We start from the raw sequence: 55,932 nt of genomic DNA, 5'->3' as shown, positions 1-55,932 counted from the left end.
TTCATGAACCGGTAAAAATCACAGGTGCTGTAGACTTTAATTTGTTTGGCGAGTGCTATAGCGAGGCGTCAAGTAGCCTATACCCACACACATTTATTATTGTGTCTGGAGACGGCTACGGTGAAATTTTGATTCGCAAGCTGCATGAAAAGGGGAAGAAGGTAATAATTGTTGCCCGCAAAGGTAATGATAGTCACAATCTCAAAAAGCTGGCGGATGGATTTTACTTTGTCGATGAATTGCCAAAGTCGATCGAGACTTACAAACTGACTGCCTAAACTTCTTAGACATTCACCATGTCGCAGATAGCAAAAATCCAGTTTGTTTGATAAACTAGATTCTCCAAACCTACCGCTATCTGCGGCTGTTTCATGTCCACATAACAACACCAAAATCAAAAAAAAATAACCCTTACAAAACTCCCATGCCATTAACTAATCCAACACAAGAACTCAAAATTACCTTTCCAGAATTCAACAATGAAAAACTGCTGCGCCAAGCCCTCACACACCGTTCCTACGTCAACGAAAACCCCACATTCCGCGAAGAAGACAACGAACGCTTAGAATTTCTCGGCGATGCTTTGCTGACTTTTCTCAGCGGCGAATATCTCTATCAGCGTCACCCAGAAATGGGAGAAGACCAACTGACTCGCCGGCGTTCTGCATTAGTAGATGAAAAACAATTAGCCAGATTTGCTACTGAAATCAATTTAGACTTAAAAATGCGGCTGGGAAAAGGAGCTTATCGAGAAGGTGGGATTACCAACCCAAATTTGCTCAGCAGCACTTTTGAAGCATTTATTGGCGCTTACTATCTCGACACGCAAGATATGGACAAAGTTAGCCAGTTTGTGTGGCAAATGTTTGATTCTGTTCCCGAAAATGTTGTGGAAACTCGATCGACTGTAGACTCGAAAAATCGCTTTCAAGAATGGGTACAAGCCAACGGTGACACGACTCCCCCCAAATACGTGACAGTCCAAGCAGGAGGAACGCCTCACGCTCCCGAATTTCTCGCTAAAGTTTATGTTGGAGACAAATCCTATGGAGAAGGTAAAGGCAAAAGCAAAAAAGATGCTGAGAAAAATGCGGCGGAAGATGCGCTAGCAAAGCTGAAAAAACGCGGACCGATCTAAACTTGAAAACACGGGTAAAAACTACTAGCTTTTTTGTGCGATTGGGGCATCGGCGTTAGCGAAGCGATCCGAAGGAAAGCCCTCGAAGACGATCGCCCGAATTGATTGCCAGAGTCCACAATCGGCTATAATCAGGACTTGCCTAAGTGTTACCGCCGTCGATCGAGGGTGGCAATGGCAGAAATTCGTTGACGAGTGCCCGAGTGTCGATCGTAATTTTGGGAAATATCAGAGCAATTCATGTCTACTCAAAACCAGACTACCCTAACTATTGAAGAAGCACAGCAAATCCTCAAAGATTTCACTTGTCTGGATATGCAATCTGTAGCATCGCCGCTGGAAAAACAGGCCCTCCGTCAAGCGATTTTGCTGGTAGCAAGTTTGTCGGATTATCAAATGTTGGGAGTGTGCGCTTCTTCGACGGATGAGGGGTTTTTAGCTTTAGAAGCTTATTTGAAAGCTTTGGGATATCAAGCTGTTTTAGATCCCAATGCTGTCTCGACCTTTGCTGGTTCGGTTTATATTAAGTTCAATACTTTGAAGGGTTCGTATTATGTTGACGGTTATATCGGAACTTACCGGGGCGTTTTGATTTCGTGTCAATTTTCCTCAGAAGGTGGAGTTAGCGGTACTTACGGTCATTTACCTCTCGATTTATTTGTTGATTAATTGGGCATTGGGCATTGGGCATTGGGCATTGGGCATGGGAACCAAAAACTAAAAACTAACAAATAACAACAGCCAACAGTCAACTGTCAACAGTCAACTGTCAACAGTCAACTTACCCATTACCAATTACCCATTGCCAAGAATCAATTCTGGCTGTGGTTCCGGTGCAGTTTCTTCGGGTGGCAGTCCCAAAACATCGCTGTACAACTTGACGTATTTCCGGGCCGAAATATCCCAGCCAAAATCTTCTCTCATGCCGCGCTGTTGCAGTTCTTTCCACTTATCTTTGTAGCGGAAACTTTCCCAAGTTCGGATCATGCAGGTGAACAAGTCGAGGGGTTCGTAGCGATCGAAACAGTAACCTGTACCAGTGTTCTCGATCGGATCGTTGTGGGAAACGGTATCGACTAAACCGCCTGTACGGCGAACCATTGGTACGCACCCGTAGCGGAGGGCGAGCATTTGGCTGATGCCGCAGGGCTCGAAACGGCTGGGCATCAGGAAGGTGTCGCAGCCTGCGTAAACGCGACGGGAGAGGGCTTCGTTGTAGAGTAATTGGGTGGACATCCGACCGGGATAGCGGGCTGTCATTTGCCAGAGTTGGGTTTCGTAGTAGCGATCGCCCGTTCCGAGTACAATAAACTGAGCGTCGGTATAGGCCATGAAGCGATCGAGCATTTGAATTATCAAATCCAGCCCCTTCTGTTCTACCAGCCGCGTCACCATGCCCATTAAAAAGGCACCTTTATTCACTTCCAAACCGACTTCTTCTTGCAGGGCAATTTTGTTAGCTGGGCGCTTTTCAATAGTATCAACACTGAATTGTTGATGGATGTACTTGTCAGTTTCTGGGTTGTAAGATTCTGTATCAATTCCGTTCAAAATGCCCGAAACTTTGCCGCCGATGTAAGACAGCAAACCTTCCAAACTTTCCCCGTAAGCTGGGGTTTTGATTTGCTCGGCGTAAGTCGGCGAAACTGTATTTACTCGATCGGCAAACTGTACTGCGGCAGCCATTGTATTGTGACCTTGCATATACCAAGGACACCAAGTCATCTGCTCCAAACGCCAGCGCCACGGCCCTTGATAAGCTAAATTGTGAATAGTAAAAACCGTGCTGATATCGGGGTCTTGGCTCATCCAAACAGGTATCATCCCCGTATGCCAGTCATGACAGTGGATAATTTGGGGCTTCCAGTGATTCCAGGCAAATTCAGCCGCAGCATTGGCAAAGAAAGTGAACCTCCAATCTTCATCTAAACCGCCGTAAACGCGGCGCGGCAAGAAAGATGGATGTTGCAATAAGTATAAAGGTACATCGGTTCCCGGCAAAACAGTTTCAAAGACGGAGAAGTTTTGGAACATGGCCGCCCCATCCCAAACTGGTTTTTTGGGAACGTCCATTTTGTCGGGGATGAAACCGTAGTAGGGCATGAATATGCGGACATCATGTCCCATGCGCCGCAGAAATTTAGGCAAAGCGCCGACGACATCGCCCATACCGCCCACTTTGGCGAGGGGCGCTGCTTCGGCGGATACAAATAAAATTCGCATTATTTTTTTATGTTCCTTGAGGTAGTTAGTCTAGATTAAGTTTAAATGGCGAGGGTCACATTATTAACGTGGCGCCCAAAAAAACGATCGCTGCCCCCAATTTGTAAAGTGTTGTTGCAAATAGCAGATAAGTGCCTAAAAAAGAGCGGCGTAACTCCAATACATAAAGATGTTATGTCTTGCATTGAGAGCATTCTCAGCGATACATGACAAAAAATAGAGTTTGGATACCTAGAGATTGAGAGCGAAAGGGTGACAAAGACAAAAAATATGGTATTTGTAAAAGGCTCCACTTACGCTCGGTATACTATTACTTATGAAGCAGTGAAAAGGTGGGTTTTGGGAAAGTAGCATTAAACCAGTCCTGGTAAAAAAAGAGCGATAGCCCTTCTCCTATCCGCATCGATATGTGGTTAAAAAAAGGGCGATCGCACCACCTTTTTATAGCCACAAAATTATTTGGGATTAAGGAGTTGACAGGTCTTTGACAAAGATTTACAATATAGATGCACCATAGAGAGCAAAACTCAAGTGCATCATTTATAGCTGTACGGTTGTGAGTACCGACAGCTTTTGACCTTAAAATCTTCTGAATATCAAGTCACCGCGCCTAGTCTGTGACGAATGTGAGTTTCGCGAGGCTGGGGGAAGTGGCAAAAAACATTGTGTTTCTTTGCTTCTTCCCCCAGCCTGTTGTTTTAGGAAACAAATTGTAATGTGAGGTAAATTTGATGACAAGTGAGATGAAACGGCAATTTCTGACTGTCTTAGCAGGGGCGATCGCGATCGGCAGCTTAGCTGTGAACCTTAAACCCAGCCAAAGCCAATCAACGTCAGGCTTTATGTGCGATGCTTCATCCGGTTCACCCGCCACGGTGTACCAAAACCGCCAAGGGGTACGGGAGGTTTGGATTAACTGGGTTTCCGACTACTTCCGCGACTCAGGCTACGATCCCATGACGCGCTGCCGCGAAGTCAGCGGGCGCTTGGAAACCTTCCGCCAGAACAAACAGCTAAAGTACGTGACAGTTGGCTACATGAACGGACAGCGAGTGATTTGCACCGCTAGTCAAGTCAACTCACGCTGCGACGGCTTAATTTATACACTCAAACCAGGTCAAGACGCGGTTCGCACATTGTATCAATTTATGGGGTTGCGCGAGGGGCAAGCGGGTGCGCCTGCCCTGTCTGAAAGCGATGCGATGCCTTACATTGACGCGCGCCCGCGGTTAGGGGACGAAGGCGGTAACTCTGTAGCACCTCCTGCGCCGGCTAACAATCGACCCGCACCGGCTAACAATCAGCCGGCACCTCAACAGCCCACTGGCGGTGGAATGCGGGAGCTTTAAGGTGAGCAATTTGCTACGGGTGGTGGCAATTTGTGCGATCGCGGCGAGTCTTTTTCCAGCAAGAATCGCCGCTCAACCGCTGATGGCGAATTCTGGGGTTGCTGACAGTCAAAGTGCCAATATTGAGCGGTTGGCGAGGTTGATGACGGTGCGAATTTTAACACCGACTGCTTCTGGTTCCGGGGCGATTGTACGGCGGCAGGGGCAAGTTTATACAGTGCTGACAAGTTGGCACGTTGTGGCGTTCAGCCAGCAGCATACCATTATTGCGCCTGACGGTCAGAAGTATCGGCTTTTGGGAGCGCCGTTGCAGTTGGGAAATGCGGATCTGGCGATCGTCCAATTTCGCAGTTCCATTCAGTATCAAGTAACCAGAATTAGCACCGATTTATTAACAGTAGGAGAACCTGTATTTGCCGCCGGATTTCCGATGTATCGGGGAGGTAGTTCAACCACTACATTCGACCAAGGAATTCGGGCATTTCGGTTTACTCAAGGCATCGTATCCGTCCTGCCGCCAAAATCACTCGCTCAAGGCTATCGTTTGGGGTACACGAACGATATTGCTGTCGGGATGAGCGGCGGGCCAATTTTTAACAGTCAGGGGTTATTAATTGGCATTAATGGGCGGGTAAAAAATCGCGATCCAGATTTTGGAGTGTATGCGTTTGAAGATGGAACAGAACCGTCAGGGAGAATGTTAGAGCAAATGGTTAATTCTAGTTGGGGAATTCCGATTAGTACCTATTTGCGGTTTATTTCGCCTTACAGTTCATCCTCGAATTACCCACTATCCGCCAGGGATTAAAATCCCTGGCTAATAGCTAAAGTCCTCTAAAGAGGACTGAATTTTTCAGTCACTCGGCGATTGAAATCGCTTCTACAAAAACGAATTCCGCCTACGCGGACTAAGAAATAAATGGGATATTTAGTCCACTTAAGTGGACTTATGCTTTGAGACAGGGATTTTAATCCCTGTCGGATCGGTGAGAAAGTGCAAGATATTTAGTTTCACCTTATCAACGGAGTAGGTTTATGAATTTAGGTTTTAATCGGTCTAATTACCTTCCGGGAATTCTAGCCGGAACGGCAGCGGTAGCAACAGTTTTAATCAGTCAGCCCGCAATGGCAAAAACGGCTAGAGAAGTAGCTCGAATTGCCGTTCCTACTACAGTACAAATTAATAATACTCTAGCTAGCGATAAAGGCGGTTCAGGGGTAATCATTGCTAAAAAAGGCAAGATTTACACGGTGTTGACGGCGAATCATGTGGTGATAAATCCTAATTCCGAGTACGTGATTGTTACTTCTAAGAAGAAAGAGCATAAAGTGACGGAAGTGAAAGGTTTTCAGAATAATGACAGCGGGCCGGATTTAGCAGTTGTGATGTTTGAGAGTGACGAGGAATATTCAGTTGCACCGATTAGTAATTCGGATGAAGCCGAAATCGGTTCAGGGGTTTATATTTCGGGGTATCCTTTGCCTGCGGGTGTGGGGAGTCAAGAACGGGAATATCAGTTTACGAATGGGCAAGTTACTAATGTGCGATCGAGTAACGATCAAGGATATACGATGCGTTACGACGCAGTGACGCGACGGGGAATGAGCGGCGGGCCAGTATTTGATGTTAGCGGCCGAGTGATTGGAATTCACGGACAGGGAGATACTGTTGGGCGAGTGCAAAATGAGGCTGGGGGAAGGCAAGAAGAAGTAAAAACGGGGTTTAATTCAGCGATTCCGATTAATACTTTTGTGGGGATGATGTCGCAGGTGGGGATGGAGAAATCTGCTTTGAAGGTGGATGAGAAACCTGCGGAAAATGCGGATGCGGAAGAGGTAAAACCTGGGGAAGCCCAGGGTTGGTTTGGAGATTTTGGTAAAGACATAGTTAAGGATGTGATTCAGAGGGGAATTCGGAGGATTTTGCCGTTTTAAATTTGTAGATACTGTCTTGACCTGTCAAGACAGTATCTACAGGGTTAATGAGAAGATTATTTAGTCATTAAGTTGAGGTAAATTATGCGTCGGCTTCGTATTTGTGTTCTGGGTATTGTTAGTTTTTTTGCCGTTTTAATGGGTGCTTTGTTGGCTCCTGGTACGTTTGTTAATCGGGCTTTATCGGCTGCACTTTGTACGATTTTTAGTTTTAGTTCGACGGTTTGCACGGTGAATTTAGCTAAGTCTTCCGATCGCGTGGTGGCGGCGACTCCGCCTGCTGTGGAAAGGAATATTTCGGATTGGTTGGTGCAGCGAGATCCGGGGGAGTTTGATGATGCACCGAGTGTGCCATCTGGGAGTAATCCGCAGGTGCCGCCGTTTCCTCAAGATCCGGGGCCGAATATTATCAGGCCGGAGTTTGATGATCCGGGTTCACGAATTGATCCTTCTCTCCTTCGGCCTTCGCCTCCCTCCCCTGATGTTGATCGAGCCATTGACTCAGCGACTAAAAATGCTACTGGCGAGGCATTCGGTCTTATAAATGGAAAATGTGATTTTTCGTCTGTTGGTACAAGTCAAGATGATCAGAGATGTTTTGGGGCAAGTGGAAATCAGTGCGAAGGGGGAGACCCTTTGCATCCGCCCCAGTATAACAATGATACGTGTATGGTTAAAATGTTTGTTTCAGATGGCAGTACGAAACATGACCAGTGCTGTGTGAAACATCCTAGAGGCTATGCGTGCGATGGATATGGGAATCTTAATAAGACAGAAGACCCTAGTAATCATACATGGGATAATGTAAAGTCCGATTGTGAGGCAGAATGGACAAAAGCAAGCCAAGATTCAGTAATAGGGCTAGGTCGTTTGCAGAATTTCGGTCCATTCTTTAACTTAACTGGAACTTGGACTGCGAAGAGAGACCCTTTTTATACCGCTGATCGAGAGCCAGGATGCCATCAAGGTTCATCAGGCGCACCTTCTTTTGGAGCGAATGAATTTATTATGGTTCAGTCAAGACAGAGTATCAGCATACCCGGTAATTTTGGTGGATGGTCAAGCACTACGGGTAGCAAGGGATATGGATCTACGGCAGGTGGCACAGTATCAGGCAAGGTATTTACTCTCAGATCAACAGAAGGAAGTTTCACAAATGAACATACAGGAACTATTAGCAAGGATCGTAATACAATAACTGGTCGAGTGGTTTGCAGCCATAGTTCTGGATCAGCTAAGGCTGAAGGTTCTTTTACATTCACAAGGAAGAAATCCTGATGAATTAGTAGAATTTGTAGATACAAGGGGCGGGTTCGCCGATAAATTATACCACCACCAATAACCTCGATAAACCCGCCCCGACCCAAGCAGTAACCCCTCACAAATATCCCCTCTCAACCGTTAAATTCAATTAATTATTGATTTCTCGGTGGGGTGGGGGCGGGTTTTTATAATTTGTCGATGGGTATCAAATATCTAGGCGAACCCGCTCCTACAGGGCTGGTAAAATGTTGGATGAAATTCCTGGTAAAATATTGAATAAAATCTGTATAGGCGAGTTCACCGATCGATTTTGCCACCCACCAATAATCTCGATCGACCCGCCCCCACCCAACTCATCCCACGCATGGTCAAAATGATAGACTGATATTGTCCTATTGAAGATTAGACAGTTTAAATTCATCTGCTGGTGTACCTGAGTGCAGTTGTCCTTGTCTTTTCAAGGGTGATCGCTCTTTTCATGCCCTTTCAAAAAAAGAGCTATCGCCCCTAAAGATATTATGAGGCGATCGCTCTTTTGTGTGGAAGGGCGACCCCTTATAACCACCTATTAGTGAGATTGCTTAGGTGCAATTTCAAATCCTAGTTCAGATACATAAAAACAAACATCAAACTCTGCCAAAAAATTTAACCTTCCTAAAATGAGCGGCATATTTCTTTGTCTAGTCCAAGCAAAAGCCAAGTTAACTGGTGCAAACCTGCTGACTGTCCCTGACAACAACAAAGCCCTAGCCTCGATATTTGCCAGATTTCCAGATAAAGAAATAACAAAGGTTTGTTCGTCCCAAACAGCCCCTAATTGTAAACCAATTTCATAAGGCAAAACATTCATGCTTGCCCCAGTATCCAGCAACCCCATCATTTCAATTGACTGGTTTCGATAGCTTAATATTATCGGTAAATAAGGCGCATAAGATACCTCGCCAAAGCGATCGAATTTAGAGGCAAAAGAGTATTTTTCACCATTAAGCATTTTGCAGTTGCTTTTGTTCCTCTAAAAACTGTGCCAATTGACGTGCTCCTTCATCGGAATTATGCAACATCTCAAAATAATTATCTTTAGACTCTAAGTTAGCCAAATCTTCTTCTTTTGCTAACTCAGAAACCAAAAATTCTATTACTCTTAATTTATCCACACGGGATAAATGACCAAGCAGAGGAAATAATTGTGCAATTGGCATAATTAAAATTTCCATTTATATTCATCTTATTCAGATTACCACCTGTTTTACGCTTTTGTCAAGCTCATCGCTTTTTTGGGGAAGTGCGATCGCTATTATCAAGCGTAAAATTTACTTTACTCGCTCGCTCGTGCTATATTCTAAAAATAATAGATAATTTTAAATTAATCGTACTAATTTTACCAAATTAAGTAAGTGAAACTACCCAATGATACCATTATTGCTGAAGGAAAAATAACTCAATACTTGCTCAAGTTCTTAGTAGAAGATGATAAATCTTTGTTTCTTGCACGAGCCAACTATACCCAAGACAACTGGCAACAACTAGAACAAGACTTAAGAGAACAAATTTTGCCTCTGGATGCAACACCAACCGAACAAATGCGCTATGGTAATAAGTATGAAATTCGCGGCACGTTAACTGGCCCTAACGGAAGAGGTCTGCCAGTAGTAACTATTTGGATGACTGAGTTTCCATCCCAAAAAACCAAGTTTATTACCCTATATCCCAATAAGGAGGTATGAAAATGAAATTTCCCTTGTTTAAAAGAGTAGCATTACGAACAGATGTACCCAAGTACAAACTCTGTCGAGGAGATATTGCCACTATTGTTGAGCATCATCCCCATCCCGATGAGGATGGCTACAGTCTCGAAGTTTTTAATGCTTTAGGTGAAACTATAGCCGTAATTACTTTAGCTGAGTCGGAAATTGAACCGTTGATGTCTAATGAAGTTTTGCGTGTCAGGACTTTGACCGAGGCTGCATGAACAGTCCTGGACGCACGGGCGGTCAGAAACCGGGTTTGTTACCAAATCTGCGATGTTCCAACGAAGTATTTTGGTAAAAAAACCCGGTTTTTCGGCCCAAATGCGTAAGTCCTAATAAAGTTACTTCCTGTTCAGTTTCTGGGTCAGTACCAGTAATAAAGTTATAGCGATTATTATTACAGCATCGTTGTATCTTTAAAGAGACAGGATCTCGCTCAGTCAATAGTAAAATTTACTTTGCTCGATCGCTCGTGCTATAATCTAAAAATAATCTTTGTAATTACCAATTGCTAAGATGACGCAAGCTGAAAAAATATCGATTTTCATACCGCGATCGCTAGCACAGTTTATTGAAAGCTACAAAATTGCCAAGGGATGCGAATCTGACTCCCAAGTAATAGAAGTAGCACTGAAGTTATTGCACCGTCTGGAACTAGAGTCGGCCTACCGAGAAGCATCTCTAGAAAATGACCCGGATTGGGACGCGACAGTTGCAGATGGACTGACAGATGAAACGTGGTGAAAGTTTCTATGCAAACCTAAGCCCTGCGGTGGGTTCCGAGATGGATAAACGCCGTCCCATATTAATAGTCAGCAATGATGCCAATAACCGTGCTGCAAATACAGTCAATCGATTTTAGATTTTAGATTTTAGATTTTAGATTGAAGCATTGACCCCACGGATAAATTCGGGGGGCTTGTTTATCGGATACACGTTTTTTATTTCTCCACGGATGAATCCGGGGGCTTGTATCCTGGATGCTTTCGGTCACAATTTTACCGATTACGTCAAATGTTTCTCGCATTTATCCTTTTGAGGTATTGCTAAATCCAGAGGATAGTGGTTTGTCCAAACCTTCAAAAGTGCAAGCACAGCAAGTGCGGACAATTTCTAAATAGCGAATCAACAGTGACGTAGTAGGAAGTATAACTGAGGAAATCATGCAGTTGGTAGATACTGCTATTAAATTGCATTTAGACTTGGATTAAGGGCGATCGCACTTTACTCAAGAATGCGATCGCCCTTCTTCCATCCGCGTCAATTTGCGTGGATCTGCGTTTCAAAAAAAGTGAGATCGCTCACAGTGACAAAACTTCCCTAACTCTTTTGACTAATTCTGAGAATCGTCCTCAAAAGTTTCTTCAAATCCCGCTAAAAAATCATCCAAAGCTTCAGAGGCGATCGCCAAATTAATACTATCAGCATCTTCCCATCCCCACGTATTCACCCCAACCACTTGACCGGCCATATTAATCAGCGGCCCGCCGGAATTTCCCGGATTAATCACCGCATCAGTTTGCAACACCTTTACCTCAGCAACATCATCATCATCTTCCTCGCCTTCTTCATACTCATCGGGTTCGCGAATTGCACTCACAATACCTTGAGTTACAGTTGAAGCAAACTGCCCCAAAGGATTACCCACAGCAATTACTTTATCTCCCACTTTCACATCAAATGACAACTCTAGGGGAGGATATTCATGGGGAGATTCCACTTGTTCCCCTGTTTCCGGGTTGAAGGTAAAATCGCTAATTAAGAGCAATGCTAAATCTTCTTCAGCATTACCAGTAAACACCACCTCGGCCAATCTCAATTTTCCGTCGTGAGTTTCAACTAAAACCTGTTCTACTTCATCTTCTTCATAGAAGTAATCTTGATCGGCAATATCTTCTACAACGTGATAGTTCGTGACAATTACGTCCGGCGATACAAAAAAGCCGCTCCCTGAAGAAATCTCTTCTTCTGTATCCCAATCCATGACGTAAACTGAAACTACGGACGGCAAGACTTGCTCGACTACATCCGAAAAATTTCCTGCCTGAGTTTTGAACTCTTTCAATTGCTGCTGCAAAGCTTTTTGGTCTGCCTGCATTTTGCGATAAAGTTGCTGAACTTTTTTCAATTCCAGCTTTAATTGAGTTTCCCTAGCGCTCATATTTTGCCTTTCCATGAAATAGATTGCTGATTAATTTTGGATGTTTGATTGTAGATTTTGGATGGGTATGTTGATAATTATAGGACTTACGAAAAAAAACAATTTTTTACGAGAAATCTTGGGCCCTACAGCGACACTTACATCCAGAAACCGGGTTTCTCAACACCCGTGCGGAGGGCCCTAAATTAGTCAGATATTTTTGAAATCTATCGCACAAGTCCTATCTAAAATTCCCCACAAAAATCTACAATCAGACTGCTACTGTACCTATTTTACAAAAGCGAACCGCCAGTTATTTTTATTTTAGAAAAGGCGATACATCGCGTCTAAAAGCATTGACAAATAAATGCCGATTGGGTTTAGGAACCGCGCTGAACTTGGACAAATATTTCCTCCAAAATTGCACTAGCACCCTGTTGGCGCAGGCGGTGAGCGAGGTCAATTCCCAGCATTTCAGCAGTCTCGGCAGCGCCGGAAACAGTATCTTTGACGAATCGCTTGCCGTCGAGACTCGATACCATTCCGGTTAAGGTTAATTGACCGTTTTCTATTTTGGTATTGACGCCGATAGGCACTTGACAGCCGCCTTCTAATTCCCGCAGAAATGCGCGTTCGGCATAACATCTTTGGGCGGTTTCCGAGTGTTCGAGAGCTTTAATCACTTCCATGATTTCTGTGTCTCCGGCGCGGCATTCGATGCCCAAAGCACCTTGTCCGACGGCGTGAAGGGAGATTTCAGCAGGGATAATTTGGTGGATGCGATCGCCCATTCCCAATCTTTCGAGGCCAGCAACTGCTAAAATAATCGCATCGTAACCGCCCTCATCCAATTTAGCGAGTCTAGTATTGAGATTGCCGCGAATATCTTTAAATTCAAAATGAGGGAAATGGTGCCGCAGTTGAGCCAGCCGCCGCAGGGAAGAAGTGCCGATTACAGCACCTTCTGGGAGGGTGTCGAGTTGCTTGTCTTTGTGCTTGGAGTGAACTACTAGGGCGTCAGCGGGATTTTCCCGTTCGGTGACGCATCCTAAAATTAAACCTTCGGGCAAATTGGTAGGCAAATCTTTGAGGGAATGAACGGCAAAGTCCGTTTCATTGTTAATCATTCCCGTTTCTAATTCTTTGGTGAAAAGTCCTTTATCGCCAATTTTAGCGAGGGCGACATCAAGAATTATGTCCCCTTGGGTGGACATGGTGTGGACTTCAAAAGTGTGTTCCGGGAAGTGTTTCTGTAGCTGTTCTTGCACCCAGTGGGTTTGCACGAGAGCGAGTTGGCTTTTGCGGGAACCGATGCGAACGGTTCGGGAAGGGGCAGATGTGGTTGGGGACATAAGATCGATCGGAGGATAGCTTGAAATCAGCCAATATATTCACCTGATCTAGCGTACCGCAGGTGGGGACTTTAATTGCTGGTTGGCACAATTAGGGGGATAAAACTGAGCCGATCGACCTGGAGAGCGAAAGGCAGCCGACGCTGTATGATTTGCCTAGGCTCGATCGGGCCTAAGCTGGTTTAGCTGAAGAGTTTGCTCCCAGGTTGCAGGATTTGAGGAGAAAAATGTGGGAATAAGGGGGAAAGGGCGATTTAAGTGCGATCGAACTTCTCAAGCCACCGAATAGTTTACCATAAAAAGTCAATTTGTCAAATTACTAAAATCCTAAAACTATGAAAAGCGCTCTGGATGTAGCTCGTTACTTTTTATGTCGTGTCGATCGAGAAGCAGGCGATACTATTTCTCCTCTCAAACTGCAAAAACTCGTTTATTACGCACAAGCTTGGAGTTTAGTCTTTAGAGGCCAGCAGCTATTTTTTCAAGATATTGAAGCTTGGGTTTCCGGCCCCATTGTCCGCCATGTTTGGGATGAGTACAAAGCTTACAAATATACCGATATTCCCGCTCCTGATAATTTTGAGGGAGAATTTGAAGAAGATGAGATTGAGGTACTCGAAGAAGTTTGGAATGCTTATGGAGAATTAAGTGCTAAACATTTGGCAGAATTGACACAATCTGAGACACCTTGGCTCAACGCCCGCCAGGGATTAGAACCTGCGGAAACATCAACTAAAATTATTTCCCGCGAGGATATGAAATCCTGCTATGCACCTTTGGTGGAGGCGTAAGTGCAGCTTCGTTGACAAAAGGTCGATCGAACTTTTAGCCCTCAGCTATGGCAATCAATAACTGAACTTCAATTCCTAAAGTCCGAGCACTGTGAGCCAAAGCCTCATCGCCTGTCACCAAAAGCAACTGATTGGAACTTGCTACTGCTAAATGCAGTGCATCTAAGGTACGCAACGGTACTTCAAAACTGCTAATCCAATTGCGAGCTAAATTGTAATGAATAGGTTCTAACTGGATGCGAGTATAAAAATCACTGTCCAAGTCTGCCTGAAACTCTATTGCTATTTGTCTTGCCCTTTCCTGAGAAATTTCTCTCATTCGCACTCTGCGAGACAGTGCGGAAAAAAATTCTACCTCAACTAGCTGGCTCAACCCTCGTTCAGTCTCAGTCCTCAGTAACTGCTGAGATGCTTCGCTGAGACGTTCGGGCCAGTAATTGGGAGCAATGACGCTAGTATCCAAGTAAATCAATAGCGTTCCTCCTCTCGCAGCCTAATGACTGTTGCACTCAGGGGTTCACCCTTTACTTGAATAGAGTCTCGGAATCTCTTGAGTTCAGCTAACCGCTGCTCCTTCGTGAGCGGCGGGACTACGCGAGCTACTACTTTACCTTCGTGTACGATCGTCACTTCTTCTCCCAACGCCACCTTTTCCAAGATAGCTTGCAGACTCTGCTTGGCTTCTTCAACGCTAATCGCAGGCATCTCATTAGTTTTTTAGGTACTTTTTAAGTGTACAGCAACGGGATATTTAATGCGAAAAAAGTCGATTCCCTACCCTGCCCGAAGGCACGCGCGTTCGGAATAGCTTCGCTCGCGCGTACCTTTTCCATTTCCCACCACAATTTAACGTTGTCCTGCTTGAAGTGCAGAATTTGCTATCTGGACAACTTCTTGCTGCCGTCCGTTTTTCCTCGTGACTCGGTACAGCACCCCCAGCCTTTGCCACTCAACAAAAGCAGTGCAGTAAGCACCGCAATTATTGAAATAAATTCCCCTGATTCCGCCCGCCAATTCAACGCTTCTGTAAGTATCCTGCGGTAATGGCGAAGGAGGCGAAAACGGTTCATTTCTTTTAGCTTCGATTGTGCCGAAATAACAGGTTCCCGCGCGGCATCCTTTGCCTAAATACATTCCCACAATGTAACCGTGGGAACCTGCTTGCACATCAAAATCAACTTGCTGAATATCAGATAAAGGAAGTATGCTAGGAAGAAAAACAGGCACTCGCGTTTTGCCTTTGATTTGCCTAGAAATGTTACTTGCAGGAAAAATACTGTTAGCTTGGTTTGCTGATTTATCGGGAATTGGGGGAAATTTTTGCACAAAATCCCTCCACTGCAAAACTCTATTTTTAGCAATATTCAAAGTGGGAATAGAGTATTTTTCTAGCGCAAAAGAAGGGCGACCGTTTTTCAGGTTGAAGCTGCGGCGAATGACTGAAATTTCCGGTTTTCCTAACCCGTATGCAGCAGCTATGGAACGGGCGAGATTGCAGCTAATTTTGAAGCGTCCCATCTCAATATTGCCATTTTCCGCTTGATAAGACCAATTGTAACCTTCAGAAGCCCGATCGCGATCGCACAGAAAATGAGAAATCTCAAACATCTTGGCAATATGAACATCGTACAACCGCAACTTGCGGCTGCCGGCAGATTTTGCAGTGTTGCGATCGGGTACAATAAATTGTATCGGTTGCCAGCTATCTTCAGGGGAAAAATTAAACCAGCGGATTTCTGTAATCGGGAGTTCAGTCCTTGCTAACGCTGAGTTTGGTGTCAAAGGTGCGATCGTAAAAGCACTCACCACACAAGCAAAAATCGCCGCAAATAGCCATCTTCCCCTCATCCTGAGTTCCCCCTAAGTAGGTAAGCGCAAAAAAACATAGCATCTTGTAAGGGGCGAGTGCGAGTTCATATCTATCATACAATAACGGTAAGGTGCGTCCTTACGCACCCTACATCTAGAAGTTGTGCCTCCCAGACTGCCAAACTTAACGCTTCCCAGCTTTAATAGCAGAATTTCCTATTAAAATTAAATCAGATTCTCGTCCGTTCTTAATGGCGACGGTATACATAAAACCCTGAGTTTTCCACTGAAGAGTTGCGGTGCAGTAAGCGCCGCAACCATTATGATAAACTCCTTTGACTCCGCCCGCAAGTTTGACATTTTTTAACGTCTTAGTTACCCCTTCTAGTTTTGTAGTAAACTCCCCGCCTTTTTGACCTTGAATTGACCCAAAACTGCAAGCCGTCGTACCGCCACAATCTGCTGTATACTCGATTGAAATAGCATAGCTGTTTGCTTGTGCTGTAGTTGGATAGTACATTTTTTGCGAAACCGGAATACTGGTAGGAATAAAAATAGGCACTTGCGTTTTGCCTTTTAACTTTGGCAAAATTTCACTTACCGGAACCGCAGTGCCTCCTCGAGCAATTTGTGTTGTTCCCGATTGTCGATACGACCATTGTGAGGCTCCAAAAACAACCGAGGGAGGTACTAAAGCAGTCAATACACAAGCAGAAGTCGCCAAAAGTAATAATTTATTCTTCACGGTGTTTTCCCTCAATATTCAAATAGTTTAGTTGGGTGGCGAAGCGTATTCACCTATGTACAACCATAATTCAAAATACAAAATTAACACTCGATTTTCCGGAAAAAATATTTTTTGACTATCTTGACAAGGTTGCCAGAATATGAAGTCATATATAATATAGAGAAGGCGAGCAATTTAGGAGTCGATCGTGGAACTGCAAGAGTATTTGCGCCAGCACGGATTAGAAACTTTGTCCGAAACTTATCATATCAAAGTTACCCGCCACCGCCAATATCCCGATTTAGTCTGTCTGAAATACTCGCAGATAGAATCTCCCCTGGGCGAAAAAATAGTCCAGCAGTGCCGAGGCATTATTTTAGATTCATCTCAAGATTGGCAGATAGTTTCTTATCCCTACGACAAATTTTTTAATTACGGAGAAGGCCACGCCGCTGCAATTGATTGGAGAAATGCCAAAGTTTATGAAAAACTAGACGGTTCTCTGACTGTACTGTATTTTTACAAGGGAGAATGGAGAGTTCAATCTAGCGGCACTCCCGACGCAGCCGGCGAAGTTAACGGTTTTGGATTCAGCTTTGCCGAACTTTTTTGGAAAGTCTGGCAAGAATTGGGATATCAATTGCCCGAAGAAACCGACCAGTGTTTTATCTTTGAGTTGATGACGCCTTACAATAGAATAGTTGTCCAGCAAACTAACAATCAAATCGTGCTCCACGGGGTTCGCAACACTCAAACACTGCTAGAAACCGACCCCAGTATTTGGGCCAATAAATACGGCTGGGAATTGGTCGCATCCTATCCTTTAACTAGCTGGAAAGAAGTTATCGAAGCGGCTCAACATTTAGACCCGATGAATTCGGAAGGGTATATTATCTGCGACGATAACTTTAACCGAGTTAAAGTTAAGTCTCCGCAATATGTCGCGATTTCCCACCTCCGCGAAGGGTTTTCTACGCGCAGGATGATTGAGATTGTTTTGACTAATGAAGGAGAAGAGTTTTTAGCTTATTTTCCAGAGTGGACTGAGTTGTATCAAAAAGTTAAGGACAAATATCAATTTTTGGTTCAAGAAATCGAGGAGGTTTACCGACAGCACGAACATATAGAAGTTCAGAAAGATTTTGCTTTAGCTGTGAAACATTTGCCCTATTCCGGGATTTTGTTTTCTTTGCGGGCCCAAAGAGTTGCGGGAGTGAAAGAAGCTCTCCGTGATGTTACGATCCATAAAATAGAGGAGTTATTGGGTTTAGATTACATCCATCTAGGTTTGTGAAGAAGAAGGCACGACACGGATTTTGACACGGATACACGGATTAATTATCGAGCGTGAGGCAGATGTTTAAGGAAGAGGGAAGTTCGGCAACGGATTATGTAACGGATGTAACGGATGTAACGGATGGAATGAAGAGGTAAGTATTTAAACAATGCCCAATGCCCAATGCCCAATGCCCAATGCCCAATGCCCAATTACCAATTACCATGAAAAGAGTTATTGTACTTGTTGGTTTACCTGCTTCTGGAAAATCACAATTTGCTAGGGAATTGCTGCTATCTGAGCCTGCAAAGTGGGTGCGGAGCAATAAAGATTTGCTCAGAGAAATGGCTCACGCTTCTCATTGGTCGCCGGCAAATGAAAAGTTTATTGTGCAGTTGAGAGATACGATTATTTTGATGGCTTTGGAAAGCGGCAAACACGTCATTGTTGATGATACTAATTTTGGGCCTCACATCGAGCATATTAAACAGTTGGTTAAAGGTAAAGCCATCGTTGAAGTCAATGATTCTTTCTTGCAAGTTCCGGTTGAGGAATGTATTAAACGGGATTTGAAAAGACTTAATTCGGTGGGCAAAGATGTGATTATGAAGATGTACAATAAATATGTGCGTGTTCCCGTTCCAGCACCCGAATACAACCCGGATTTGCCGGATGCAATTATTGTGGATATGGACGGTACGCTGGCGCTTCTCAATGGCAGAAATCCTTTTGATGCTTCGACGTGCGATCGCGATTTGCCCAACCAGCCCGTCTTAGATACCGTTCGCAAATGGCAGCCCAGCGCTAATATTATTGTAGTGTCGGGAAGAACCGATGACTGTCAGCCTCAAACTGAAAAATGGTTGCAGCAGTATGAGGTCAATTATGCCGCTCTTTATATGCGGAAAACCGGAGATATGAGAAAGGATTCTCTGATTAAGGAGGAATTCTACCGGCAGCATATTGATGGGAAGTATAACATTAAGTTTGTGTTGGACGATCGCCAGCAAGTTGTTGATATGTGGAGAAGCTTGGGATTGACAGTATTTCAAGTGGATGAAGGGGATTTTTGACCTAAGCTGTTACGCATTTAAACGACTAATGAACCGGGTAAGGTGCGTCAGCTAGAACACTTACGCTTGATGCGGGAAACGCTTATGTACTGACGCACCCTACAATCGTCCTTTAAATGTCGAACAGCTTATGGTTTTTCTGACAATTGTCCCATGCCTAATGCTATAATCAAAGTAACAGTGACAAAAAATTTTGTTATGATAGCCATTCCCCAAGCACCACAAAAAATGACCGTTGAGGAATATCTAGAATGGGAAGCTCAACAAGAGATTCGCCACGAATATGTCAACGGCGAAGTTTTTGCCATGACAGGCAGTACAATTCCCCATAACGATCTGGCACTTAACTTTTACAGGAACTTGTACCCGCATCTGCGTTCCAGAGGCTGTCGGATGAACGTGTCAGATGTGAAATTGCAAGTCAGTTTTCAAAGCCGTTACTACTACCCTGATGTGATAGTTAGTTGCGACCCTCAAGACCTGGATTCCCGCAAATTCATCCAGAATCCTAAAATCATTGTGGAAGTTCTTTCTCCCAGTACAAGTGCTAAAGATCGGGATGAAAAATTCACTTGTTACCTAAAAATTCCGACTTTGCAAGAGTATATCTTGATTGATTCACAAAAGATTTTTGTTGAGCGTTACTGTCGGGGAGAGGGGAGAATGTGGCTGTACTATTCTTACACGGCTGGGGAGATTATCACTTTATCAAGCATTGAGTTTGATTTGCCGATCGCACTTTTGTATGAAGGTGTGGGATTTGAAACAGAAACAGAAACAGAAGCATAAAAACATACCTAATTTTGCACCTCTTTGTGGAAGAGGCAAGATGCCTGTGAAGCGAAAAGTGAATTTTCTTGTGGGGAGTAGGGGTTGGGCTTCGACGCCGCCCATAAAAGCCGATAATGAACAGGCAAGATGCCTGTTCCACAATTATTTATCTATCGCGTCCAAGCCAGCCATTTATTAAACAAATTTTTCACAAACGGCGTCAAACGAGTGCGATTGTAAGCATCCCCGGCTTTCCGAATCGCGTCAGCTTGCGTCGGATACGGGTGAATTGTGCTAGCAATCTTTCCTAAACCAATATTGTTAACCATTGCCAAAGTAATTTCGCTAATCATATCCCCAGCGTGTCGCGCTACAATAGTTGCACCTAATATTTTGTCGCTGCCTTTCTTGACGTGAATTTTCACAAAACCTTCCTCTTCACCATCAATAATTGCCCGATCGACTTGACTGAAAGGAATTAAAAATGTATCGACATCAATTCCTTTTGCTTGCAATTCTCGATCGCCCAACCCGACGCGCGCAATTTCCGGGTCAGTATAAGTACACCAAGGTATCGTCAAAGCGCTGAGCTTTTTGCGTCCGAAAAATAGAGTGTTTTGAATCACCATCCTCGCAGCAAAATCAGCAGCATGAGTGAATTTATGTTTCATGCAAATATCGCCGGCGGCATAAATGCGGGGATTAGTAGTTTGCAAGTTGTCGTTGACAAAGACGCCTGTTTGTGTATCGTATTCGACGCCGATCGCCTCCAGATTCAATCCTTCCACATTGGGCGATCGCCCTGTACTCACAATAATTTCATCTACTATTACCGATGCTTCCTTACCTTGAGATTGATAATAAATTACTTTGCCTGCATTTGTTTTCTCAACGCGCTCTATTTGGGATTCTAGTATTAACTGAATTTCTTCGCGTAGAAAAGCCTGCTGCACAATTGTAGCAGCATCCGCATCTTCCTTGTCTAAAATCTGAGCATTTTTGTGCAGCAACACGACTTCCGAACCCAGCCGCCGGAATGCTTGAGCCAATTCGCAGCCGATCGGCCCTGCGCCAATTACTGCCAAACGCTGAGGTCTTTCTGTCAGGTTAAAGACAGTTTCATTTGTCAGATATCCAGCTTCTTGCAAGCCCGAAATTTGCGGTTGTCGCGCCCTTGCACCTGTGGCAATTACTGCTTTTTTAAAGCGGAGAGTTTGACCTGCAACTTCTACTGTATTATTGCTAGTAAAACGACCGGAACCTAAGAAAACATCGACTCCTAATTTGTGCTGGTAGCGTTGAACAGAATCAACATCGCTGATTCCCGCCCTGATGCGGCGCATCCGTTCCATCACAGCGGAAAAATCAACTTCTGCACTGTCAGAAACATGAACGCCAAATTTACTAGCATTCCAGATATCGCCGACAATTCGGGAGGCTCGAATCAGGGCTTTTGACGGCACGCAACCGACATTCAAACAGTCGCCGCCCATTAAATGTTTTTCAATTAAAGCAACTTTTGCGCCCAAACCTGCGGCGCCCGCAGCCACAATTAATCCGGCGGGCCCTGCTCCAATTACTACTAAATTATAACTGCTAGCTGGCTGCGGATTTACCCAATCTGGCGGATGCAAATAGGAGACTAATTTCTGGTTGTGTTCGTCCATCGGAGGGACTGTTACGCGATCGACTTTTGAGTGCGACATTAGCAAATTTTCCTAATTAAATAATTTCATCTAAAGCCTTGCGAGCAATACGAGAGAGCGAGAAAGTGACGGCGACAGCGGCCGTAAAACTGATGATATTAATCAACCAGTTTGCTGCTTCTGCTTGCGGATTTTCAGGCAGATTTACCGTACATATCGCAGCAATATTTCCCACCAAAGAACCTGAGTAAACGTACATAACAGTTCCCGGTATCATGCCCGAGGAACCTAACACGTAATCTTTTAAAGAAACCTGAGTAATTCCCAGAGCGTAATTCAATAAATTGAAAGGAAATAAAGGACAGAGACGAGTCAAAAAAACTATTTTAAATCCTTCTTGAGAAACTGCGCGATCGAGCGTTTTAAACTTGGGGTGAGATTCCATATATTTTATCACGCGATCGCGCGACAAGTATCGCCCGATCGCCCAAGCAAACGTAGCACCTAAGCTTGCCGCGATAAAGACGTATATCGATCCCCACCACAAACCAAAAAGCACCCGCCTCCCAGGGTCAGCACCGAACCCGGTATAAACAGTATAGTAGCTAAGTTGTAGCTAGCAATGAAAGCAACTGGCCCCCAAACGCCTAAATCCTCGCTCGGGATTAAAACAGTTCTTAACAGTTGTGGAACGTCGGCCGATCTAGTTGCTACAATTAAGAGGGCGATCGAAAGGGCGATCGACAAAATTAACACTATTTGTTTAATTCTTCGATCGCGCGAACTATTGGTAGAAATTTTGTTGGTAGAATATTGAATCTGTTCCTCGGTCATAACTTACCTCAAATAGCTATCAGCATTATACTGCTCTTCAATCTAAAATCTAAAATCTAAAATCCGATAACTCACCCTAAAATAAATCTGCCATGACAGCAAAAACCCAACTCCCAATCCCCGAACATTTCGACCATAAAAAAGTCAGCGAAGTCTGGCGAGTACCCTATCAAAAACGGGCCGCTGAAGCTAAAAACTGGGCTTTGAAACACAGCGTTCAGCCCGCATTTAGGGATAAAAACCGGATTTGTTTACTGATAATAGACGCTCAAAATACCTTTTGTCTGCCAGAATTTGAACTATTTGTCGGCGGTCGTTCTGGTAGCGGTGCTGTCGATGACAACCTGCGGTTGTGTGAATTTATATATCGGAATTTAAACGCAATTACCACCATTGCGCCGACAATGGACACGCACACCGCAATGCAAATTTTTCATCCAATCTTTTGGATCGACGAAGCAGGCGAACACCCCCTACCAGCCGCGACTTCAATTACACTAGAAGATGTACAAAAAGGGATCTGGAAAGTTAATCCCGCCGTCGCCCACAGCATCGCCGACGGTAACTATTCGGCACTGCAAAAACACGCTCTTCACTACGTGCAGAAACTCAGTGACGATGGCAAATATCCCCTAACAATTTGGCCCTATCACTCGATGCTGGGCGGCATCGGACACGCCCTGGTTTCCGCCGTAGAAGAAGCGATATTTTTTCACAGCATCGCCCGCAACAGCCAAGCACTTTTTGAAATAAAAGGCGGCAATCCCTTAACTGAAAACTATTCGGTTTTGCGGCCGGAAGTCTTAGACGGGCCGGATGGCAATTCTATTGCTCAAAAGAATGCTCCTTTTATTGATAAGTTGCTCGATTTTGATGCGGTAATTATTGCGGGACAAGCGAAAAGTCACTGCGTTGCTTGGACGATTGATGATTTGCTGAATGAAATTTTGGCGCGAGATCCGAATTTGGCAAAAAAAGTTTATTTGTTGGAAGATTGCACTTCGCCTGTGGTTGTTCCGGGTGTTGTTGATTTTACGGAACAAGCAGATGCAGCTTATCAAAGATTTGCGGCGGCGGGAATGAATGTGGTTAAATCTACTCAGTTAATTCTGGGCGATTAAAGACGAGGGTTTTCTGTTGGGGTTGTCAGTACCCAAAAAGTATAGACTATTAATAATAGGCGGTAATTTTTGTTGGGTTGGCAGTCGGCTGCGATCGCATTTAACTGATTGCTTATGATATCATATCCGAAAAATCACTTACTATAGAAGTGTAATCAAGGAGTTTCCCGATGATTGAAAGCGAAATTTATAGTGTTGTTCTTTTTCGGGATGCGAGTGTGCGAGCAATTGCAAAACTCTCGGTGGCGATTGCCACGACTTTTCTGAGCACAGTTGTAACTGCAACCCAAGCCTACGCAGTTCCCGTCACCTACGATTTCACCGTCACTGTTACCAAAGGCAGGTTAGCCGGCAATTCATTCAACGGTTCTTTCAGCTACGATGATGCGAAATTGAAGGGAACAGGAGTGGAAGAATTGGGAATTAGTGAGGGATTAACGACCTGCATAAATTACATGGGACGCACTTACCGCGAAACCGATGATACCAGTTATCCTACCTTTCCTACACTCAGATTTGAGGATGGAAAAATCGCGCGACTAAACTTCTGGATTCAGCCGAATCAGCGAGTTAATTGGTGGAATTCAAATGGATGGGAAGTTAAGCTGTCTGAACCTAAAATGAGCGATTCAACTGTTCCCAATTGTCAAAAACGGTGAGGCGCGGCAAAGCTGCGATCGACCGTAAAAATGTAGGAGGAAAATTTAGGCAATCGGTCGTCACAGTCAGGAAGAAATCAGTCAGATGATCTGCGCTGATTTCCAAGGCCTCTCGGACTTTCTGGCAAATAAACCGTTTTTTATGAAAGGTAACTGCCTGCGGTTACATTGGTAATTTCATGCAACTACGCTAGGAAGGGAAGGTGCGATCGCCGATCGTCTGCTGGGGCGATCGCTATAAACGAATGGCTCAACTATTGTTTGACAAAAACCGCAGAGGTACTCTTCCCTCTGCGTCAAGAACGCCTCTGCAGTTGATGATTTTCCATAACTATTTCCCATCCAATCTCGGCACACCCTCCAAAAAATTGCCGCTCAACATTAATTCAGTCATCCGGTCTAAATTACCGCTGACTTTTAATTTTTTATCAGTTTGAAACCGCTCGATATCTGCTTTCAAATCGCCGCTATTATATCCTAATTTACTCAAATAATCAAGAGCTTGTTTGTCACTTAACAAGATATCGGCAGAACGAAAAATAGGCACGTATTCCTCTCGCCAAATCTTGGCAAAAGTTGCCCTATCTAAATAGAAAATCCTGCCCCGCGCCGGGTCTCCAATGGCAGCGATACTGTCATTCATTCCCAGCAAAGCCACCGCGTGCGGTAGCTTTCGAGGGCCGTCAAACAGCCAAACTGCTAGCACTCCGGGGCGATTAATTTGCTGAATTTGCTCCCAAGTTGGCGTTAGTTCGATCGCATTGATACCCAAAGCCCTCGCTGCTATTATTAATTGCGGCATGGAAGTTCCCAAGCGACTCGTGCCGGCGAAACGCGCTACACTCGATTCCGTCGCATCCATTCCCCAACGCCTTAACACTGTTGCTAGCGCCGCCGGCGCGCAACTGCTGTTAGATGTTTGCCGAAACACACCGTTTGGCTGCAAATTATCTATTAAATCAGCGTAAATTGGCGCCAGAAAATAGGCTTCAGCACCGGTAAACCCTCCCAATCCCAGCAAGCCAATTAAAATTACTGCGATTACTTGCGATCGCGCTGTCAACCAACTTATACTAAACCCAATACCGCAGACTCCCATCAACATCGCCCTGAGCAAAGTCCAAGTTACTTGCATCCCGTGAAAGCGCCACTCGATCGGCAAAGCCGGCATTTGAGGCAGGTTTAAAGCCAGTAGCAGCAAGGCAAAGTAGAAACCCAAAAACAGCAGGGCGATCGAATTTCTGCCCTTAAACAAATCGTTAGCCGTCACTCCCGATCGAACTAACACCCGTCCGAAGCGCATTCCCCAGACAAACAGCACCGAACCCAGCACCAGCGTCACAAGTATTTCCATAAGTTCAGAATATGGTCGCTTCACTAGGTTGTAACACGCTCTGCGATCGAGAACTCCTGACTCCTGCTCAATAATGAATCCGTGTATCCGTAACTTCCGTGTCGTGCCTTCCTTCAATCAAAGCTACAATCTGCAAAATGTCAAGGACTCGATCGACTTTTCGCCACCTTAGCCGCCAAGTCCCAAAAAAGATTTAGCGCCGGAAAGAATTCCCAGGCGTTGCTGAATACAGGTATGAATTCAAGATTTCCCAATTGCTATAAGCCAAGTATGGTGAGTTTTGTAACATCAAGCGAAAAGTTGATTCATACGCCAGAATCAGCAACGCCTAATTTTACTTTAAACGGATTTCAAAATTTCATCATCCACCGAAAAATCTATCTCAGCTTTGTCACGTCCTGAAACGAGATAATCATTGTGAAAAGAATCTTTCAATCCCGAAAGTAAGTCAAATTCCGGCTTCCAGTTAAGTTCGTTTACAGCTTTATTAACTGAGGCGAAAAAGTGCTGCAATCGCATGGGGAAAGCTTTCTTTTTGCCAAAGTCAAATTGTTTCGGATCGTAGTGTACAATCTTAATCGAATCTAGCGATTTGCCGGCCGCTTGAATGCAGGCGCGGGCTAAACCGTCAAAGGTGACAAATCGATCGCCCGAAACGTTGTAAATTTGCCCGATCGCCCTTTCGTTGCCCAAAACCGCCGCCATTGCTTTAGCCAAATCCTGACAGTGCCCCAACTGCGTGAAGTGCATTCCGTTACCGGGAATCGGAATCGGTCGATCGCGCGCAATGCGATCGAAAAACCAAGCCTCTAAATCGTTATAATTTTGGGGGCCGTAAATGTAAGTCGGGCGAATCGAAGTCCAAGGCAAACCGGACTCGGCCAAGTAAGTTTCGGTTTCGCATTTACCTAAATGCCGGCTTTTAGGATCGGTAGCGTCCCCTTCAATATGAGGCATTTGATCCGACTTCAAATAAACCCCCGCAGAGCTCATGTAAACAAAGTGCTGCACCCGCCCTTTAAATATTTCAGCTAAAGGCTTTGTATCGCTCAGTTCGCGGCCGTTGTTGTCAAAAACGGCGTCAAACTCGACCGTCGATAACTTTTCTTGCAATTGTTCGACATTTGTGCGATCGCCCTGAATCTGTTTCACGCCCGAAACCGGTACAGGCTTGTTGCCCCGGTTAAACAACACCACTTCATGCCCTTGTGCTGCTAAAATCTTAGTAAGATAAACCCCGATAAACCGAGTACCGCCCATCATTAAAATTCGCATTATTTTTGATGCTCCTTACAGTTAGTGTAAATATCTTACAATAAAGTTATGCCTTACGCAGAAACCTGTTTTTTTACGAAAACACATGGTAACAGCGATCGACCCTAGTACAAAAACCCGGAACGCTTGAGTTTTTGCGTGCAAGCCCTGAAAGTCAGTTTTCGGCTTTACTAAAAATGTGCGATCGCTCAAAATAAACATATAGAAATCCCTAAGACGATTAACACTTTCTCACTTGCTCAAACCCAGGCTTTTCTTCCTTCTTCCTTCTTCCTTCTTCCTTCTTCCTTCTTCCTTCCGCTATACTTTCAATTTGCCTAAAATAGCCCTATGCAAGTTCCCCGGCTGCATCCAGAAACAATCGAAGAAGTCAAACAAAGAGCCGACATAGTAGACGTTATTTCCGGCCGCGTCGTCTTGCGAAAACGCGGCAAAGAATTCGTAGGTTTGTGTCCATTTCACGACGAAAAATCTCCCAGCTTTACAGTCAGCCCAGCCAAACAAATGTACTATTGTTTCGGTTGCGGTGCAGGCGGCAATGCTTTTAAGTTCCTCATGGAATTGGAGAAACGCCCTTTCAGCGAAGTAGTATTAGAATTAGCTAAAAATTATCAAGTCCCCGTCAAAACAGTTGAACCCGAACACCGACAAGAATTGCAGCGGCAAATTTCTCTGCGGGAACAACTGTATGAAATCTCAGCACTAACAGCCAACTTTTACGAACACGCTTTGCGGCAAACCCAAGGAGAAGAACCCTTAGCATATCTCAAATCAGAGCGCCAGCTAAGCGAAGAAACTATCCAACAATTTCAATTAGGTTATGCACCCCAAGGTTGGGAAGCACTTTACAGTTATTTGGTAGAACAGAAAAACTATCCGGCGCAATTAGTCGAACAAGCTGGATTAATTGTACCCCGAAAAAATGGCGGCAGCGGCTATTACGATCGCTTCCGCAATCGGATTATGATTCCCATACGCGACACCCAAGGCAGAGTCATCGGTTTCGGCGGCAGAGCTCTCGGCGACGAACAGCCGAAATACCTCAATTCTCCCGAAACAGAACTGTTCGACAAAGGCAAAACTTTATTCGCCTTAGATACAGCAAAAACAGCCATTAGCAAAGCCGATCGCGCAGTGGTTGTAGAGGGGTACTTTGATGCGATCGCACTTCAGGCAGCCGGCATCTTCAACGCCGTCGCTTCCCTCGGCACAGCCCTAAGTTTAAACCAAGTGCGGCAGTTATTGCGCTACACTGACTCCAAACAAATTATCCTCAACTTCGACGCCGACAAAGCAGGAACTCAAGCAGCAGAACGCGCTATTGGAGAAATAGAAAAACTCGCTTATCAAGGAGAAGTCCAACTGCGAGTGCTCAACATTCCCGACGGCAAAGATGCCGACGAATACCTCAAAACATACTCTCCAGAACAATACCTAGAATTGCTCGAAAACGCTCCGCTGTGGATCGACTGGCAACTGCAACAAATGCTCGTAAATCAAGATTTGAAGCAAGCAGATACTTCCCAGCAAATTACAAAAAAAATTATTAAATTATTAACCAATATCACTGACGACAATCAGCTAGCACATTACCTGCAAAAGTGCGCCGAAATCCTCAGCAAAGGAGATTTTAGGCTCACAAAAATGCTAGCAGAAAACTTGCTAAATCAAGTAGGCAGCGATTGGGCAAAGCGGCAGAGTCAAGACGAATCTTTGACAATGCCCCTGTTAATTAGAAACAAGCTAAAGCCGAACAAACAATATAAAAAGCAGCGTGCAAGCAGCGAAAATAAAAGCTCAAAATCAAGCTTATCTGCCGTAGCCCGCAGTCTTTTAGAAGAAGCAGAAGCGCAATTATTGCAGATTTACTTGCACTGTCCCGAATACCGCCAAGATGTCATAGAAGCAATAGAAGCTAGAGACGTGCAGTTTAGCCTTTCTCACCACAGATTTTTGTGGCATCAGATTGTGAATGCAGAAATATTGCACAAAACCTCTTTACAAATAGCGCCTTCTGAGTTAATATTGAAATTGCAAGATAGCTTCATTGAATATCCCAATCAACTCAATCAAATCTCGCATTTATTTCACTTAAATGAGTTCTCAGAAAGAAATGTTTATCGCGCACCTCTAGTAATTAGATCTGCCCTCGCCTGTATCGAGCAAATTATCAGCATGAAGCGCCGCCGGATTGCACTCAATATGTGGGAAAAAGCCAAGGCCGCTAGCATTCCCGAAGATGCTATAGAATATCACCAACAATTCTGTGCCGAACAAGAATGGCTCAAAGAATTAGAGCGGCTGCGTCAAGTTAATTTTTACGATTTAACATCTGTACCTTGGGGTGGAAATTTCTAGAATTTCATGACTAAAGTCCTTAATTTAATATTCAAGTCGTACATTTAGGTTTTTTGCCCCTAAGTCTATAATTACTGTGTCAGTCTGTTATTGGCGATGTGGGCTCAACAAGATCGCGATTGTTCCCACTAGAGAGAATGTAACGCCAAGCAAGTCCCACTTATCCGGCTTAACACCTTCAGCTAGCCACAACCAGAACAGAGATGAGAGGATGTAAAACCCCCCGTAGGCAGCGTATACCCTGCCAGCATTTGAGGCCTCTACCTTGGTTAGAGCAAAAGCGAAGATAATCAGGGCTAAGATACCTGGGATAATCCAAAATATGCTTTTGTCAAGTCTCAACCACGCCCAAAAGGCGTAGCAGCCAGAGATTTCTCCCAGGGCAGCAAGTAAAAAGAAGACAAACGTCTGCATATTAACGTTGACCTTTAAAGCGAATAACTTAATACGATACAGGGCTTACGCAACAGGCACAAGCGATTGTTCGAGGATGAGGAGTGGTTAGATGCTTCTGAGTCTGGTTCGGTGGTTGTCAAGGTTTTGTCTGCCACTCCGGCGAAACGGAAAGCTTCAACAAAGCATACTTTGGAGAAGTTTCCCGTTCAAAGTTTTCGGAAGTTACTGACGAATTAGGAGACGATCGCTAAAAATCGAGTGCAGCCTAAACTAGCAGGTGTTTCAGTTAGTTTCGACCTGACGGCGACAACTCCTTTACAGCAGAAAGCCTTCAATTTGCTGGGCGTTCCGCTGACATTCCAGTCATGTATCCGGCGGGGGCTTAAAGCCCGATCGCCCTACTGATGGGGGCAATACTAGGAACTTTAAGATCGCGCGGGAGAAGTTCCGTTTCAGGCACAGTTACCTTGAGGTAATCGGCGATAAACTCACCATACGTTTTCCTGATTTCGTCAGGGAGAAATTTATATCCAAGGATCTGCGATCGACATTCGGTGGAGCCGCAACAACATTTGGGAATGTCAATGAAACTGTACTCTGTTGTAGAGTAGTCCCAGGTAAGTTCGCTTCCAGAAGGAATATCAACCAATGCCACGAAATCGTAGGCTCCGAATTGATTATTCCTCACCCCTGTGTTTGGGCTACAAGAATGATTGATCAATAATCCCGGTTCATCTATTTCTATATGCAGGTCAAAGTCCATCTGAATGGAGTGAGTAGTTCTTTCGGGCAAGATATCGACTCGGCGTCCAACCACCACAGTCTCACCTTTACGGAAGCCTCGGCTGGCAAAAACGCCTCTACCTTTCTCTGTTTGCTGGATGAAAATATCGAAACCCATTTTCCTCACTCTTAATACAAATTACAAATCTAATTCTAATTCCACGAGGTTACTCTGAAGCGACACTAGAGCGTTAACGGGCTCAGTATCCGAATCTGACAGCGCTGCAACAATCGACTCGTTAACCTGGATTTCGCCATTGTGCTCAGCGTCCTGAGATTTGCTTTGACCAAAAACCATTGCCACTACTACAAGAACTGCGCCAATCAGACCGCGTATTCCAAGTTTCTCTCCCAGTAGTAGAAACGAGAAAACCGCTGCGAAAATCGGATCGAGCGTATAAATTAGTGCCGTCTGGTCAGCGTTAACCCATCGTTGAGCTAATACTTGAAGCACAATCGTAGCAGCAGTATCAAATAAGCCAATATATAAAAGAATACCAAGATTCGCGCCAATTGCTTCCTGTTGTGTAAGCAGATCTGGAGCGGCCCAGATTAAAGAAAATATTGTTATCACCCAAAGCTGGATCGCGGCGAGTGGCAAAATGGGGTGGCGCAACGTGGTGGACTCAAGCTTAAGAGTGTAGATCGAGTAGAGGAAGGCGTTGCCCAAGATCAACAGATCGCCGATCGCGATCTGTTCACTCTCCCAACACATCACTCCAATGCCAAAGAGGGCAAGTCCTGCGGCGAGGAAAGTTTTTAGGAACACCTGCCGACCTAGCAGTTGCCCTAGCAGAGGAACTAGGATGACGTTGAAACTCGCAATGAATGCAGCCCGATCGGCAGAAGTTGTCTCAAGGGCAACGGTTTGGAGGACTGATGCAGGAAACAGTAGGAGTGATAAGAAGACTCCATCCCGTAGCAGGGAAAAATTCAGGAAGCGCAAATAGGGGGTAAACGGCAACGCTGCTATTACGTAGCGGGTTGCAAATATTGCAGAAGGAGAAAGACTGCTGAGAGCTCCCTTGATAACCGGATAGCTTGTACCCCAGATTAGGGTGACAAGAACCAACACTGCTATACCCCAAGCATGGAGAGTGTTTGGCGATCTTTGAGAACCACTATTTAATTCTGTAGTCATTGAGTAGCCTAATCGATTAGCAATAGAACTAAATTCCGTTAGTTAACCGTAAAGAGGTTGACTAGAGTAAGAAATCTCAATATTTTAAACTCGAATGCAGCCTAAACTAGCGAGTGTTTCAGTTAGTTTCGACCTGACGACCCCAACTCCTTTACAGCAGAAAGCCTTCAATTTGCTGGGCGTTCCGCTGACATTCCAGTCATGTATCCGGCGGGGTATCTCATCCCGATCGCCCGACTGATAGGGGTTTGAAACGCTAGTTTCAAAGCGTGTGGGGTAAGTTCCGTTTAAATGTCGTTTTTCTATACTACTAATTGAATTTCGCCAAGTGGGAATTCAAATATTAGTAGAACAAGAACAGATAAAATCAGATATTTGGTAATTCCCAAATCCACACATAATTCAAGGCTGCAACGCCAAAAATTGATAAAAGTTAAGCGTAGGAAAAATTAGTAATGCAGCGATAAACCACATAATGCAGCCAATAATAATGTCAAGAATTCGCCACGCAGATGGACGTTGGAAAAATGGCGTTAGCCAAACAGCGCCATATGCAAGTGCAAAAAACCAGATAAAGGAAGCAAGAATTGCGCCAAGTGCGAAAAAAATGCGTTCACTCACCGTGTATTGAGCTGCCAAACCACCAACCAGTACCACAGTGTCTAGATAGACGTGTGGGTTTAGGAGGCTGAGTGCCAGCGTCGTCAGAACATTGCTCCAAAGACTTGTTGGTTGAATATCCAGTTGATCTATATCTATCGCTGCGGTCGCAAAAGCAGATTTAAATGAATATAAGCCATAAAAGAAAAGAAACACCACGCCAGCCCATAGAGCTATATTAGCTAGTTCTGGAATATTCGAGCTTAGTGTACCGAACCCTATAGTACCGATAATAATTAGAGTGGCGTCACATAGGAAGCAGACGCTTGCAGTCGCGAAAACGTGTTCGCGCTTGAGACCTTGACGCAAAACATAGGCGTTTTGAGCACCAATGGCGACAATTAGTCCAGCAAACAAGGTAAACCCGTTAAGGAATACAACCGGGAAAAACTCAGGCACTTTACACAATCTCCTTTAGCATTTGGACTTTGGACAAAAAAGATTACGTTCGTCGCGTAAATTATGATTCTGTTGGCGAATTGCGATATACCTCTGGCGTCTGCCCTTCGGGCAATGGCTATGCTCAACCCCTTGAAATATCGTAGCCGCTCACACCAGAAATTGCGGTTTACATGAATTCGCCAACAAAGTCAAATTATCCACGAACTAGGAACGATTACTCGTAGCTTTTTGAAATATTTCCCGAAATAAATCGAAGTACGACACGCTCAAGTATTCAATCTTATGACGAATGGGATGATGAACTTTATCAAGATTATGTACCGCTACACTAGGATAGAGATGATGTTCAACATGATAGTTATTGCCATTTGTAATGTAGCTAATGATTGGATTAGTTTCAACTGAACGAGTATTTAAGAAAACATCTGTTGTCGTCTTATTGCAATATATATGTTCCGGTAACTCTATAATAAAATGAAACAATTCGCCAAAAACTAACCACGGTATAAACCAGATTTTGAGAGGTATTAAGGACAGGTCAAACACGCTAATAGAAAAGAGTGTTAGAAAAATTGTGACTAGCACAAGATATTCAATTAAAACATCCTTTTTAGCCTTGTCAGTAGAAAAAACTTCTGGGTATTTACCTTTCATTAAGTTAAATAATGTCGAGAAAAAAGTTGGTATTCTTGCAAAATTCCAAGCTCTAACGAAGAGTTTATTGAAGCTTTCTAGTGAAGACTCATCATAGTCAAATATCTCAGCATTCTTTTCGGTGCCTAAATATTTATGATGGTGTAGATGCTGGACTCTGTAATGGGTGTATGAAACAAGCATTGGAACACCAAACAAAAAACCGAAAAAGCGGTTTAATATCTTTGAGTTGAAAAAATTGTGATGAAGACACTCATGTTGCAATTCTAAGCCATGAGCAAATGTAATTCCCAACAGTATTTGGAGTATAATAATTAATTTCCAATCCTGAATAAAAATAATTCCAACACTCAGAGAAACTACCAAAGCAAAATAAGTTAATAGCTTTGCAAAAGAGCGTATACGGTCAACTTTAGATATGCTTTTTAATTCAATACCAAAGTTTTCAACCTTCTGAGATATTTCAGCAGTACCGCAGATTTTTTCCATGACTAGCACCTATCTAAACTATTAAAACATTTTCGTATCCGCTCAACGATCCGGGGTAAATGGCTCAACAATGCACCTCAAATGACGCAAAATCCTTCGTGAGTGGGTAGTCGGCCGCGAATTATTGAGCGGATACGAAAATATTATACACAAAATTCGAGTATCCCAAAAAACTTAAGTTATAGCCATTGGCAGCCTCCCCCCTCTTCCCATCTACGATTATCATTTTTATTGAAAAGATTTTAAGTATTTTAACTGATTGACAAAATGTACTTTATCTTAATCTCTCACGATATGGTGCTGACAGCGGACAAAATGATTGCTCGTGGAGTGAGGGTTTACATGGAACTTACCCCGCGTGCGGGATAAGTTCCGTTTAATTAGCCTTTTAATAATCGCAAAAAAGAGTTTCGCGAGTATCTCTACCCGTCACTGGATTAGTACCTTTTGCCACTTTACAAAGTTTTTCTATCATATCGTCTCGCAGCAGTGTCTCTGTAAAATCAGCGCCGTCAATGACAGCTCCTTCCAGTTTGGTATTGTAAGCGAAAGCACCCTCAAGGATAGCATTAGTTAAATTTGCTTTCATCATGCGAGCTAAATCTAAAGTCGCACCCGTGAAATTAGCGCCTTCTAAATTTGCCTCTTCCATATTTGCCGCAAAAAAGCTGACGCCGCGCAAATCTGCATTGGTAAAATTGCTGTTGCGAAGATTGGCTTTATTAAAGCTGTCGTCTGTCAGAACTTGTCCGGTAAAATCAGCGCCGACTAGGATTTCTTTGTCGTGATTTAGGGCGAAAGCAGGTGCGGGATTAATGCCGATCGCCCCAGCGGCAATTACTGCTAAAATAACAAAGCTCAGCAAGAAACTATAAATATGTTGTCGAATTTGAGGAATCATACCAATGAAAGCTAATGGGCAGCAGTGACAGTTCAGAATTGAATTCTACCAGAAAGCGCGATCGCCGGCTCGCCACGGCCCACTCCAATTCCCCCCAATCCCCAAACTCTCGGGATATCGGCACATTGGGAGAAAACTTAGTCGCCGAGTGGTTGCAGCAGCAAGGTTGGGAAATCCTGCACCGGCAGTGGCACTGTCGCTGGGGAGAGATTGACATCATCGCACTCGGAAGAGATGAAGAAAGCGAAATCAACAGAGGTAACGAAAATTCCCCATTCCCCATTCCCCATTCCCAAACATTAGCATTTGTCGAGGTAAAAACTCGCCGCCCGGGAAATTGGGATGCTGGTGGAATGCTGGCTGTTAGTACCACAAAACAAGCCAAACTTTGGCAAACAGCCGAAATATTTTTAAGCACACGTCCAGATTTAGCAAATAATTCTTGTCGCTTTGATGTCGCCTTAGTCAGATGCGAACCTTCACGACAAAACACTAAGCAAATATTACCACCATTAACAGCAGCGAACTCTCAATATGCCCTTGCAGGAAACTACCTGCTCACCCTGCAAGAATACATTCGATCGGCTTTTAGCAATTAAAAATATATATATAATTAAAAATTAGAGGGTCAAACTAAAAAGCCATGCCACTAGGTAATTTTTAATTGTTAATTTCCCTAGGCTGTCGCGCATTTCTCTCTTCATCTTTAACGGACGTGAAAAAACCGTTAAATCTTGTCCCCCTCTGCCCTTCTCTCCCTCTCCCATCTGTCATAACAGTTAACTTATATGATTAGCAGTCTAGGCCAGAGTTTCCGGGCAATATCCCAGACCCTTGACAAACTGCTGCCGAAACGCTTCAATTTCCTTGCGGTCAGGGCTGCCGTGACAAACTACTGCCACCTGGTAGCGGCGCATCACGCTCAGCGGCGACTGTCCAGTTTCCAAACTCCAAAGTGCCATTTGCAAGCGAATTTCTGGATCGTAAGGAATCCCGAGTTCGTTCATAAAAGCCCGAAAATCCCCGTGCATTTCTGGAGTTAAATATTGGCTCATTTTCACCTTCACTACCCAGCCATCTATTTGGTGAATAACGGTGATAAATTGCAAGGGAAGATGATGAGCCGTGCGTAGGTAATCCACGACTCTCAGGGTAAGGCTAGTATTGGCGATGTAGTAGAGGTATTCCATAACGATCCTTATGAGCCTTATGAGCAAAGCTGATGCTATACCTCTATCGTCGCGGTATATACCCACTACCACAAGGGGAAAAGCACCCGACTTTGGATGGGGGTTTTTACCCAATTTGTTACCTAGTTGACAGATTGATTTGATAGGAATTCACTTGATGACAGAGATTGACTGGTCTTTGGACGGCTACGACTACGAACTTTCGCCCTCGCGCATTGCCCAAAATCCCGCAGTGCCGAGGGACAGCTCTCGCTTGCTGGCTGTTGATTCTCCTAGTAGCCTACAACACCGGATGTTCCGGGATTTGCCGGATTTGCTGGAGCCGGGAGACTTGCTGGTACTCAACAACACCCGCGTGCTGCCGGCGAGGCTCTACGGGCGCAAACCCAACGGCCCGGCTGTGGAGATATTGTTGATGGAAGAACGGCAGCACAACTGCTGGCTGGCTTTGGTTAAACCGGGGAAACGCTTAAAGTTGGGATCGCAAATTGAGTTTGAGCCGATCGCCCCACCCTGTCAGAACTCTGCAGCAGATCCTTGCTCTTGCGTTCCCGAAGCGGAGGTGCCCGATCGCCGTCGATTGACTGCGACAGTTATAGAGAGGGACGAGGCAACAGGGGGACGGCTGCTGGAGTTTGACATCCCCGCAGATGCGACTCTGGTGAAGTTTTTGGACGAATACGGCCACGTACCCCTGCCGCCCTACATCGACAATTCCCAAGCTTCAGCGGAACAGTACCAGACTGTCTATGCCGATCGGCTTGGGGCGGTGGCTGCCCCCACCGCCGGCTTGCACTTCACCGAAGAGTTGTTCAGTCGCTTGCAGCAGCGGGGAATCGAAAAAACTTTTGTCACCCTGCACGTCGGAGTAGGGACGTTTCGCCCGGTGGAGGTGGCAGACGTGACGGCTCACCAAATGCACGGCGAATGGGTGGAAGTACCCCCCGCCACAGTCGATAAAATCCGCGAAACTCAAGCCAGAGGCGGGCGGATCTTTGCCGTGGGTACGACAGCAGTGCGAGCTTTAGAGGGAGCTGCGGCGGCGAGCGGCGATTTTTCCTTGCAGCCTTTTTGCGGCCAGACAAATTTGTTTATCTACCCGGGCTACAAGTGGCGGGTTGTAGAGGGGATGATTACCAATTTTCACTTGCCCCGCTCTACTTTGATGATGATGGTAAGTGCGATGATTGGAAGGTCTCGGCTGTTGGATTTGTACCGAGAGGCGATCGAGCATCAGTACCGCTTTTATTCCTTTGGCGATGCCATGCTGATTTTACCAACAGCAAAAAAGGATTGACCGATCGGGCATCGGGTTCGCCCAATGCCCCGTATTCCGTTTCTATTCTTCCTCCTCTTCTTCATTGCCGGGATACACGAAGCTGTTGGAACGCCCAGTTAGAACAGATTTGCCCAGAGACAGAGCTTTCTGAGCTGCCACTACAGCTTTGCGCTTCCATGTGGCCTTACGCATATTCTTCTTGGATTTGGAGGTTTTCTTCTTAGGAACTGCCATGACGCTAAATACTTTCGGATTATATAGACAAACAAACATTCTAGCCGATTTTGCCGGCAATGCTTAAGGAGAAAAACGGCAACAACTGCTCGGCAAGCAATATCAAGTAGTAGGGTGCGTCAGCGATTAGCTTCTCGAACAACAGACAAAATCCCCAATTCTGACGCACCCGCAGCAGCTAAAGTTCGTGAAAGTGGTAGATCACGACGCCAGTTACGGCATCGTTCTCGATACTGACATAACCCGTTTTGAGCATTGCCGTGAAAGCCTCTTCCACTTCGGCAAAAGTAGCGCCGGTTGCCATCACCCCTTGGGTGACAGATAATCTTCCGTTCTTGGTGTAAGCTGCCTTCAGGAGTTTAACCCCTAACTGGTCGGGAGTTTGCTTGGGGTATGTCGCGGCGATCGCCCCGCCGATCGGATATAGCGGTATACCTTCAGGAGATACCCCGAGTTTGCCCCTGAGACTGGCATTGTGTTCGTCCACCATGTTCGGCAGCAGCAGCAAGTCAAACAATTGCCCGAACCCAAACAACCCAAAGGTACACAGCCACAGCAAACCCGTGGCAATCTTGCCGTTGTAAAGACGGTGGAGTCCGAATGGGCCGAAAAAACAAGCTGCCCATAAAAGGTAACTAACACCTAAATTGCTCATTTTCTGACCGTCCTGCCTGGTTATTCTAACTATTGGAGTCCCTATATACATTTTGTACTTTCTATTTGGTGTTTAAACAGCTTGACGCCAGCAGATATTTGTGAATTGTCCGAAGTTATTGGTTATTTACTACCAATTCCCCAATTCCCATACCCCATGCCCCATGCCCCATGCCCCATGCCCCATGCCCAGTGAGTAATTTTGCGTAGCAATTCTTAACGCCAGTAACATATTTCGGCGGGCGAGAGCTTGGTAAACTGGAGGGCGTGGAAATTACAGCAGCTTTGACCTGGATTCCACACGCAGCGCCAAACGGAGCGCGCCGCCAGCGCTGACCGGACATACACGAGCGATCGCCCGCAGTACCCGACAATTGAAACAAGCGAGTAGTTATAAGCAGAAATCCAATAAACATATGGTAGATTCCCTCAAAAAACCCACTTTTGAAGAACTGCGGCCGGGAGTGAAAACCCCAGCCAAAGAAACTATTCTCACGCCGAGATTTTACACAACAGACTTTGACGAGATGGCCAAAATGGACATCTCCGTAAATGAAGCCGAACTAGAAGCAATTATCCAAGAGTTCCGCGTTGACTACAACAAAAACCACTTCGTGCGGGATGAGGAGTTCGCTCAATCTTGGGATCACATTGACGGCGAAAAACGCCAGTTGTTCATTGAGTTTCTGGAACGTTCCTGCACCGCTGAGTTTTCTGGATTCTTGCTTTACAAAGAATTGGGACGCAGGCTCAAAGGAAAAAATCCAGTGCTGGCCGAGGGTTTCAACCTGATGTCGCGGGACGAAGCGCGGCACGCCGGATTCCTCAACAAAGCTCTCTCGGACTTTAATTTGTCCCTGGATTTGGGTTTCTTGACAAAGAGCCGCAGTTACACATTCTTTAAGCCGAAGTTTATTTTCTACGCGACTTACTTGTCGGAAAAGATCGGTTATTGGCGCTACATCACCATTTACCAGCATTTAAAAGCCCATCCTGAAGACCAGATTTATCCGATTTTCCGATTCTTTGAAAATTGGTGCCAGGATGAAAACCGCCACGGAGATTTCTTCGATGCGGTGATGAGAGCTCAGCCTCAGATGTTGAACGATTGGCGCGCTAAGCTTTGGTGCCGTTTCTTCTTGCTGTCAGTGTTCGCGACGATGTATCTCAATGATATCCAGCGCGCCGGTTTTTATCGATCGCTCGGTCTCGATGCTCGCGAATACGACATTGAAGTGATTAAAAAGACCAACGAAACCGCAGGCCGCGTATTCCCCGTGATGCTGGACGTGAACAACCCAGAATTTTACGAACGCCTGGATGTTTGCCTCAAGAACAATCAGCAGTTGACCGCAATTGTTGCTTCTGAAACTCCGAAATTCTTGCAATTCTTCCAAAAATTGCCTCTGTATTTGTCGAACGGCTGGCAGTTGTTGAAGCTGTACTTCATGAAGACGATTGAATCACCTTCTGTTGAGGGTGCAGTCCGTTAAGTTTTGATTTTTTATCCTCTGTTACGGCGGTTCTGCGACAAGCAGGGCCGCTTTTTTAGGTATGATGTTAGATTAGTTTTTAGAGGCGATCGTGCGATCGGGTTTCAAATTCAATTGAGCGAACTTTACCAAGGAGTTAATTTTGAGATGAAGGGTGAGTAATATGATATCGGGAAGACGCAACTCTTTTGCAGACTACAAAGCAGATGGACACAACTGGATAACTTTGATGACAGGAGAATATTATCCAGATATATTACAGGAGGCTTGCCAACTTTATGAACCAGTTTTAGTAATGTTTGGGCAATTACTCAGGACTTCTGAATCATCGGTGCGTCTATTTATACAGATTTCAGAGGTTCCTAGCACATGGATGCGAGTTCAACTTCTCAGGGTGTTTCGCAAGTATGTTAGCCCTGAGATTCCAGTCGAAATGCTCAGAAGAAAAAAAAAGATAACGGATATTTGCAATCAGTTTGGATCTCGTTTTAGGCCAGTTCAAGAAGTTCAAGCTGCATACATGACTCGTCCAATTCCCGACGAGGCAATGTCAGCTTTGTTGTGGGAATACAAAAGTCGTGGCAACAAAGGATACGACCTAACTGAAAGGTTTTTCTCCTTATTCCGCTTACACTTTCCATACTTGGCAATCCGAGGGCCAGAGCGAGCTGGAAAAGATATTATGATGGGAAATGTGTTCTCAAACTATCCCAACCCAAAACGCCCTGTTGATTTTGTAATTTATGATATTAATGAAAATGACTTGCTGGCAATAGGATTAGCACGATATGATTCAGATAGAGGTGGTGCACAAGAAGACGATAGAACAGGCGGTTATCGTAGCTGTGCTGATGAAATCCTCAGTTACACACAAAATCACAACTTAAGAACTAAGGTGATTTTTTTGAATGATGGGCCTGGTCTTTTACTGGGTTCAATGTGGGATGACTACGCAAATATTGAAAAGAGTTGGCCAGATCGGATTATGGTATTGACACTGCGTATGGTTCCAGATCGGATTAAAGTGGAATGGCTGCGTTCTTGAAAATAGGAGTGACAATGGCTACTGGTATTTCAAAAAAACAATCAAAAGGTCAAGCTGCATCCAATCTTACTGACAGCCAATTAAATAATAACTTGGATGCGTGCTTTTTATATCCAGGCAAACAGCCTACCAGTAAAGTTTTAGGCACTAATAAAGCTAAATGTGTACAACTGTGGGTTAGCAATGAACAGCCAAGTATGAGCGATGACAATCGTCTTTACTATGGTGATAATTTGCCAATTTTAGCAAACTTAATTCAAGATAATTCTGTTAAAGGCAAAGTAAAATTAATTTATATAGATCCGCCTTTTGCAACGAAAAGTATATTTCAATCGCGCTCTCAGACTGATGCTTATTCAGACTTATTAGCAGGGAACAGCTATATTGAATTTATTCGTCAGAGGTTGATACTATTGAGAGAGTTATTAGCTGATGACGGCTCAATATATGTCCATCTTGATGAGAATATGGCATTTTATATCAAGGTGATTATGGATGAAATTTTTGGTCAACGCAATTTTAGAAATTGGATTACTCGTAAAAAATGTAACCCCAAAAACTCTACAAAAAAAACTTACGGAAATGTTTCAGATTTTTTACTATTTTATAGTAAATCAGATACTTATGTCTGGAATCGTCCAGTTGAAGAATGGACGGATAAGCGCGCTAACAAAGAATATGAATACATTGAAAAAGAAACTGGACGGCGATATAAAAAGGTTCCGATTCATGCACCAGGAGTGCGAAATGGCGAAACTGGAAAGTCTTGGAGAGGGATGAATCCGCCACCGGGAAAACATTGGCAGTTTCTACCTCAAACACTAGATGAGATGGATGCTAGAGGCGAAATATATTGGTCTGCGACTGGAAATCCCCGTCGCAAGATATATTTGGATAGTAGTAGTGGGATTCCCGTACAAGATATTTGGCTTGAGTTTCGCGATGCTCACAATCAGAATATTGAAATTACAGGTTATCCAACTGAGAAAAACCGCGCTCTACTTAGTAGAATTATTCGAGCTTCATCAAATCCTGATGATTTAGTGCTCGATTGCTTTGCCGGTTCGGGTACGACTTTGAGTGTTGCTTCGGAGTTTGGGAGGAGATGGATAGGAATTGATAATAGTTCGGAGGCGATCGCAACTACTTTGCGGCGTTTTGCTAAGGGTTGCGAACGGATGGGCGATTTTGTCAGCCAGCAAACACCCCTACACCAGAATCCATCTGATGACGAGTCTCGGCAATTATCGCTTTTTAACTTAGATGAATCTATATTTCAAGCTGAGTCTCCCCCAGAAAAAAGCGAGATGATTAATAACTTTGGTCTTTATGCAACTGATTCGTTTGCTGGGGAACTAGAAGATATTGTGAGGCAATGGATAGAATGGCAGTAGCAGTGTACAGAAGCGGCTTAACTCAATATTTTAAAATTAAAATTAGCGATCGCCCTCAAATCTAGCATCTACTATTTTCTGCAGTTTTATGAAAATCAACAAAAAACAATTCAACAAATCAACTTGGGTTTTTGCTATGGGAATGCTCGGTGTGTTCCTCCTATCCTTAACTCTGCGATTTTGGGAACTGGAGAGATTTAACACCTTAGTATTTGACGAGGTTTATTACGCTAAATTTGCCAACGATTATCTCACAAAAACTCCCTTTTTCAACGCTCACCCGCCGCTAAGCCAGTACATAATTGCGATCGGCATTTGGATCGGCACTCACCTTCCCTTCGGCAAAACAGCCGTCAACAGTATGGCCGGTTCCCTGCTTTCCCCTTGGGATTACCGCTGGTTGAATGCTCTCACAGGCTCCTTTATTCCCCTAGTTGTGGGAGCCCTGGCTTATCAGCTAGTTCCGCGCCGCACCTTTGCTTTTATTGCTGCTTTATTTATCGCCTGCGACGGTTTGTTTTTAGTTGAGTCTCGCTACGCGCTGAACAACATTTATCTGGTTTTGTTAGGAATATTAGGTCAGTTATTTATTTTCAAATCCGTAGAAGCTGAAGGCAAAAAACGTTGGATTTTACTGGTACTAGCCGGGATAGGTTTCGGTGCTTCTGCTGCTATCAAATGGAACGGATTGTGGTTTCTTTTCGGTACTTATCTAATTTTGCTGTGCGCTTGGGCCGTTCGTTTCACGCAGGGAAACAAAGCAGATGAAGAACAGAGCCGCGAGGTAAATTCGGCTCTAATTCCTCCCGAAAGTCCCGTACAAAAACTGACTCAACTCAATTTTATAGAAGTAGGTTTGAGTCTAGCTGTCATTCCTATTTTAGTTTACAGCATATCCTGGATTCCTCACCTGCATCTAAATCCTACTCCCAATTTCTGGCAGATGCAAACGGAGATTTTGACTTATCACCAGCGGATTAAAAGCGGGCCTGCCGTGCATCCTTATTGTTCCGCGTGGTACGGTTGGCCTTTGATGCTTCGCCCCATAGTTTACTTCTACAAAACTGCTAGCAGCAATGGACAACCCGATCCGGTTTTGCCGCCTTTACCCACCGGTGCAACTAAGATTATTTTTGACGTTCACGCGATGGGAAATCCGGCTCTTTGGTGGCTGTCAACCTTGGCTTTAATGTTAATAATCGGAATTTTAGTTCACCGGATTTCGGTGTGGGTGAAAACGCGCAGCGAGGCTTCTGTGGAACTAATCGAACAGCAGCGGCCGATTTTGTTTCCGCCGACTGCCCAAATGTGGCTGGCGTTGTATTTAATAGTTAATTGGGCCGCTAATTTGCTGCCTTGGGTGAAGGTGAGTCGCTGTGTATTTTTGTATCATTATATGGGCTGTTCCGTGTTTGCAGCCTTAGCGCTTGCTTGGTGGGTTGACAGGTGGCTGCACAGCCCTCAAACTCGACTCCGAGGGATGGGAGTAACAATTATTTTTCTGGTTTTGGGTGCTTTTATTTTCTGGATGCCTATCTATTTGGGACTGCCTTTGTCGCAGTGGGAATGGAAAATTCGGATGTGGCTGCCGTCTTGGGTGTAATACTAATTCTCAAAACTCATGCAACAGTATCTCTCCGGGTGCGTCGCCACCCTTAAATCTTAAATAATATCCACAATCTTTGAGCGACGCACCTTACAAACAGGGTGAGCGTAAACAAACCTACACTCATCATTGTTGCTTTCTGGAGGCGAGAATTGGTATAACTTAGAAATAATTTTTTTATTTACGGGCTCTCCGGCCCGTTCCACAATAAAATTAAGTTTTGTGGAACAGGCCGGAAAGCCGTTTCACAATAAAATTAAGTTTTGTGGAACAGGCCGGAAAGCCTGTTCCCAACAAAGGTGCAAGATGCCCGTTCCACAATAAAATTAAGTTTTGTGGAACAGGCCGGAAAGCCTGTTCCCAACAAAGGTGCAAGATGTAAGTTATAACGTTTATTACAAAGGTGAGTTTGCAAAAGCGAGCATTATTTTTGATACAGTGCTCGATAAACTGGTTCGCCGCGTTTGAGAGTAGCGATTTCTCTTTCAGTAGCCACAGGCAGGGGATTTTCTGCTAGCCAGTTGTCGCCGTTTTGACGTTTAAAACTGGGGTGAGATGAAAAGCGATCGCACATTTCCGTTTCTACCTCTTCAATATCAGATTGAATAAAAACTTCACCGCCAACTGCGAGATAAGTTGCCAATTCGTTGACTAATTCCTGCTGCACCACCCGCCGTTTGTGGTGCTTTTTCTTGAACCACGGATCTGGAAATTGAATGCTAACTCGCTGCAAAATACCTGCGGGTAAAGTTTCTAAAATTGGTTTCAGAGAACTATTAGCATTGCAAAACAAATAGTGCAAATTTGTCAAGCCTTTTTCGTCCCGCCAAAGATTCGCCTCCTCTACCAGAGGTTCCCGAATTTCTAATCCTAGAAAGTTCCAGTCTGTTTGGATTTGCGCCATGTGCCACAAAAACCGTCCTCTGCCGCAGCCGATATCTAAATGCAGCGGTAAATTTAAGTCAGCATAAATTTTTGTCCAATCCGGGGGACTTGCAGATGCTTGATATCTAATTGATAGGGGATTAACGTGTTCCCGCACTCTTACTCTTGCCAATTTTGCTGTCTCCTGAATGTATTTTTTAACCGCTGATGAAGGTAGATTAACGTGAATTAACGCAGATAAATATTGATTTTTGCGAGGTTGTCTAATACTTTTTAAGGAATTAGAAATGAAAAATGGCAGACTTACGATTTTTCATTTCTAATTATTGCATTAGGCTTCTGGTTCAATGCCTGCTGCTCTTAATTGCGCGGCTAGTCGATCGGCCCGCTGTTGAACATTTGCTTTTTCCTGCCGTTCCCTTTCTACCATTTCTGCTCCCCACAATAACATCTCTCCGCTCTCATCCCACCAGCGCAACCAATATCCGGTTCTTTCGGCCTTTGTTCCCTGCCAAACACCCAGAAATAACCCAACTCCCGGAATCCAATAACGATTGTTTGCATCGGGTTGCTGTTTTTTATACTCTGCTGATGAATTCAAATGATGTACTATTAAATCTCCGATCGCAGGTTCAAAAATTACATAGATTGGAGCTTGCAATATTTGTTCGTAAAAATGCCATTTTCCGGGGAGATAAGTTTGTTTTGCCGAATATTCATCCTGATAACTAGGAGGATTATCTGGCAAAAACTCCATGACAATTGCCGGAATGTCTCCTTCTAGGTTGGGGGTATAACTGCGGCGAATTTCTCGATCGGGAAGGGGCTGTACGTTGGTGGCATAAAACAGATCGGGAGTTTTTATAACTAGCTTATCGTTGAAAGTTACACAAATCGCCAGATGAGGCGCAACTAATGTTCCCTCCAAAATTAGCCCCGCAATTTCTAAGCTTTCCCGTAAGGCGGCGGCGAGCAAAGGCTGGTCGATATCTTGCAGGGGTTGCTCGTCTAAAATGAAATCTTTGGGCAATTTTTCCCAGGATATTTTTAATTTAATTGGATTGAATGTCATGGTATTTTACCTCTTAGTAAGAAGAATGCGGCGGAACTGCTGGCAATGATTTTCGCTCGAATAGCATCGCCTATTTTTTAAGCTTCTGGTTCAATGCCTAATGCTCTTAATTGTGCGGCCAATAGGGACGATCGTTCTCGTTCTTGTTCTGCTCGTTCTCGTTCTTGTTCGGCTTGCTGTTGAGCGATCGTCTTTTGCTGCCGTTCTTGTTCGGCTTGCTGTTGAGCTATTTCCCTTTCTTGCCTTTCTCTTTCTACCATTTCTGCACCCCACAATAACATCTCTGAGCTTTCATCCCACCAGCGCAACCAATATCCCGTTCTTTCAGCTTTTGTTCCCTGCCAAACCCCCAGAAATAACCCAACTCCTGCAATCCAATAACGGCCGTTTAAATCTGGTGGTTGTACTTCATAATTTCCTGATGAATCCAACTGGTAGACTTCTAACACTCCGGCGGCTGGTTCAAAAAGTGCATAGACTGGCACTCGCAATATTTGCTCGTAAAAAAACCATTTTCCGGGGGGATAAGTTTTTTTGCGAGAATATTCATCGTTGCGACTAGCTGACAAGAACTCCATGACGATCGCCGGAATGTCTCCTTCTAAGTTGGGAGTGTAACTGCGGCGAATTTCTTGACTCTCAAGCGGCTGTACGTTGCTGGCATAAAACCAATCTGGGGCTTTGATAACTAGCTTGTCGTCTAATGTCGCGCAAATGCCCATATTGGGGGCAACTAATATTCCTGCTACTATTAGCCCTGCAATTTCTAGGATTTCCCGCAAGGCGGCAGCTAGTAAGGGCTGGTCGATATTTTCCACAGGTTCCTCATCTAAAATGAAGTCGGCTGGCAATTTTTCCCAGGTAATTTTCAAGTCGGCTGTAGTGGCTGTCACGGTATTTTACCTCTTATTGAGACTGCTATTACTAAGACTGCTGGAGCGCGGTTTGCAATACTTCGCGATGAAAGAGCGATCGCCCTACTATAAATTTTATCCTGTCTGGCGATAAGGCGTCGCCGTTAGCATAGTGTTCGATCCAGGTTTTGCTGATTAAATACGGATCTTCGGGCAATTCTGATAATAAGTATCCCGGCATTTCTAACTCGTCCATCAATTGACTGACTTTCGGGTCGTAGCTGAGGGCAAAACAGCGGCATTCTTCAGATGCTGCCATAATTAAACTGTGGTAGCGCATCCCGATCGCCATTTCGACTCCCCGGAATACTCCTTTCAATTTTCTCGGATCGTCTAAACTGAGGATGCGGCTCCTTTTGGGCAGGGCTTCGTGCAAATGTTTGGCGATTTCTAAGTCGTGAGACGCTTGAAAAGGCAGCAGCAAAATTAAGGTGCGAGTTGCTTTTTGAAAGTCAACTAAAGCTTGAGTTAAGATTGACAAACGCGCGGGAGTTAGTGTAGAATGAGAACGCAAACAAACAGCAACTCTGGGTGCTGGTAAATCCCACAAACCGGATACGGGAGAATTCTCCAAAGCCCACACAGGATCGGGCGCTAAAGTAAAGGGAATTTTCCAATCTGCAAGTAAAGTAGCTGAGCCTTTATCCCGCACGCTGACGGCGGTGCATCCAGCAAAACAGCGCTGAGATAACTTGCGAGTGATTTCGCGCTTCAAAGGCCCAATTCCCTGAGCCCAGGCAACAGTTTTTAAGCCCATCCGCTGCGCTATTCCCATCAAACCCCCATAATAGAAAGGGCTCGCAATGCTGGTAGCGTCTTGGATTAAACTGCCGCCGCCCCAGATTAGGGCGTCGGAGGTGCGGAGTGCTTCGAGAACTTGGAAGGCATTCATGCGATCGCGCGCAGCTACCCCGTACCGCTGATTTGTCTCGACAGGATTGCCAGACAGGACGATCGGCGTCACGCCATCTGGTAACATTTGCAGTAGCGATGCCAACAGCGCCTCGTCGCCGCCGTTGCCTTTACCGTAATAGCCGCACAAAATTGCTCGCATTTCTACTCTTTTGTTTGTTTGTGATGGGGAATCTAACTATTTTAGATTTTAGATTTTGGATTTTAGATTTTTTTGAGATTTGAAATTTGATAATACTACTACCCAAAAAAATGTTACTGTCAGCAAACTTCAAAGCTTTACGCCATCAGTCAGCTAAAATCGCAAATCTAATATAATCTCAAATCGCTAATCTAAAATTGTATGACCAGCCCAAAAACAGGTACAAGCCCCGACTTAAGTCGTGGATGCTCCTAAAATTTTAGACCAAAGCTCAAGCTCCAAGATTCATCTGTGGAGTAAATCTAAAATCTAAAATCTAAAATCTAAAATCGACTGACTCATCATACTTTATATGACAGTTGCGTAAGTCCCGATCGATAAATCTTTCATCTTCGTTCAGAATACAAAAAATGCACGCTTTGTCAATTCCCACCTGGATTATTCACATCTCTAGCGTCGTCGAGTGGATTGCCGCCATCTGGTTAATTTGGACTTACGGCGAAGTCACTCAAAACCGAGCTTGGTGGGCCCTTTCCGCCGGAATGCTGCCCGCTCTTGTCAGCGCTATGTGTGCCTGTACGTGGCACTATTTTGACAACTCTCCCGCCCTAGAATGGATCGTTACCCTGCAAGCGGCGATGACTCTCATCGGCAATTTTACTCTGTGGGCGGCGGCTTGGTGGATTTGGCGATCGGCTCAGCCAGCAGAGAAAATTAAAGATTAAAAAAGGGAGAAACTAAGTGAAAAATAGCACTATTTGGGTAAAATTTGCGGCGAGTTTGCTTTTGTTGACAGCCGGATTTTTGCTTCCCAGCAAAGCCAGCAACATTCCCCTGCAAGTCGCACAACAGCCTAACTGTAAAAGTCCTCAAACGACACAGGAGCAGAATGCGTGTTCCAGTCAAGAGTTTCAGGCAGCAGACAGAAAACTCAATCAAGTATATCAGCAACTTCTGCCAAAACTCAACAGCAAACAAAAGCAGAGATTGACTGTTGCACAGCGCAGTTGGCTCAAGTTTCGAGATGAATCTTGCAATTATGAAATGGGGCAGTTTGAAGGCGGTACTTTGGCTGCTTCTACCTACGGTTATTGCAGAGCTAGAGTGACACAAGAGCGCGTTAAAGATTTGGATGGTTATTTGAAACAAGCAAGTTTGTAACAGTGCGATCGATATTTAGTAATGCAATCGATACCCACCCTACGAGAGAACAACGATTGAGTCCCAAATTTTTTTATTTGATCTTTCTCTATCCGGATGGTGTACAATCTAAAATCTAAAATCTAAAATCCAAAATCGCTATGTCCTTCGTTGGTTTGCACATTCACAGCGATTATAGCCTGCTGGACGGGGCGTCTCAGCTACAGCAGCTCGCAGAACGGGCGGTGGAATTGGGGATGCCCGCGATCGCCCTTACAGACCACGGAGTGATGTACGGGGCGATCGAGCTAATCAAAGTTTGCCGAAATAAAAATATCAAGCCGATTATTGGCAATGAAATGTATGTCGTCAACGGCGACATTGAAGTCAAAGTTCGAGGTAGAAGAAAATACCATCAAGTTGTTTTAGCTAAAAATACCCAAGGTTATAAAAACCTCGTAAAACTCACCACAATTTCCCATTTAAAGGGAATGCCTGAAAGAGGTATTTTTGCCCGACCTTGCATCAACAAGGAACTGCTAAAACAATACTCCGAAGGTTTAATTGTTACCAGTGCTTGTTTGGGCGGCGAAGTTCCCCAAATGATTCTACAAAACAAACTAGATACTGCCCGCGAAGTTGCCAAATGGTATAAAGAAGTATTTGGAGAAGATTACTATATAGAAATTCAAGACCACGGTTCCCAAGAAGACCGGATTGTTAATGTTGAAATCGTCAAAATTGCCCGCGAACTCAACATTAAAATAATTGCCACCAATGATTCTCACTATATTTCCTGCAACGACGTAGAAGCACACGATGCTTTGCTGTGCATTAACACCAACAAACTGATTGAAGAAGACAAGCGGATGCGCTACAGCGGTACTGAGTATCTTAAGTCTGCTATGGAGATGGCGCAACTGTTTCGAGACCATTTGGATGATGAAACGATCGAAGAGGCGATCGACACCACTTTAGAAGTCGCAAATAAAGTAAAATCTTACGACATCATGGGGGAATCGCGCATTCCCAACTATCCAATCCCCCCAGAACACACAGCAGACACTTTTGTCGAAGAAATATCATGGAAAGGACTATTAGAACGCCTCAAAGCTAGAAGTCGCAATGAAATTACCGCCGTCTACAAAGAACGGCTGGAATACGAACTAAAAATGATTCAGCAGATGGGTTTTTCCACCTACTTTCTAGTAGTTTGGGACTACATGAAATATGCGAGGGACAACCACATTCCCGTAGGCCCAGGACGCGGTTCAGCCGCAGGTTCCCTAGTTGCTTACGTCTTAAAAATTACCAATATAGACCCCGTACATCACGGACTGCTATTCGAGAGATTTCTCAATCCAGAACGCAAATCCATGCCAGATATCGATAGCGATTTCTGCATAGAAAGACGGGACGACATGATTAAATACGTTACTGAAAAGTATGGCGAAGAGCGCGTAGCGCAAATTATTACTTTCAACAGAATGACCTCAAAAGCTGTCTTGAAAGATGTTGCCAGAGTGTTAGGCATTCCCTACAAAAAAGCAGACGAAATGGCAAAATTAATTCCCGTGTCGCGGGGAAAACCGGAAAAACTAAAAGTGATGATTTCTGATGCAACACCTGCACAGGAATTTAAAGACAACTACGAAAATACAATTTGTATCAATGAAGAAACTGGCACCGAAGTCCCAGTTCGTCAGTGGATTGACATGGCAATTCGGATTGAAGGGACAAACAAAACCTTTGGCGTTCATGCGGCCGGCGTAGTGATTTCTTCAGACCCGCTCGATGAAATTGTACCGCTGCAAAAAAATAACGAAGGTGCTGTGATTACTCAGTATTATATGGAAGATTTGGAAGCACTAGGTCTTCTGAAAATGGATTTTCTGGGATTGAAAAATTTGACAACGCTCCAGAAAACTGTTGATTATATTAAGCAAACCCAAAATCTAATTGTCGATCCAGAAATGCTACCTTCTGATATAGAGCGCAGAGCTCAAGAGACTTTTGGCAGAATCAAAAAGTTACCTGATGATGTAGATAAAACTTATAGACTTTTAGAAAGAGGAGATTTAGAAGGTATTTTTCAGTTAGAATCCTCTGGAATGCTGGATGTAGTGAAAAAACTCAAACCTTCCTGTCTGGATGATATTTCTTCTATTTTGGCACTTTACCGACCCGGCCCGCTGGATGCAGGTTTGATTCCTCAGTTTATTGACTGCAAGCACGGTAAAGCAGTTGAGTACGATCATCCGCTATTAGAGCCGATTTTAAAAGAGACTTACGGAACGCTTTGCTTTCAAGAGCAAATTATGCGGATGGCTCAAGATTTGGCGGGCTATTCTTTGGGTCAAGCTGACTTGCTGCGGCGCGCAATGGGCAAGAAGAAAGCTGATGAAATGCAGAAGCAAAAAGAAACGTTTATCGACGGGGCAACTAAGAATGGAGTCAGTCAAAGAATTGCTGAGAAACTGTTCGCGCAAATGCTGCAATTCGCTGAATATTGCTTGAGCTATGACACGAAGATATTGACAGTGGAATATGGGCCGATGGCTATTGGCAAAATTGTTGAGGAAAAAATTGAATGTACTGTTTATAGTGTTGATAGCAACGGTTATATTTATACACAGTCAATTGCACAGTGGCATCGCCGGGGGCAGCAGGAGGTCTTTGAGTATTGCCTGGAAGATGGCTCGATAATTCGCGCCACAAAAGATCACAAGTTTATGACTGTTGGCGGTCAAATGCTGCCCATTGACGAAATCTTTGAACAAGGATTAGACTTAAAACAAATCAACTCTAGCTCAGATATAGCCTTTCTCAAAAAGATGAGGTATGACTGACAGCTTACATAACCACCCAGACGCTTGAGGGCTGAAGCCCAACTACGTACCTCATCTTTCTGAGAACCGCTATATATAAAATGTATCTCGACTGTAGGCAGCTAAAATCGGAACACAAGGAACAAATCATTTCTGCTTTTAATCAGGGCATGGAGTGTCGAGACATTCCTAACTACCTTGGTGTGAGCGAAAGAGCAGTTTCAAGGGTTTTAAAAGAAGCGGAAATTAATACTAAGCGGCGAAACCGCTATACTTTAAATGAGAGCTATTTTGATGTAATTGACTCTCAAGCTAAAGCTTATTTATTAGGATTGATAGCTGCTGATGGCTGCGTTACTCAAACTAATTATGTAGCTTTTGAATCTTTTGAATCTATTGACAAAGAACTTACAGAAATGCTCAGAATAGAGCTACAATACTCTGGTGAAATTAGAGTTATTCAGCCTCAAAATTATGCTCCTCACTACCGAATAAATTTTTCTTCTGAACAACTGGCAAGCTCTTTACAGGGCTACGGCATCATAACAGGAAGAACTTTTTCGGAAGTTACCTATTTCCCTAACTTAAAATATTTAGGGTCTTATGTGTTAGGCTATTTTGACGGTGACGGTTGTGCTTATGCAAACAAAGGTAGAAGTGGCGGTTTAGTCTGCATTGTTGGTTCCTTTGAATTTGCCCGCGAACTAGCAATGCACCTAGGGATGGGTTCTGTACAAGAGCATCAATTAAAAAAAGTTTATTATTGGAGAATCTTTAGTCGAAAAAATATACAAGCATTCTATGATTTTGTGTATCAATATCCCCGCTTGGGATTGCAACGAAAGAAAACTAAAATAGAGGCTATTCTCAGGAGTTACAAACATGGTTAAAATTATTAGTCGAAAATCACTAGGAACTCAAGAAGTCTATGACATAGGCGTTGAACGAGAACATAACTTTATCCTAGAAAATAGTTTGGTGGCATCTAACTGCTTTAATAAATCCCATTCAATGGCCTATGCCTATATCACTTATCAAACTGCCTATTTAAAGGCGAATTATCCTCTAGAATACATGGCTGCACTGCTGACTGCTAACAGGGGCGATCAGGAGAAAGTACAGAAATATATTGCCAATTGTCTCAAGCTGGGTATTGAGGTTGAGCCGCCAGATGTTAATAGCTCTGAACTTACTTTTACACCGCTGCCCAAACAGATGACTGGCTCTGCAAAAGATAAAATTTTGTTTGGGGTTTCGGCGGTTAAAAATGTGGGAGAAGCGGCAATTGAAAATATTTTGGCGGCGCGGCAGGAAGGGGGTAAGTTTAAATCGCTGCCGGATTTGTGCGATCGCGTAAATCTCCATTCTGTGAACCGCCGCGCTTTAGAAGCATTAATTCAATGCGGTGCTTTTGACAAAATTGACAAGAACCGCAATCAATTAATAAACGACCTGGAAGGGGTCATTAAATGGGCGCAAGACCGCAAAAGAGATAGAGAAAGCGGTCAAGGCAATCTATTTGATTTGTTGGGTACGAGCTTCGGAAAGTCGGCAAGTACGTATGACTCTGCTCCCAAATCAAAGCCTGTAAAAGATTTGGACAAACAGGATAAATTGCGTTTAGAAAAAGAATTGCTGGGCTTTTATGTATCAGAACATCCCCTAAAGTTTCTCATGCAAGTAAACCCAGACCCCGATGTGGTGACTCTCGAACAGTTAGCAGATAAAAAGGGGAAAGTATCAGTTATTGTCATGATCAGCGCTATCAAACTTGTAGTGACAAAAAAAGGCGATGCAATGGCTATTTTGCAATTAGAAGATTTGACACATCAAATAAAAGCTGTTGTGTTTCCCAAAGCTTACGAACAAGTGAAACCTTACATTGTAGAGAATGCTATCTTACAGATTAGTGGAAAAATCGAGAAAGATGGGGAGGAAATTCAGATAATTGTAGACACTGCAAAGCCGGTTGAAACAGTACAGGTTGCAGAGGAAATCGAGAGGGCGGAAATCGAGACGGCCCAACCGGAAATAAACAACCCTTGGCCGGCGGAACCAGTCAACATTGTACGATCGACAAAACCTGTGGAAGTTTTAGAAATGGTCATTGTCAAGCTTACACTGCAGCAAGTACAAGACGGGGAAAAACTCAATGACCTCAAAGCCCTTTTGGAAGAACTTTCCTATCGGGGAGAAGATGCTAGCGTTTCTGTGGGGGGAATTGTTGTCGGTGAATATTCCTGTCAACCCTTTCGCATTAACCGTCAATTGTGGGTGCAAGATGGCGAGGGAACTGTTAGCCGTCTCAAGTCCGCTAAATTTGATGCTTGGGTTTTTCCTCTAGACAATCGCGGGGATGCTGCGGTGTTTCGAGAAATGCGATCGCAACTTAATTTGCATTCTTGGGCCAGTCGTTTACTTGACACTGACACCGATCGCCTTCACCAGTATCTCAATTATCTCGCCCAATTAAACAGACGCCCGCCAAACTAACACTTCGCCGCCATCCCCACCGGTGACTAAAGTTTGACCGTCAGGACTAAAAGCCACCGGATTGCACCCAGCAAGAGAGCACAAACATTCTCCTGTTTGCAGGTTCCAGAGTTTCACCGTACCGTCTCGACTGCCGCTAGCCATAGTTTCGCGATCGGGACTAATCGCCACCGAAATCACCGCCTCAGAATGCCCGCTCAAAGTATTAATCAATTCCCCTGTATCGGCCTTCCACAATTTAACAGTAGCGTCGGCACTTCCACTGACAATCGTCTTTCCATCTTGACTAAATGCGATCGCATAAACCCAATCTGAATGACCGACAAAAGTCCGTACACTCTCCCCAATACCTACAAACCACATCTTGATAGTTTTGTCAGCACTGCCGCTGGCAAGCATCATACTTTGAGGGCGAAAACTAACAGATAAAACCTTGTCAGAATGTCCCGAAAGTTTTTGAACCAATGCTCCGTTGCGCTGGTTCCACAATTTAATACTCTGGTCGCCGCTAGCACTCGCAATCGCTCCCGAGTCGCAACTAAAAGCCACCGAGTAAACAGGGCCGTAGCGGTGACTGTAGGGCGAACCAAAATCGCTGTAAAATTCGCGAATCATCGCCTTTTTATCCAGCTTCCACTCAATGACTTTTCTGTCAAAACTGCCGCTAACCATCATTCTCCCGTCTGGGCTGATTGCCACAGCATCAACCGTTGCTGAATGCCCGAAAAAAGTATGGATGAATTCACCTGTTTGCAAGTCCCACAGCTTAATTGTTTTATCGTCGCTGGCGCTAGCGAGAATATTGCCTTGAGGATTAATAACAACAGCATTAACCGAGTCTGAATGACCGTGGAGAATGCGCGCGCACCGCCAGTTATTAGACAATAATTTCGGATTGCTCGCCGATGGCGCAACATGAATATTTTGGGGCGGCGCGGCAGAGACGGCGGTTGCTGTATTTGGCTGCGAGTTAGTTAAGGGCGAATTTATAGCTATTTTGGTTCGATAATTATAAGAGATTTGAGAGCGGGGATATTGCCCAAATTTTACCAAGTCTTGCAACACTTCACCAGCGGATTGATATCGATCTTTTACCGAATCTTTGAGCAATTTATTCAAAATAGTTGCTAATTTTTGGCTGATTTTTATGCCTTTTTGCGCCAAGTGCGATCGCCAAATCCATTTGCATTCCAAAGCATCGAACAAATCATTCAGTACCGCCCCAGTTAGCAGGTGAATGCAGGTAACGCCCAAACTGTAAAGGTCGCTCGCCGGATACGCCTTGCCGCTGCGAATTTGTTCGATCGGCGCATAGCCAGCAGTTCCAGTTATCGTCCCAGTTTGCGCCTCAGAAATGCCGGTAATGTGCTTAGCAACTCCAAAATCTACTAGCACAAACTGACCCCCCCTCGCCTTCCCCTGTACAGCAGGAGATTCAGCCACAATTATCCCTTCTGTACCACCAGAAGATTGAGGTAAAGTTGCCCCTCCTTTTTCTTTACCAGGAGTTGAGCTGCCATATCCCGCCGCCGCCCACAAGGTTTGGGGAGTTCTCCGCACAATATTTTCCGGCTTAATATCCCGATGAATCACTTGCTGCTCGTGAACAAATTGCAAAACAGGCAACAAATTGATCAACAATTCCCAAATCTGTTCTTCGCTAAAAGCTCCCCGCTGCTGCAACTCCTGAAACAAATTATTTCCCTCGATTAACTCTTCCACAAGATACAGACGTTTGGCTTGTTCAAAAGAAGCCAGCAAACTTGGAATCTGCGGGTGCTCTCCGAGTTCGTGCAGCCGGTGAGCTTCTTGTTTGAACAGTGCAGTTGCCTTTTCTAATTCTTCCTTCTCTTGAACTTGGGGGAAAAATTGTTTGATGGCGCAGCGAGTTTCCAACCTATCTTCATCGACAGCTAAAAAAGTTCTGCCAAATGTTCCTTCACCGATAGGTTGAAGCGCGCGATAACGCTCTTTCAGCAGCAATTTTGAGCCGCACGCCAGACAAAACTTGGTTGAGTGAGGATTTTGCGGCTTTTGGCAATGGGGATTGAGGCAATAGCTCATCTTTTTTCCTGCCTGGAGATTCCCACCAAAGCTAAACTTAGCAACATGGTAGTCTGTTTCCACTCACGCCCAGAGTACCATTCTCGATAATACCTGAGAAACCGACTTTCGTAACCTAAAATCTCGGCTCTCAGGTTGAGCCAGTGGCAAGAAACCAAGGTGACGACACTAGAAGTGCTTAATGTAACTAATCCCCTGCCTGAAGGCGAGGGGCTTTCAGTAGCCCTGAAGTATCGTAGCTGAGAGAACAGCTAAGGCACTCCGAACCTCGAAGCCGAGTTACGACGGCTCCAATATTGGCAATATTCATTGAACCATT

General features: G+C 44.5%; 63 protein-coding genes (1 of these 63 only partly in view). 33 read left to right on the top strand and 30 right to left on the bottom strand.

What is annotated here, in order from left to right; translation table 11 throughout:
- The 3 genes from QUA56_RS20030 to QUA56_RS20020 form a co-directional block, all read left to right on the top strand.
- Positions 1–278: the 3' portion of an NYN domain-containing protein gene (locus QUA56_RS20030; protein ID WP_333360744.1), read on the top strand. The gene continues 223 nt to the left of window position 1, outside the view; only the last 278 of its 501 coding nucleotides appear in the window; its start codon lies beyond the left edge, outside the window; the stop codon is at positions 276–278.
- A 146-nt stretch (positions 279–424) separates the two neighbouring features.
- Entirely contained in the window at positions 425–1,138 is a 714-nt protein-coding gene (rnc, locus tag QUA56_RS20025; protein ID WP_333360742.1) for a ribonuclease III, read from the top strand.
- A 240-nt stretch (positions 1,139–1,378) separates the two neighbouring features.
- Positions 1,379–1,807, top strand: coding sequence for a DUF1824 family protein (locus tag QUA56_RS20020; protein WP_333360740.1), 429 nt, complete (start codon positions 1,379–1,381; stop codon positions 1,805–1,807).
- A 126-nt stretch (positions 1,808–1,933) separates the two neighbouring features.
- On the opposite strand, the gene glgA is transcribed toward QUA56_RS20020, so the two are convergent.
- The gene (gene glgA / locus QUA56_RS20015) at positions 1,934–3,361 is read right to left on the bottom strand and encodes a glycogen synthase GlgA (protein WP_333360738.1); all 1,428 of its coding nucleotides are present in this window, start codon (positions 3,359–3,361) and stop codon (positions 1,934–1,936) included.
- A gap of 731 nt (positions 3,362–4,092) precedes the next feature.
- Here glgA and QUA56_RS20010 point away from each other — a divergent pair.
- From QUA56_RS20010 to QUA56_RS19995, 4 genes are all read left to right on the top strand, one after another.
- Positions 4,093–4,710, top strand: coding sequence for a COP23 domain-containing protein (locus QUA56_RS20010; protein WP_333360736.1), 618 nt, complete (start codon positions 4,093–4,095; stop codon positions 4,708–4,710).
- A gap of 1 nt (position 4,711) precedes the next feature.
- Positions 4,712–5,518: a serine protease gene (locus tag QUA56_RS20005; protein WP_333360734.1), complete on the top strand. Its 807-nt coding sequence runs from the start codon at positions 4,712–4,714 to the stop codon at positions 5,516–5,518.
- Between the two features lie 227 nt (positions 5,519–5,745).
- Positions 5,746–6,645 (top strand): serine protease, encoded by a 900-nt coding sequence (locus QUA56_RS20000; protein ID WP_333360732.1) that lies wholly within the window; start codon positions 5,746–5,748, stop codon positions 6,643–6,645.
- A gap of 84 nt (positions 6,646–6,729) precedes the next feature.
- A complete protein-coding gene (locus QUA56_RS19995) occupies positions 6,730–7,923 on the top strand; it encodes a hypothetical protein (protein WP_333360730.1) in 1,194 nt (397 codons plus the stop codon).
- 553 nt (positions 7,924–8,476) lie between these two features.
- Here the strand turns inward: QUA56_RS19995 and QUA56_RS19990 are convergent.
- Positions 8,477–8,899: a retroviral-like aspartic protease gene (locus QUA56_RS19990; RefSeq protein WP_293274773.1), complete on the bottom strand. Its 423-nt coding sequence runs from the start codon at positions 8,897–8,899 to the stop codon at positions 8,477–8,479.
- Positions 8,892–9,122 (bottom strand): hypothetical protein, encoded by a 231-nt coding sequence (locus QUA56_RS19985; RefSeq protein ID WP_293225189.1) that lies wholly within the window; start codon positions 9,120–9,122, stop codon positions 8,892–8,894. The genes QUA56_RS19990 and QUA56_RS19985 overlap by 8 nt, the downstream gene beginning before the upstream one ends.
- Positions 9,123–9,302: 180 nt before the next feature.
- Here QUA56_RS19985 and QUA56_RS19980 point away from each other — a divergent pair, with 180 nt between their 5' ends.
- From QUA56_RS19980 to QUA56_RS19960, 5 genes are all read left to right on the top strand, one after another.
- On the top strand, positions 9,303–9,632 hold the full coding sequence (locus QUA56_RS19980) for a DUF6883 domain-containing protein (protein ID WP_333360728.1): 330 nt from the start codon (positions 9,303–9,305) through the stop codon (positions 9,630–9,632).
- Between the two features lie 2 nt (positions 9,633–9,634).
- Positions 9,635–9,877: a DUF4926 domain-containing protein gene (locus QUA56_RS19975; RefSeq protein WP_015176446.1), complete on the top strand. Its 243-nt coding sequence runs from the start codon at positions 9,635–9,637 to the stop codon at positions 9,875–9,877.
- Positions 9,878–10,172: 295 nt separating this feature from the next.
- Positions 10,173–10,400, top strand: coding sequence for a CopG family transcriptional regulator (locus QUA56_RS19970; protein ID WP_333360726.1), 228 nt, complete (start codon positions 10,173–10,175; stop codon positions 10,398–10,400).
- The gene (locus QUA56_RS19965) at positions 10,387–10,518 is read left to right on the top strand and encodes a type II toxin-antitoxin system PemK/MazF family toxin (RefSeq protein ID WP_333360725.1); all 132 of its coding nucleotides are present in this window, start codon (positions 10,387–10,389) and stop codon (positions 10,516–10,518) included. Before QUA56_RS19970 ends, QUA56_RS19965 begins: the two co-directional genes overlap by 14 nt.
- Positions 10,519–10,636: 118 nt before the next feature.
- A complete protein-coding gene (locus QUA56_RS19960; RefSeq protein ID WP_333360723.1) occupies positions 10,637–10,777 on the top strand; it encodes a type II toxin-antitoxin system PemK/MazF family toxin in 141 nt (46 codons plus the stop codon).
- 212 nt (positions 10,778–10,989) lie between these two features.
- Here QUA56_RS19960 and QUA56_RS19955 read toward each other — a convergent pair whose 3' ends face one another.
- A complete protein-coding gene (locus QUA56_RS19955) occupies positions 10,990–11,817 on the bottom strand; it encodes a S1C family serine protease (RefSeq protein WP_333360721.1) in 828 nt (275 codons plus the stop codon).
- Between the two features lie 359 nt (positions 11,818–12,176).
- Entirely contained in the window at positions 12,177–13,148 is a 972-nt protein-coding gene (gene hemC / locus QUA56_RS19950; RefSeq protein WP_333360719.1) for a hydroxymethylbilane synthase, read from the bottom strand.
- Positions 13,149–13,483: 335 nt separating this feature from the next.
- On the opposite strand from hemC, the gene QUA56_RS19945 reads away from it, so the two are divergent.
- Positions 13,484–13,939 carry a type II toxin-antitoxin system antitoxin SocA domain-containing protein gene (locus tag QUA56_RS19945; RefSeq protein ID WP_333360717.1) on the top strand — a complete coding sequence of 152 codons (456 nt, stop codon included), beginning with the start codon at positions 13,484–13,486 and terminating at the stop codon, positions 13,937–13,939.
- Positions 13,940–13,973: 34 nt separating this feature from the next.
- On the opposite strand, the gene QUA56_RS19940 is transcribed toward QUA56_RS19945, so the two are convergent.
- From QUA56_RS19940 to QUA56_RS19925, 4 genes are all read right to left on the bottom strand, one after another.
- Positions 13,974–14,411: a type II toxin-antitoxin system VapC family toxin gene (locus QUA56_RS19940; protein WP_333360715.1), complete on the bottom strand. Its 438-nt coding sequence runs from the start codon at positions 14,409–14,411 to the stop codon at positions 13,974–13,976.
- Positions 14,408–14,644: a type II toxin-antitoxin system prevent-host-death family antitoxin gene (locus QUA56_RS19935; protein ID WP_333128784.1), complete on the bottom strand. Its 237-nt coding sequence runs from the start codon at positions 14,642–14,644 to the stop codon at positions 14,408–14,410. The genes QUA56_RS19940 and QUA56_RS19935 overlap by 4 nt, the downstream gene beginning before the upstream one ends.
- A gap of 141 nt (positions 14,645–14,785) precedes the next feature.
- Positions 14,786–15,787 (bottom strand): hypothetical protein, encoded by a 1,002-nt coding sequence (locus QUA56_RS19930; protein WP_333360713.1) that lies wholly within the window; start codon positions 15,785–15,787, stop codon positions 14,786–14,788.
- A 145-nt stretch (positions 15,788–15,932) separates the two neighbouring features.
- The gene (locus QUA56_RS19925; protein WP_333360711.1) at positions 15,933–16,493 is read right to left on the bottom strand and encodes a hypothetical protein; all 561 of its coding nucleotides are present in this window, start codon (positions 16,491–16,493) and stop codon (positions 15,933–15,935) included.
- Between the two features lie 190 nt (positions 16,494–16,683).
- Between QUA56_RS19925 and QUA56_RS19920 the strand changes: the two genes are divergently transcribed.
- From QUA56_RS19920 to QUA56_RS19910, 3 genes are all read left to right on the top strand, one after another.
- Positions 16,684–17,769, top strand: a complete 1,086-nt coding sequence (locus QUA56_RS19920) for a T4 RnlA family RNA ligase (protein WP_333360709.1) — start codon at positions 16,684–16,686, stop codon at positions 17,767–17,769.
- Positions 17,770–17,948: 179 nt separating this feature from the next.
- Positions 17,949–18,824, top strand: coding sequence for a phosphatase domain-containing protein (locus tag QUA56_RS19915; protein ID WP_333360707.1), 876 nt, complete (start codon positions 17,949–17,951; stop codon positions 18,822–18,824).
- 153 nt (positions 18,825–18,977) lie between these two features.
- On the top strand, positions 18,978–19,613 hold the full coding sequence (locus tag QUA56_RS19910; protein WP_333360705.1) for a Uma2 family endonuclease: 636 nt from the start codon (positions 18,978–18,980) through the stop codon (positions 19,611–19,613).
- 152 nt (positions 19,614–19,765) lie between these two features.
- On the opposite strand, the gene QUA56_RS19905 is transcribed toward QUA56_RS19910, so the two are convergent.
- Genes QUA56_RS19905 through QUA56_RS19895 form a run of 3 tightly spaced genes read right to left on the bottom strand, consistent with a single transcriptional unit; the run spans position 19,766 to position 22,075 of the window.
- Positions 19,766–21,301 carry a mercuric reductase gene (locus QUA56_RS19905; RefSeq protein WP_333360704.1) on the bottom strand — a complete coding sequence of 512 codons (1,536 nt, stop codon included), beginning with the start codon at positions 21,299–21,301 and terminating at the stop codon, positions 19,766–19,768.
- 16 nt (positions 21,302–21,317) lie between these two features.
- Entirely contained in the window at positions 21,318–21,788 is a 471-nt protein-coding gene (locus QUA56_RS19900; protein ID WP_333360702.1) for a TVP38/TMEM64 family protein, read from the bottom strand.
- On the bottom strand, positions 21,746–22,075 hold the full coding sequence (locus tag QUA56_RS19895; protein WP_333360700.1) for a hypothetical protein: 330 nt from the start codon (positions 22,073–22,075) through the stop codon (positions 21,746–21,748). The genes QUA56_RS19900 and QUA56_RS19895 overlap by 43 nt, the downstream gene beginning before the upstream one ends.
- A 92-nt stretch (positions 22,076–22,167) precedes the next feature.
- Between QUA56_RS19895 and QUA56_RS19890 the strand changes: the two genes are divergently transcribed.
- Both QUA56_RS19890 and QUA56_RS19885 read left to right on the top strand, forming a co-directional pair.
- Positions 22,168–23,196, top strand: a complete 1,029-nt coding sequence (locus QUA56_RS19890) for an isochorismatase (protein WP_333360698.1) — start codon at positions 22,168–22,170, stop codon at positions 23,194–23,196.
- A gap of 170 nt (positions 23,197–23,366) precedes the next feature.
- A complete protein-coding gene (locus QUA56_RS19885; RefSeq protein WP_333360696.1) occupies positions 23,367–23,855 on the top strand; it encodes a hypothetical protein in 489 nt (162 codons plus the stop codon).
- Positions 23,856–24,032: 177 nt separating this feature from the next.
- Here the strand turns inward: QUA56_RS19885 and QUA56_RS19880 are convergent, their stop codons facing one another.
- The 3 genes from QUA56_RS19880 to QUA56_RS19870 form a co-directional block, all read right to left on the bottom strand.
- A complete protein-coding gene (locus QUA56_RS19880) occupies positions 24,033–24,197 on the bottom strand; it encodes a hypothetical protein (protein WP_333360694.1) in 165 nt (54 codons plus the stop codon).
- On the bottom strand, positions 24,187–25,209 hold the full coding sequence (locus QUA56_RS19875) for a cysteine peptidase family C39 domain-containing protein (RefSeq protein WP_333360692.1): 1,023 nt from the start codon (positions 25,207–25,209) through the stop codon (positions 24,187–24,189). The genes QUA56_RS19880 and QUA56_RS19875 overlap by 11 nt, the downstream gene beginning before the upstream one ends.
- A gap of 339 nt (positions 25,210–25,548) precedes the next feature.
- A complete protein-coding gene (locus QUA56_RS19870) occupies positions 25,549–26,484 on the bottom strand; it encodes an NAD-dependent epimerase/dehydratase family protein (protein ID WP_333360690.1) in 936 nt (311 codons plus the stop codon).
- A 330-nt stretch (positions 26,485–26,814) separates the two neighbouring features.
- Here QUA56_RS19870 and dnaG point away from each other — a divergent pair, with 330 nt between their 5' ends.
- The gene (dnaG, locus tag QUA56_RS19865) at positions 26,815–28,842 is read left to right on the top strand and encodes a DNA primase (protein WP_333360688.1); all 2,028 of its coding nucleotides are present in this window, start codon (positions 26,815–26,817) and stop codon (positions 28,840–28,842) included.
- 87 nt (positions 28,843–28,929) lie between these two features.
- Here dnaG and QUA56_RS36890 read toward each other — a convergent pair whose 3' ends face one another.
- Entirely contained in the window at positions 28,930–29,256 is a 327-nt protein-coding gene (locus tag QUA56_RS36890; RefSeq protein WP_445242933.1) for a YnfA family protein, read from the bottom strand.
- Positions 29,257–29,322: 66 nt separating this feature from the next.
- Here QUA56_RS36890 and QUA56_RS19860 point away from each other — a divergent pair, with 66 nt between their 5' ends.
- Complete coding sequence (locus QUA56_RS19860) at positions 29,323–29,475, top strand: hypothetical protein (RefSeq protein WP_333360686.1); 153 nt, start codon at positions 29,323–29,325, stop codon at positions 29,473–29,475.
- Between the two features lie 21 nt (positions 29,476–29,496).
- Entirely contained in the window at positions 29,497–29,643 is a 147-nt protein-coding gene (locus QUA56_RS19855; RefSeq protein WP_333360683.1) for a hypothetical protein, read from the top strand.
- Here QUA56_RS19855 and QUA56_RS19850 read toward each other — a convergent pair.
- Entirely contained in the window at positions 29,621–30,139 is a 519-nt protein-coding gene (locus QUA56_RS19850) for an SET domain-containing protein-lysine N-methyltransferase (protein WP_333360681.1), read from the bottom strand. The two genes, QUA56_RS19855 and QUA56_RS19850, sit on opposite strands and share 23 nt — an antisense overlap.
- 21 nt (positions 30,140–30,160) lie before the next feature.
- On the bottom strand, positions 30,161–31,162 hold the full coding sequence (locus QUA56_RS19845) for a DMT family transporter (RefSeq protein WP_333360680.1): 1,002 nt from the start codon (positions 31,160–31,162) through the stop codon (positions 30,161–30,163).
- 94 nt (positions 31,163–31,256) lie between these two features.
- Between QUA56_RS19845 and QUA56_RS19840 the strand changes: the two genes are divergently transcribed.
- Positions 31,257–31,403 (top strand): hypothetical protein, encoded by a 147-nt coding sequence (locus QUA56_RS19840; protein WP_333360678.1) that lies wholly within the window; start codon positions 31,257–31,259, stop codon positions 31,401–31,403.
- Positions 31,404–31,564: 161 nt separating this feature from the next.
- Here the strand turns inward: QUA56_RS19840 and QUA56_RS19835 are convergent, their stop codons facing one another.
- The 3 genes from QUA56_RS19835 to QUA56_RS19825 form a co-directional block, all read right to left on the bottom strand.
- A complete protein-coding gene (locus QUA56_RS19835) occupies positions 31,565–32,221 on the bottom strand; it encodes a LysE/ArgO family amino acid transporter (RefSeq protein ID WP_333360676.1) in 657 nt (218 codons plus the stop codon).
- Positions 32,222–32,428: 207 nt separating this feature from the next.
- Entirely contained in the window at positions 32,429–33,367 is a 939-nt protein-coding gene (locus tag QUA56_RS19830; protein WP_333360674.1) for a fatty acid desaturase, read from the bottom strand.
- 388 nt (positions 33,368–33,755) lie between these two features.
- Positions 33,756–34,268 carry a pentapeptide repeat-containing protein gene (locus QUA56_RS19825; protein WP_333360672.1) on the bottom strand — a complete coding sequence of 171 codons (513 nt, stop codon included), beginning with the start codon at positions 34,266–34,268 and terminating at the stop codon, positions 33,756–33,758.
- A 14-nt stretch (positions 34,269–34,282) separates the two neighbouring features.
- Between QUA56_RS19825 and QUA56_RS19820 the strand changes: the two genes are divergently transcribed.
- Entirely contained in the window at positions 34,283–34,867 is a 585-nt protein-coding gene (locus tag QUA56_RS19820) for a YraN family protein (RefSeq protein ID WP_333360670.1), read from the top strand.
- Between the two features lie 201 nt (positions 34,868–35,068).
- On the opposite strand, the gene QUA56_RS19815 is transcribed toward QUA56_RS19820, so the two are convergent.
- Entirely contained in the window at positions 35,069–35,458 is a 390-nt protein-coding gene (locus QUA56_RS19815) for a hypothetical protein (RefSeq protein WP_006632408.1), read from the bottom strand.
- Between the two features lie 157 nt (positions 35,459–35,615).
- On the opposite strand from QUA56_RS19815, the gene queA reads away from it, so the two are divergent.
- Positions 35,616–36,755 (top strand): tRNA preQ1(34) S-adenosylmethionine ribosyltransferase-isomerase QueA, encoded by a 1,140-nt coding sequence (gene queA, locus QUA56_RS19810; RefSeq protein ID WP_333360668.1) that lies wholly within the window; start codon positions 35,616–35,618, stop codon positions 36,753–36,755.
- A gap of 42 nt (positions 36,756–36,797) precedes the next feature.
- Here queA and rpmF read toward each other — a convergent pair whose 3' ends face one another.
- From rpmF to QUA56_RS19795, 3 genes are all read right to left on the bottom strand, one after another.
- Positions 36,798–36,971 (bottom strand): 50S ribosomal protein L32, encoded by a 174-nt coding sequence (gene rpmF / locus QUA56_RS19805; RefSeq protein ID WP_006632406.1) that lies wholly within the window; start codon positions 36,969–36,971, stop codon positions 36,798–36,800.
- A gap of 178 nt (positions 36,972–37,149) precedes the next feature.
- Positions 37,150–37,626, bottom strand: a complete 477-nt coding sequence (locus QUA56_RS19800; RefSeq protein ID WP_333360666.1) for a TM2 domain-containing protein — start codon at positions 37,624–37,626, stop codon at positions 37,150–37,152.
- 115 nt (positions 37,627–37,741) lie between these two features.
- Positions 37,742–38,041, bottom strand: a complete 300-nt coding sequence (locus QUA56_RS19795) for a hypothetical protein (RefSeq protein WP_333360665.1) — start codon at positions 38,039–38,041, stop codon at positions 37,742–37,744.
- Between QUA56_RS19795 and acsF the strand changes: the two genes are divergently transcribed.
- The 4 genes from acsF to QUA56_RS19775 all read left to right on the top strand — a co-directional run bounded on the left by acsF (position 38,042) and on the right by QUA56_RS19775 (position 43,160).
- Complete coding sequence (gene acsF, locus QUA56_RS19790) at positions 38,042–39,118, top strand: magnesium-protoporphyrin IX monomethyl ester (oxidative) cyclase (protein ID WP_333360662.1); 1,077 nt, start codon at positions 38,042–38,044, stop codon at positions 39,116–39,118. It abuts the gene before it with no gap.
- A 163-nt stretch (positions 39,119–39,281) separates the two neighbouring features.
- Entirely contained in the window at positions 39,282–40,163 is an 882-nt protein-coding gene (locus QUA56_RS19785; RefSeq protein ID WP_333360660.1) for a hypothetical protein, read from the top strand.
- A gap of 14 nt (positions 40,164–40,177) precedes the next feature.
- The gene (locus tag QUA56_RS19780) at positions 40,178–41,557 is read left to right on the top strand and encodes a site-specific DNA-methyltransferase (RefSeq protein WP_333360658.1); all 1,380 of its coding nucleotides are present in this window, start codon (positions 40,178–40,180) and stop codon (positions 41,555–41,557) included.
- An 88-nt stretch (positions 41,558–41,645) separates the two neighbouring features.
- On the top strand, positions 41,646–43,160 hold the full coding sequence (locus QUA56_RS19775) for a phospholipid carrier-dependent glycosyltransferase (protein WP_333360656.1): 1,515 nt from the start codon (positions 41,646–41,648) through the stop codon (positions 43,158–43,160).
- A gap of 427 nt (positions 43,161–43,587) precedes the next feature.
- Here the strand turns inward: QUA56_RS19775 and trmB are convergent, their stop codons facing one another.
- The 4 genes from trmB to csaB form a co-directional block, all read right to left on the bottom strand.
- Entirely contained in the window at positions 43,588–44,220 is a 633-nt protein-coding gene (trmB, locus tag QUA56_RS19770) for a tRNA (guanosine(46)-N7)-methyltransferase TrmB (RefSeq protein WP_333360654.1), read from the bottom strand.
- Positions 44,221–44,379: 159 nt separating this feature from the next.
- On the bottom strand, positions 44,380–45,120 hold the full coding sequence (locus QUA56_RS19765) for a Uma2 family endonuclease (protein WP_333360652.1): 741 nt from the start codon (positions 45,118–45,120) through the stop codon (positions 44,380–44,382).
- A 77-nt stretch (positions 45,121–45,197) separates the two neighbouring features.
- A complete protein-coding gene (locus QUA56_RS19760; protein ID WP_333360650.1) occupies positions 45,198–46,013 on the bottom strand; it encodes a Uma2 family endonuclease in 816 nt (271 codons plus the stop codon).
- Positions 46,014–46,044: 31 nt separating this feature from the next.
- Entirely contained in the window at positions 46,045–47,088 is a 1,044-nt protein-coding gene (csaB, locus tag QUA56_RS19755) for a polysaccharide pyruvyl transferase CsaB (RefSeq protein ID WP_333360648.1), read from the bottom strand.
- Between the two features lie 410 nt (positions 47,089–47,498).
- Here csaB and QUA56_RS19750 point away from each other — a divergent pair, with 410 nt between their 5' ends.
- From QUA56_RS19750 to QUA56_RS19730, 5 genes are all read left to right on the top strand, one after another.
- Positions 47,499–47,813, top strand: a complete 315-nt coding sequence (locus QUA56_RS19750) for a DUF2499 domain-containing protein (protein WP_172186134.1) — start codon at positions 47,499–47,501, stop codon at positions 47,811–47,813.
- A gap of 16 nt (positions 47,814–47,829) precedes the next feature.
- Positions 47,830–48,249 (top strand): lysozyme inhibitor LprI family protein, encoded by a 420-nt coding sequence (locus tag QUA56_RS19745; RefSeq protein ID WP_333360646.1) that lies wholly within the window; start codon positions 47,830–47,832, stop codon positions 48,247–48,249.
- 140 nt (positions 48,250–48,389) lie between these two features.
- Positions 48,390–51,077: a DNA polymerase III subunit alpha gene (locus QUA56_RS19740; protein ID WP_333360643.1), complete on the top strand. Its 2,688-nt coding sequence runs from the start codon at positions 48,390–48,392 to the stop codon at positions 51,075–51,077.
- Positions 51,078–51,157: 80 nt separating this feature from the next.
- A complete protein-coding gene (locus QUA56_RS19735) occupies positions 51,158–51,946 on the top strand; it encodes an LAGLIDADG family homing endonuclease (protein WP_333360641.1) in 789 nt (262 codons plus the stop codon).
- Positions 51,939–53,549 carry a helix-hairpin-helix domain-containing protein gene (locus QUA56_RS19730; protein WP_333360639.1) on the top strand — a complete coding sequence of 537 codons (1,611 nt, stop codon included), beginning with the start codon at positions 51,939–51,941 and terminating at the stop codon, positions 53,547–53,549. The genes QUA56_RS19735 and QUA56_RS19730 overlap by 8 nt, the downstream gene beginning before the upstream one ends.
- Here the strand turns inward: QUA56_RS19730 and QUA56_RS19725 are convergent.
- Positions 53,526–55,613 (bottom strand): serine/threonine-protein kinase, encoded by a 2,088-nt coding sequence (locus QUA56_RS19725; protein WP_333360637.1) that lies wholly within the window; start codon positions 55,611–55,613, stop codon positions 53,526–53,528. The genes QUA56_RS19730 and QUA56_RS19725 overlap by 24 nt on opposite strands.
- Between the last annotated feature and the right edge of the window lie 319 nt (positions 55,614–55,932).

Source organism: Microcoleus sp. N3A4, from assembly GCF_036701805.1.
GTDB lineage: Bacteria > Cyanobacteriota > Cyanobacteriia > Cyanobacteriales > Microcoleaceae > Microcoleus.
This window is presented reverse-complemented; position numbering and strand designations above follow the sequence as displayed.

Coding starts and splice junctions, on each gene's coding strand:
- QUA56_RS19780 (WP_333360658.1), top strand. CDS start 40,178: ATGGCTACTGGTATTTCAAAAAAACAATCAAAAGGTCAAGCTGCATCC.
- QUA56_RS20020 (WP_333360740.1), top strand. CDS start 1,379: ATGTCTACTCAAAACCAGACTACCCTAACTATTGAAGAAGCACAGCAA.
- QUA56_RS19970 (WP_333360726.1), top strand. CDS start 10,173: ATGACGCAAGCTGAAAAAATATCGATTTTCATACCGCGATCGCTAGCA.
- QUA56_RS19775 (WP_333360656.1), top strand. CDS start 41,646: ATGAAAATCAACAAAAAACAATTCAACAAATCAACTTGGGTTTTTGCT.
- QUA56_RS19870 (WP_333360690.1), bottom strand. CDS start 26,484: ATGCGAATTTTAATGATGGGCGGTACTCGGTTTATCGGGGTTTATCTT.
- QUA56_RS19875 (WP_333360692.1), bottom strand. CDS start 25,209: ATGGAAATACTTGTGACGCTGGTGCTGGGTTCGGTGCTGTTTGTCTGG.
- QUA56_RS19915 (WP_333360707.1), top strand. CDS start 17,949: ATGCCCAATGCCCAATTACCAATTACCATGAAAAGAGTTATTGTACTT.
- QUA56_RS20000 (WP_333360732.1), top strand. CDS start 5,746: ATGAATTTAGGTTTTAATCGGTCTAATTACCTTCCGGGAATTCTAGCC.
- csaB (WP_333360648.1), bottom strand. CDS start 47,088: ATGCGAGCAATTTTGTGCGGCTATTACGGTAAAGGCAACGGCGGCGAC.
- QUA56_RS19795 (WP_333360665.1), bottom strand. CDS start 38,041: ATGTTTATTGGATTTCTGCTTATAACTACTCGCTTGTTTCAATTGTCG.
- QUA56_RS19890 (WP_333360698.1), top strand. CDS start 22,168: ATGACAGCAAAAACCCAACTCCCAATCCCCGAACATTTCGACCATAAA.
- hemC (WP_333360719.1), bottom strand. CDS start 13,148: ATGTCCCCAACCACATCTGCCCCTTCCCGAACCGTTCGCATCGGTTCC.
- QUA56_RS19730 (WP_333360639.1), top strand. CDS start 51,939: ATGGTTAAAATTATTAGTCGAAAATCACTAGGAACTCAAGAAGTCTAT.
- QUA56_RS19935 (WP_333128784.1), bottom strand. CDS start 14,644: ATGCCTGCGATTAGCGTTGAAGAAGCCAAGCAGAGTCTGCAAGCTATC.
- QUA56_RS19740 (WP_333360643.1), top strand. CDS start 48,390: ATGTCCTTCGTTGGTTTGCACATTCACAGCGATTATAGCCTGCTGGAC.
- dnaG (WP_333360688.1), top strand. CDS start 26,815: ATGCAAGTTCCCCGGCTGCATCCAGAAACAATCGAAGAAGTCAAACAA.
- acsF (WP_333360662.1), top strand. CDS start 38,042: ATGGTAGATTCCCTCAAAAAACCCACTTTTGAAGAACTGCGGCCGGGA.
- QUA56_RS19930 (WP_333360713.1), bottom strand. CDS start 15,787: ATGAGGGGAAGATGGCTATTTGCGGCGATTTTTGCTTGTGTGGTGAGT.
- QUA56_RS19820 (WP_333360670.1), top strand. CDS start 34,283: ATGGGCAGCAGTGACAGTTCAGAATTGAATTCTACCAGAAAGCGCGAT.
- queA (WP_333360668.1), top strand. CDS start 35,616: ATGACAGAGATTGACTGGTCTTTGGACGGCTACGACTACGAACTTTCG.
- QUA56_RS19945 (WP_333360717.1), top strand. CDS start 13,484: ATGAAAAGCGCTCTGGATGTAGCTCGTTACTTTTTATGTCGTGTCGAT.
- QUA56_RS19800 (WP_333360666.1), bottom strand. CDS start 37,626: ATGAGCAATTTAGGTGTTAGTTACCTTTTATGGGCAGCTTGTTTTTTC.
- QUA56_RS19735 (WP_333360641.1), top strand. CDS start 51,158: ATGTATCTCGACTGTAGGCAGCTAAAATCGGAACACAAGGAACAAATC.
- QUA56_RS19840 (WP_333360678.1), top strand. CDS start 31,257: ATGCAGCCTAAACTAGCGAGTGTTTCAGTTAGTTTCGACCTGACGACC.
- rnc (WP_333360742.1), top strand. CDS start 425: ATGCCATTAACTAATCCAACACAAGAACTCAAAATTACCTTTCCAGAA.
- QUA56_RS19985 (WP_293225189.1), bottom strand. CDS start 9,122: ATGGAAATTTTAATTATGCCAATTGCACAATTATTTCCTCTGCTTGGT.
- rpmF (WP_006632406.1), bottom strand. CDS start 36,971: ATGGCAGTTCCTAAGAAGAAAACCTCCAAATCCAAGAAGAATATGCGT.
- QUA56_RS20010 (WP_333360736.1), top strand. CDS start 4,093: ATGACAAGTGAGATGAAACGGCAATTTCTGACTGTCTTAGCAGGGGCG.
- QUA56_RS19995 (WP_333360730.1), top strand. CDS start 6,730: ATGCGTCGGCTTCGTATTTGTGTTCTGGGTATTGTTAGTTTTTTTGCC.
- QUA56_RS19850 (WP_333360681.1), bottom strand. CDS start 30,139: ATGGGTTTCGATATTTTCATCCAGCAAACAGAGAAAGGTAGAGGCGTT.
- QUA56_RS19725 (WP_333360637.1), bottom strand. CDS start 55,613: ATGAGCTATTGCCTCAATCCCCATTGCCAAAAGCCGCAAAATCCTCAC.
- QUA56_RS19885 (WP_333360696.1), top strand. CDS start 23,367: ATGATTGAAAGCGAAATTTATAGTGTTGTTCTTTTTCGGGATGCGAGT.
- QUA56_RS19905 (WP_333360704.1), bottom strand. CDS start 21,301: ATGTCGCACTCAAAAGTCGATCGCGTAACAGTCCCTCCGATGGACGAA.
- QUA56_RS19975 (WP_015176446.1), top strand. CDS start 9,635: ATGAAATTTCCCTTGTTTAAAAGAGTAGCATTACGAACAGATGTACCC.
- QUA56_RS19785 (WP_333360660.1), top strand. CDS start 39,282: ATGATATCGGGAAGACGCAACTCTTTTGCAGACTACAAAGCAGATGGA.
- QUA56_RS19815 (WP_006632408.1), bottom strand. CDS start 35,458: ATGGAATACCTCTACTACATCGCCAATACTAGCCTTACCCTGAGAGTC.
- QUA56_RS19765 (WP_333360652.1), bottom strand. CDS start 45,120: ATGACATTCAATCCAATTAAATTAAAAATATCCTGGGAAAAATTGCCC.
- QUA56_RS19955 (WP_333360721.1), bottom strand. CDS start 11,817: ATGAGCGCTAGGGAAACTCAATTAAAGCTGGAATTGAAAAAAGTTCAG.
- QUA56_RS19750 (WP_172186134.1), top strand. CDS start 47,499: ATGCACGCTTTGTCAATTCCCACCTGGATTATTCACATCTCTAGCGTC.
- QUA56_RS19830 (WP_333360674.1), bottom strand. CDS start 33,367: ATGGAAAAAATCTGCGGTACTGCTGAAATATCTCAGAAGGTTGAAAAC.
- QUA56_RS19910 (WP_333360705.1), top strand. CDS start 18,978: ATGCCTAATGCTATAATCAAAGTAACAGTGACAAAAAATTTTGTTATG.
- QUA56_RS19960 (WP_333360723.1), top strand. CDS start 10,637: ATGCTTTCGGTCACAATTTTACCGATTACGTCAAATGTTTCTCGCATT.
- QUA56_RS19965 (WP_333360725.1), top strand. CDS start 10,387: ATGAAACGTGGTGAAAGTTTCTATGCAAACCTAAGCCCTGCGGTGGGT.
- QUA56_RS19990 (WP_293274773.1), bottom strand. CDS start 8,899: ATGCTTAATGGTGAAAAATACTCTTTTGCCTCTAAATTCGATCGCTTT.
- QUA56_RS19880 (WP_333360694.1), bottom strand. CDS start 24,197: ATGGGAAATAGTTATGGAAAATCATCAACTGCAGAGGCGTTCTTGACG.
- QUA56_RS19825 (WP_333360672.1), bottom strand. CDS start 34,268: ATGATTCCTCAAATTCGACAACATATTTATAGTTTCTTGCTGAGCTTT.
- QUA56_RS19845 (WP_333360680.1), bottom strand. CDS start 31,162: ATGACTACAGAATTAAATAGTGGTTCTCAAAGATCGCCAAACACTCTC.
- glgA (WP_333360738.1), bottom strand. CDS start 3,361: ATGCGAATTTTATTTGTATCCGCCGAAGCAGCGCCCCTCGCCAAAGTG.
- QUA56_RS19895 (WP_333360700.1), bottom strand. CDS start 22,075: ATGACCGAGGAACAGATTCAATATTCTACCAACAAAATTTCTACCAAT.
- QUA56_RS36890 (WP_445242933.1), bottom strand. CDS start 29,256: ATGCAGACGTTTGTCTTCTTTTTACTTGCTGCCCTGGGAGAAATCTCT.